52 protein-coding genes and 1 riboswitch (2 of these 53 cut by a window edge) are annotated in these 57,671 nt (G+C 38.7%); of the genes, 31 read left to right on the top strand and 21 right to left on the bottom strand.

Features of this window, described 5'->3' with window-relative positions:
- The 6 genes from ccoG to ACMGDK_RS13005 all read right to left on the bottom strand — a co-directional run.
- On the bottom strand, positions 1 to 53 hold the beginning of the coding sequence (ccoG, locus tag ACMGDK_RS13030; RefSeq protein WP_436808357.1) for a cytochrome c oxidase accessory protein CcoG. 1,402 nt of this gene lie to the left of the window's left edge; only the first 53 of its 1,455 coding nucleotides appear in the window; its start codon is at positions 51 to 53; the stop codon falls past the left edge of the window.
- A gap of 97 nt (positions 54 to 150) precedes the next feature.
- Positions 151 to 1,032 (bottom strand): cbb3-type cytochrome c oxidase N-terminal domain-containing protein, encoded by an 882-nt coding sequence (locus ACMGDK_RS13025; RefSeq protein ID WP_436808356.1) that lies wholly within the window; start codon positions 1,030 to 1,032, stop codon positions 151 to 153.
- Positions 1,033 to 1,042: 10 nt separating this feature from the next.
- Positions 1,043 to 1,243, bottom strand: coding sequence for a cbb3-type cytochrome oxidase subunit 3 (locus ACMGDK_RS13020; RefSeq protein ID WP_062652071.1), 201 nt, complete (start codon positions 1,241 to 1,243; stop codon positions 1,043 to 1,045).
- 16 nt (positions 1,244 to 1,259) lie between these two features.
- On the bottom strand, positions 1,260 to 3,521 hold the full coding sequence (gene ccoN, locus ACMGDK_RS13015) for a cytochrome-c oxidase, cbb3-type subunit I (protein ID WP_436808355.1): 2,262 nt from the start codon (positions 3,519 to 3,521) through the stop codon (positions 1,260 to 1,262).
- A gap of 5 nt (positions 3,522 to 3,526) precedes the next feature.
- Complete coding sequence (gene ccoS / locus ACMGDK_RS13010; RefSeq protein WP_116013027.1) at positions 3,527 to 3,754, bottom strand: cbb3-type cytochrome oxidase assembly protein CcoS; 228 nt, start codon at positions 3,752 to 3,754, stop codon at positions 3,527 to 3,529.
- 109 nt (positions 3,755 to 3,863) lie between these two features.
- A complete protein-coding gene (locus tag ACMGDK_RS13005) occupies positions 3,864 to 6,239 on the bottom strand; it encodes a heavy metal translocating P-type ATPase (protein WP_436808354.1) in 2,376 nt (791 codons plus the stop codon).
- An 89-nt stretch (positions 6,240 to 6,328) separates the two neighbouring features.
- Here ACMGDK_RS13005 and ACMGDK_RS13000 point away from each other — a divergent pair, with 89 nt between their 5' ends.
- From ACMGDK_RS13000 to ACMGDK_RS12940, 13 genes are all read left to right on the top strand, one after another.
- The gene (locus ACMGDK_RS13000; protein WP_436808353.1) at positions 6,329 to 7,042 is read left to right on the top strand and encodes a Crp/Fnr family transcriptional regulator; all 714 of its coding nucleotides are present in this window, start codon (positions 6,329 to 6,331) and stop codon (positions 7,040 to 7,042) included.
- 62 nt (positions 7,043 to 7,104) lie between these two features.
- Positions 7,105 to 7,920: a 3-methyl-2-oxobutanoate hydroxymethyltransferase gene (gene panB, locus ACMGDK_RS12995; protein ID WP_111958535.1), complete on the top strand. Its 816-nt coding sequence runs from the start codon at positions 7,105 to 7,107 to the stop codon at positions 7,918 to 7,920.
- A 3-nt stretch (positions 7,921 to 7,923) separates the two neighbouring features.
- Positions 7,924 to 8,247, top strand: coding sequence for a hypothetical protein (locus ACMGDK_RS12990; RefSeq protein WP_436808352.1), 324 nt, complete (start codon positions 7,924 to 7,926; stop codon positions 8,245 to 8,247).
- Between the two features lie 3 nt (positions 8,248 to 8,250).
- A complete protein-coding gene (locus tag ACMGDK_RS12985; protein ID WP_223557728.1) occupies positions 8,251 to 8,928 on the top strand; it encodes an RluA family pseudouridine synthase in 678 nt (225 codons plus the stop codon).
- 252 nt (positions 8,929 to 9,180) lie between these two features.
- Positions 9,181 to 11,208, top strand: coding sequence for an Ig-like domain-containing protein (locus tag ACMGDK_RS12980; RefSeq protein WP_436808351.1), 2,028 nt, complete (start codon positions 9,181 to 9,183; stop codon positions 11,206 to 11,208).
- A gap of 98 nt (positions 11,209 to 11,306) precedes the next feature.
- Positions 11,307 to 11,404: riboswitch (TPP riboswitch) on the top strand.
- Between the two features lie 57 nt (positions 11,405 to 11,461).
- A complete protein-coding gene (thiS, locus tag ACMGDK_RS12975) occupies positions 11,462 to 11,668 on the top strand; it encodes a sulfur carrier protein ThiS (protein ID WP_436808350.1) in 207 nt (68 codons plus the stop codon).
- A 25-nt stretch (positions 11,669 to 11,693) separates the two neighbouring features.
- The gene (thiC, locus tag ACMGDK_RS12970; protein ID WP_436808349.1) at positions 11,694 to 13,505 is read left to right on the top strand and encodes a phosphomethylpyrimidine synthase ThiC; all 1,812 of its coding nucleotides are present in this window, start codon (positions 11,694 to 11,696) and stop codon (positions 13,503 to 13,505) included.
- The gene (locus ACMGDK_RS12965; protein ID WP_436808348.1) at positions 13,502 to 14,092 is read left to right on the top strand and encodes a thiamine phosphate synthase; all 591 of its coding nucleotides are present in this window, start codon (positions 13,502 to 13,504) and stop codon (positions 14,090 to 14,092) included. Before thiC ends, ACMGDK_RS12965 begins: the two co-directional genes overlap by 4 nt.
- A complete protein-coding gene (locus tag ACMGDK_RS12960) occupies positions 14,065 to 14,811 on the top strand; it encodes a hydroxymethylpyrimidine/phosphomethylpyrimidine kinase (protein ID WP_436808347.1) in 747 nt (248 codons plus the stop codon). The genes ACMGDK_RS12965 and ACMGDK_RS12960 overlap by 28 nt, the downstream gene beginning before the upstream one ends.
- 11 nt (positions 14,812 to 14,822) lie before the next feature.
- Complete coding sequence (gene thiE, locus ACMGDK_RS12955; protein ID WP_436808346.1) at positions 14,823 to 15,437, top strand: thiamine phosphate synthase; 615 nt, start codon at positions 14,823 to 14,825, stop codon at positions 15,435 to 15,437.
- Positions 15,434 to 16,210 (top strand): thiazole synthase, encoded by a 777-nt coding sequence (locus tag ACMGDK_RS12950; RefSeq protein ID WP_436808345.1) that lies wholly within the window; start codon positions 15,434 to 15,436, stop codon positions 16,208 to 16,210. Before thiE ends, ACMGDK_RS12950 begins: the two co-directional genes overlap by 4 nt.
- A gap of 13 nt (positions 16,211 to 16,223) precedes the next feature.
- Complete coding sequence (gene thiH, locus ACMGDK_RS12945; RefSeq protein WP_436808344.1) at positions 16,224 to 17,342, top strand: 2-iminoacetate synthase ThiH; 1,119 nt, start codon at positions 16,224 to 16,226, stop codon at positions 17,340 to 17,342.
- A 137-nt stretch (positions 17,343 to 17,479) separates the two neighbouring features.
- Entirely contained in the window at positions 17,480 to 18,190 is a 711-nt protein-coding gene (locus tag ACMGDK_RS12940) for a HesA/MoeB/ThiF family protein (protein ID WP_436808343.1), read from the top strand.
- A gap of 78 nt (positions 18,191 to 18,268) precedes the next feature.
- Here the strand turns inward: ACMGDK_RS12940 and ACMGDK_RS12935 are convergent, their stop codons facing one another.
- The 3 genes from ACMGDK_RS12935 to ACMGDK_RS12925 all read right to left on the bottom strand — a co-directional run bounded on the left by ACMGDK_RS12935 (position 18,269) and on the right by ACMGDK_RS12925 (position 26,068).
- Positions 18,269 to 20,485, bottom strand: coding sequence for an outer membrane beta-barrel protein (locus tag ACMGDK_RS12935; protein WP_436808342.1), 2,217 nt, complete (start codon positions 20,483 to 20,485; stop codon positions 18,269 to 18,271).
- A 207-nt stretch (positions 20,486 to 20,692) separates the two neighbouring features.
- The gene (locus tag ACMGDK_RS12930) at positions 20,693 to 22,960 is read right to left on the bottom strand and encodes an aconitate hydratase (protein ID WP_436808341.1); all 2,268 of its coding nucleotides are present in this window, start codon (positions 22,958 to 22,960) and stop codon (positions 20,693 to 20,695) included.
- Positions 22,961 to 23,287: 327 nt separating this feature from the next.
- Entirely contained in the window at positions 23,288 to 26,068 is a 2,781-nt protein-coding gene (locus tag ACMGDK_RS12925) for a bifunctional aconitate hydratase 2/2-methylisocitrate dehydratase (protein WP_436808340.1), read from the bottom strand.
- Between the two features lie 396 nt (positions 26,069 to 26,464).
- Here ACMGDK_RS12925 and ACMGDK_RS12920 point away from each other — a divergent pair, with 396 nt between their 5' ends.
- The 8 genes from ACMGDK_RS12920 to ACMGDK_RS12885 all read left to right on the top strand — a co-directional run bounded on the left by ACMGDK_RS12920 (position 26,465) and on the right by ACMGDK_RS12885 (position 35,805).
- A complete protein-coding gene (locus ACMGDK_RS12920) occupies positions 26,465 to 27,235 on the top strand; it encodes a WG repeat-containing protein (RefSeq protein ID WP_436808339.1) in 771 nt (256 codons plus the stop codon).
- A gap of 281 nt (positions 27,236 to 27,516) precedes the next feature.
- Positions 27,517 to 29,655: a TonB-dependent receptor gene (locus ACMGDK_RS12915; RefSeq protein ID WP_436808338.1), complete on the top strand. Its 2,139-nt coding sequence runs from the start codon at positions 27,517 to 27,519 to the stop codon at positions 29,653 to 29,655.
- Positions 29,656 to 29,793: 138 nt separating this feature from the next.
- Positions 29,794 to 30,546 (top strand): HU domain-containing protein, encoded by a 753-nt coding sequence (locus ACMGDK_RS12910; RefSeq protein WP_436808337.1) that lies wholly within the window; start codon positions 29,794 to 29,796, stop codon positions 30,544 to 30,546.
- A complete protein-coding gene (locus ACMGDK_RS12905) occupies positions 30,534 to 31,085 on the top strand; it encodes an acyl-CoA thioesterase (RefSeq protein WP_436808336.1) in 552 nt (183 codons plus the stop codon). Before ACMGDK_RS12910 ends, ACMGDK_RS12905 begins: the two co-directional genes overlap by 13 nt.
- 135 nt (positions 31,086 to 31,220) lie before the next feature.
- Positions 31,221 to 32,150: a 2-hydroxyacid dehydrogenase gene (locus tag ACMGDK_RS12900; protein WP_436808335.1), complete on the top strand. Its 930-nt coding sequence runs from the start codon at positions 31,221 to 31,223 to the stop codon at positions 32,148 to 32,150.
- A gap of 148 nt (positions 32,151 to 32,298) precedes the next feature.
- On the top strand, positions 32,299 to 33,561 hold the full coding sequence (locus tag ACMGDK_RS12895; protein WP_436808334.1) for a serine hydrolase domain-containing protein: 1,263 nt from the start codon (positions 32,299 to 32,301) through the stop codon (positions 33,559 to 33,561).
- A gap of 23 nt (positions 33,562 to 33,584) precedes the next feature.
- Positions 33,585 to 35,342, top strand: a complete 1,758-nt coding sequence (locus ACMGDK_RS12890) for an Ig-like domain-containing domain (protein WP_436808333.1) — start codon at positions 33,585 to 33,587, stop codon at positions 35,340 to 35,342.
- Between the two features lie 4 nt (positions 35,343 to 35,346).
- Entirely contained in the window at positions 35,347 to 35,805 is a 459-nt protein-coding gene (locus ACMGDK_RS12885; protein ID WP_436808332.1) for a heme-binding domain-containing protein, read from the top strand.
- Between the two features lie 60 nt (positions 35,806 to 35,865).
- Here the strand turns inward: ACMGDK_RS12885 and ACMGDK_RS12880 are convergent, their stop codons facing one another.
- The 5 genes from ACMGDK_RS12880 to ACMGDK_RS12860 form a co-directional block, all read right to left on the bottom strand.
- On the bottom strand, positions 35,866 to 36,384 hold the full coding sequence (locus ACMGDK_RS12880) for an NUDIX hydrolase (protein ID WP_436808331.1): 519 nt from the start codon (positions 36,382 to 36,384) through the stop codon (positions 35,866 to 35,868).
- Positions 36,385 to 36,425: 41 nt separating this feature from the next.
- Complete coding sequence (gene xerD, locus ACMGDK_RS12875) at positions 36,426 to 37,340, bottom strand: site-specific tyrosine recombinase XerD (protein WP_436808330.1); 915 nt, start codon at positions 37,338 to 37,340, stop codon at positions 36,426 to 36,428.
- Positions 37,341 to 37,346: 6 nt separating this feature from the next.
- A complete protein-coding gene (locus ACMGDK_RS12870; protein WP_111958590.1) occupies positions 37,347 to 37,769 on the bottom strand; it encodes a deoxycytidylate deaminase in 423 nt (140 codons plus the stop codon).
- Positions 37,770 to 37,811: 42 nt separating this feature from the next.
- On the bottom strand, positions 37,812 to 38,579 hold the full coding sequence (locus ACMGDK_RS12865) for an enoyl-CoA hydratase/isomerase family protein (protein WP_436808329.1): 768 nt from the start codon (positions 38,577 to 38,579) through the stop codon (positions 37,812 to 37,814).
- Positions 38,580 to 38,683: 104 nt separating this feature from the next.
- Positions 38,684 to 40,171, bottom strand: a complete 1,488-nt coding sequence (locus ACMGDK_RS12860; protein ID WP_436808328.1) for a catalase — start codon at positions 40,169 to 40,171, stop codon at positions 38,684 to 38,686.
- A gap of 132 nt (positions 40,172 to 40,303) precedes the next feature.
- Here ACMGDK_RS12860 and ACMGDK_RS12855 point away from each other — a divergent pair, with 132 nt between their 5' ends.
- The 8 genes from ACMGDK_RS12855 (at position 40,304) to ACMGDK_RS12820 (ending at position 47,881) form a co-directional block, all read left to right on the top strand.
- A complete protein-coding gene (locus ACMGDK_RS12855) occupies positions 40,304 to 41,254 on the top strand; it encodes a LysR substrate-binding domain-containing protein (protein ID WP_426047978.1) in 951 nt (316 codons plus the stop codon).
- Between the two features lie 230 nt (positions 41,255 to 41,484).
- On the top strand, positions 41,485 to 42,765 hold the full coding sequence (gene metK / locus ACMGDK_RS12850; protein ID WP_436808327.1) for a methionine adenosyltransferase: 1,281 nt from the start codon (positions 41,485 to 41,487) through the stop codon (positions 42,763 to 42,765).
- Between the two features lie 83 nt (positions 42,766 to 42,848).
- A complete protein-coding gene (locus ACMGDK_RS12845) occupies positions 42,849 to 43,340 on the top strand; it encodes a hypothetical protein (RefSeq protein WP_436808326.1) in 492 nt (163 codons plus the stop codon).
- Positions 43,341 to 43,537: 197 nt separating this feature from the next.
- Positions 43,538 to 44,128 carry an RNA polymerase sigma factor gene (locus tag ACMGDK_RS12840; protein WP_436808325.1) on the top strand — a complete coding sequence of 197 codons (591 nt, stop codon included), beginning with the start codon at positions 43,538 to 43,540 and terminating at the stop codon, positions 44,126 to 44,128.
- Positions 44,129 to 44,332: 204 nt separating this feature from the next.
- Positions 44,333 to 45,028, top strand: a complete 696-nt coding sequence (locus tag ACMGDK_RS12835; RefSeq protein ID WP_436808324.1) for a YjjG family noncanonical pyrimidine nucleotidase — start codon at positions 44,333 to 44,335, stop codon at positions 45,026 to 45,028.
- A 250-nt stretch (positions 45,029 to 45,278) separates the two neighbouring features.
- Positions 45,279 to 45,728: a PepSY-like domain-containing protein gene (locus tag ACMGDK_RS12830; protein WP_436808323.1), complete on the top strand. Its 450-nt coding sequence runs from the start codon at positions 45,279 to 45,281 to the stop codon at positions 45,726 to 45,728.
- 182 nt (positions 45,729 to 45,910) lie between these two features.
- A complete protein-coding gene (locus ACMGDK_RS12825; RefSeq protein WP_436808322.1) occupies positions 45,911 to 46,582 on the top strand; it encodes a response regulator transcription factor in 672 nt (223 codons plus the stop codon).
- Positions 46,583 to 47,881: a sensor histidine kinase gene (locus tag ACMGDK_RS12820; protein WP_436808321.1), complete on the top strand. Its 1,299-nt coding sequence runs from the start codon at positions 46,583 to 46,585 to the stop codon at positions 47,879 to 47,881.
- Here ACMGDK_RS12820 and trpS read toward each other — a convergent pair.
- The 7 genes from trpS to ileS form a co-directional block, all read right to left on the bottom strand.
- Entirely contained in the window at positions 47,878 to 48,846 is a 969-nt protein-coding gene (gene trpS, locus ACMGDK_RS12815; RefSeq protein WP_436808320.1) for a tryptophan--tRNA ligase, read from the bottom strand. The two genes, ACMGDK_RS12820 and trpS, sit on opposite strands and share 4 nt — an antisense overlap.
- Before the next feature lie 145 nt (positions 48,847 to 48,991).
- Positions 48,992 to 49,636, bottom strand: coding sequence for a SanA/YdcF family protein (locus tag ACMGDK_RS12810; RefSeq protein ID WP_436808319.1), 645 nt, complete (start codon positions 49,634 to 49,636; stop codon positions 48,992 to 48,994).
- 14 nt (positions 49,637 to 49,650) lie between these two features.
- The gene (locus tag ACMGDK_RS12805; RefSeq protein WP_436808318.1) at positions 49,651 to 50,289 is read right to left on the bottom strand and encodes a lipoprotein signal peptidase; all 639 of its coding nucleotides are present in this window, start codon (positions 50,287 to 50,289) and stop codon (positions 49,651 to 49,653) included.
- The gene (locus tag ACMGDK_RS12800; protein ID WP_111958618.1) at positions 50,289 to 50,474 is read right to left on the bottom strand and encodes a DUF2683 family protein; all 186 of its coding nucleotides are present in this window, start codon (positions 50,472 to 50,474) and stop codon (positions 50,289 to 50,291) included. The genes ACMGDK_RS12805 and ACMGDK_RS12800 overlap by 1 nt, the downstream gene beginning before the upstream one ends.
- A gap of 20 nt (positions 50,475 to 50,494) precedes the next feature.
- Positions 50,495 to 50,740 (bottom strand): DUF6576 domain-containing protein, encoded by a 246-nt coding sequence (locus ACMGDK_RS12795; protein WP_116013118.1) that lies wholly within the window; start codon positions 50,738 to 50,740, stop codon positions 50,495 to 50,497.
- Positions 50,741 to 50,820: 80 nt separating this feature from the next.
- The gene (locus ACMGDK_RS12790) at positions 50,821 to 51,201 is read right to left on the bottom strand and encodes a TraR/DksA family transcriptional regulator (RefSeq protein ID WP_048505480.1); all 381 of its coding nucleotides are present in this window, start codon (positions 51,199 to 51,201) and stop codon (positions 50,821 to 50,823) included.
- A 59-nt stretch (positions 51,202 to 51,260) separates the two neighbouring features.
- Complete coding sequence (ileS, locus tag ACMGDK_RS12785) at positions 51,261 to 54,650, bottom strand: isoleucine--tRNA ligase (RefSeq protein ID WP_436808317.1); 3,390 nt, start codon at positions 54,648 to 54,650, stop codon at positions 51,261 to 51,263.
- A gap of 335 nt (positions 54,651 to 54,985) precedes the next feature.
- On the opposite strand from ileS, the gene ACMGDK_RS12780 reads away from it, so the two are divergent.
- Positions 54,986 to 56,674 (top strand): M23 family metallopeptidase, encoded by a 1,689-nt coding sequence (locus tag ACMGDK_RS12780; RefSeq protein ID WP_436808316.1) that lies wholly within the window; start codon positions 54,986 to 54,988, stop codon positions 56,672 to 56,674.
- A 170-nt stretch (positions 56,675 to 56,844) separates the two neighbouring features.
- On the top strand, positions 56,845 to 57,671 hold the 5' portion of the coding sequence (gene flxY, locus ACMGDK_RS12775; protein WP_436808315.1) for a flexirubin biosynthesis putative acyl-CoA ligase FlxY. It continues 466 nt past the right edge of the window; 827 of the gene's 1,293 nt are visible here — the first part of the coding sequence; it begins with the start codon at positions 56,845 to 56,847; its stop codon lies off the right edge, out of view.

Here is a 57,671-nt window from a genome sequence, read left to right as displayed (position 1 = left end):
TCCAGAACCTGCCCCTGTCCGCCTCGTACTTCTATTTCTTCTATGTCTGACATTTGTAATATTGTTTTAAAAAAGAAAAAACATAATTCGTTACTATTTTAATCTAATAACAAATTATGTTTTTTTCATATGTTTCTAATTTTTTTAAAATTATTCTTTTTCCCAATGCGCTTCGGTTCCCTGAGGAGCTGCTCCTCCCTGAGCCTGCGTCACTGGCGGTTGTTCCTGATTGATGTGATATACATACGCTGCAATCTTTTCAATTTCTGCCCCTGAAACTTCTCCGTTCTTACCGAATGCTCTCATTGAAGGGTTAGTAGGAGAACCATTCCAGTCCATGTGGAAAACATTTTTAAATAAAGTTTTCTCCGGCTGGTTGATCCAGTAGTTGTCCGTAAGGTTTGGACCAATACCACCACTTCCGTCTTCTTTGTGACAAGATGCACAGTTGGTTTTGAATAATTCTTTTCCTTCTGGTATATTGTCTGCAGAGTATTTCGCTGTTTCTATAGTTACAGGAGGTTGTTCAGATTCATATTTTGCAATGCTGGCCATCTGTTCTTTATATTCCTGCTCGTATTCGCTCAACGGGTGTGCGAAATCTGTGAAGGAATAAGCTGCGATATATACAATACAAAAAGCAGTCCCAAAATAGAATAAGCCTACCCACCATTTCGGAAGCTGGTTGTCCAATTCCATGATCCCATCGAAACCGTGGTCAATAAGAATATCTTTTTCTTCTGTAGCAGACTGTTTTTTGAATGCACTGTCGTACATTCTTCTTAAGAAAGGCACTTTCTTTTCTGCCAGATAAGCTGCTTTTTCTTCCGGAGATAGTTTTTTGAACTTATTATTTTCAATCAAATCTCCAATAGCACTGTGGATATATGCCAAAATAGCACTGATCACAACAGTTCCCCAGAAGTAAGGTGAAGCTAGGAACGAGTAGCTTTGTACAAACAAATAATAAAAAACTATTAGAAGTCCAGTTATTATTAAGATGTTTACAACAACAGGTGTTCTTTGTTTCATAATAAATAGTTTAATTTTTTAAATTAAAGTCGTCATCCTCGTCATCCCCAAGTGGAGCTTCCTCTTCCTCTTTGTAATATTTTTTAGGCCTGCTAAAAACATAGATTACCAGAGCCACGAAGAACAGCATAAAGAAAATCAGAGCCAGCGTCTGGTAGAGACCAGCGTTTTCTGTATTGGATAATATATCTTTAAAGTTCTGAGGAATCATGTGAACCTTTTAATGTTTAGTTAGTACTTGCTGTTTTTATTTCTGTAGTCTTGATATCTGTTCCTAATCTCTGAAGATAAGAAATAAGAGCTACGATCTCTTTTTTCTCTAATTCTCCCTGAGGTCTCTTAGCGTATGCTACCTTAAGGTCATTAGCTTCAGAGAAGATGTCTTTTACGATCTTCGTTGCCTGGTTGTCTGCCCATTTGTTTGCAGAATCTATTTCAGCTTTCGTATAAGGAACTTCAAATGTATTCTTCATTAGCTTCATTTTGTCTACCATCTTAGATCTGTCGAGGTTAGTAGCAATTAGCCAAGGGTAACGAGGCATGATAGAACCTGCTGATGTAGATCTTGGGTTATACATGTGTTTGTAATGCCAAGAGCTTGGGTTTTTACCACCTTCTCTATGTAAATCCGGCCCTGTTCTCTTAGAGCCCCATAGGAATGGTCTGTCATATACAAATTCTCCTGCTTTAGAATACTGTCCGTTCTTACCGTTGAATCTTGTGATCTCATCCCTGAAAGGTCTGATCATCTGCGAGTGGCAAGCATTACATCCTTCACGGATATAAATATCTCTACCTTCTAATTCAAGAGGTGAATATGGTTTTACAGCTGAAATTGTAGGAACACTTTTCTTAAGAGATAGTGTAGGGATAATTTCAACTGAACTACCGATAGAAATGGTGATGAAAGATAAAATACCTAATAATACAGGCATTCTTTCAAGCCATAAGTGAGTCCCTTCACCTTCTTTACGTTTGTTTCCAATATTAGCCAACGCAGGTGCTTCAGCAGGAACTTCTTTCTGGAATGAACCTTTTCTTACTGTTGCAATTACGTTAACGATCATTAAGATAGCCCCGGAAATATAAAATATACCTCCTAAGAATCTCATCTTAAAATAAGGGATGATAGCAGTTACTGTATCCAACCAGTTTTTGTACATCAAAGTACCGTCCGGGTTGAACTGTTTCCACATCAAACCTTGTGTAAATCCTGAAATATACATTGGTACTGCATAGAAAATAATTCCTAATGTTCCTAACCAGAAGTGCCAGTTAGCTAGTTTTACAGACCAAATTTTTGTTCTCCACATAATGGGTACCAAGTAATAGATAACCCCGAATGCCATGAAACCATTCCATCCAAGAGCTCCTAAATGTACGTGACCGATAACCCAGTCTGTAAAGTGACCAATTTTGTTAATGTTTTTAGTTGCCAAAAGTGGACCTTCGAATGTGGCCATACCGTAGCATGTTACAGCTACTACGAAAAACTTAAGGATAGGGTTTTCCCTTACTTTATCCCAAGCTCCTCTCAGCGTAAGAAGTCCATTTAGCATCCCTCCCCAAGACGGTGCGATAAGCATGATAGAGAAACCAGTTCCCACAGCCTGCGCCCATGCCGGAAGAGCTGTATATTGAAGGTGGTGAGGACCAGCCCAGATATATACGAAAATTAATGACCAGAAGTGAATAATAGACAGTTTATAAGAAAAAACCGGTCTGTCTGCTGCCTTCGGAAGGAAGTAATACATCAAACCAAGAACCGGAGTCGTCAGTACGAATGCAACGGCATTGTGACCGTACCACCACTGTACAATAGCATCTTTTACTCCAGCATATGCTGAATAAGATTTCCAGCCTGCGAAAGATAATGGAACTTCAAGGTTGTTAAAGATATGGAGCATAGCCACGGCAATCCATGTACCGATATAGAACCAGATAGCTACATAAAGGTGTCTTACTCTTCTTTTTGAAATCGTAAGGAACATGTTGATCCCGAAAACAATCCAGGAGAATGCAATCAATATGTCGATCGGCCATTCATGTTCAGCATATTCTTTTGAAGTATTGATCCCCATAAAGAACGTAACGAACGTAGCAACGATCATAAACTGCCAAGTCCAGAAATGCAACCAGGATAATGTATCACTGTACATTCTTGTTTTTAATAATCTCTGTAATGAGTAATAAATACCGGTATAAACGATATTACATACAAATGCCCAAATTACAGTATTGGTATGAAGCATTCTGATTCTCCCAAAACCAAATGCACCATGAGTGTTTATTAGCCCTTGAATATTGCCTGATGCAAGACTTTTGATGGTTGTATCATCTGTACCGAATATAAATTCCGGCAATTCCGGGTAGAAAAGCATTAATGCCGCCGTAAGCCCGAACGTAAATCCTATAAGACCGAAAACTAGGGTCGCATAAAGGAACGCACGGACAATACTGTTGTCATAACTAAACTTTTGTGTTTCCATATCAACTATTCACTTTTTTCTTCAATTTTATTATTCTCTCCTATTTTTTTCTCGTCTTTATCTTTGTTGCCCTTCTCGTCCTTTTCCTTGATTTCTCCATTATCAAAAAGGATTCTGACAGCCGGAGATTCATCATCTTCAAACTGTCCTTTTCGGGCATACACTATAAATACGACCAAGAAAATCGCAGCCAAAGAAACACTGCAGAGGATCATTAAATATAGAATATCCATTGGACAACAAAATTAACCTATTTTCGGGGTTCAAATTTAGTGAAAAATAATGACATTCATCACGAAATGCGGATTTCAGCTAATTTAAAATCAGTCTAAATAAGGGCTTCTACGCCTGTTTTTTGAAATGTTTCCGACCCAAAATCCAGGTGGAAAGAGTAGTGAATGCAACCACAGTGATGGAACTGATTGGCATGATGATTGCTGCGAAGAGCGGATGCATATGACCTGTAACTGCGTAACTTAAACCAACGATATTGTATAGAAAACTGATTATGAATGTCATTTTTACAATAGTAATCGATCCTTTGCAGACATTCAGGTAATTGTCTAATGTCACTACTTTATCACCATTCATGATTACATCAGAAGAAGGCGTAAAGCTGTTGGTGTCATCTGCAATAGCGATCCCCACATTACTTTGCTTCAGTGCTCCGGCGTCATTCAGGCCATCTCCCAGCATAGCCACTTTCATGTTCTGGTCCTGAAGGTTCTTGATGTAGTTAAGTTTGTCCTCCGGGCTCTGGTTGAAAGCCATTCCCTGGTAATTAGGGATAAGATCTTTAAGCTGGTTTTCCTCGGAAGAATTATCACCGCTCAGAATAAATATTTTATAGCTGGTAAGTTTGGTAAATAGTTCCTTTAATTTCGGGCGGTACTCATTTTTGAAGATGAATTTGCCTAAAAATGCTCCATTTTTGCTAATATATACAGCTGTTTCAAGATTTTTAGGCTCCTGATCATTATAACGGGCAGATCCAATTTTATAAACGTTTCCTCTTACACTGGCTTCATATCCTTTTCCGGAAATCTCACGGAAATTTTCAACAGGGAAATAGTCGTCATTGACCTCAATAAATTCATACAGAGATTTAGAAAGCGGATGATTGGAATTCTTTAATAATGTTTTGATATTCAGGCGGTCAAATTCATTAATTTCAGAGCCTTCATATCTGATATTTGATTTTTTTCTGTGAGTGATGGTTCCTGTTTTGTCAAAAACAATGGTATCCAGTTTGGCGATCTTTTCAATCGTCAGAGTATCTTTCACATAAAACTTGTTACGCCCCAGGATTCTCATAATGTGCCCAAAAGTAAAAGGTGCAGATAAAGCAAGCGCACAAGGACATGCAATGATAAGAATGGCTGAAACAACCTGGAACATAATATTCAGATCAATAAAAGCCCAGTAAACTCCTGAGATCACTGCGATGCCTAAAATAATGAATGTGAAATATTTGCTGACGTTATTGGTCAGTGTGTCAAGGCCTGTTTCGTGCTTCTTGAATGCTTCCTTATTCCAAAGCTGGGTCAGGTAACTCTGGTCAACATTTTTTATCACTTCCAGTTCTAATGAAGAGCCAACCTGCTTTCCTCCCGCAAAGATTTTGTCACCAGGCTGTTTGCTGATGCTTTCACTCTCTCCGGTAATAAAGCTGTTGTCTATGTTTCCTTCTCCGTTGATCAGGATAGCATCAACAGGAATGATTTCCTGGTTTCTGACCAGTATTCTGTCGCCCACTTTAATTTCAGAAAGAAGAATGTTGTCCTGCTTTCCTTCAAAATCTACTTTGGTGACTGCGATAGGGTAGAATGATTTGTAATCTCTGTCGTAGGATAAAGCGCTGTACGTTCTTTTCTGGAAAATTTTCCCCATTAGCATAAAGAACAGTAAGCCACACAATGTGTCAAAATATCCTGGGCCATAATCAGTAACAACCTCGTAAATACTTCGGCCGAAAAGGACAAGAATCCCCAGAACAATCGGAACATCGATGTTGACAATCTTATTTTTCAACCCATACCAGGCAGATTTGTAATAATCCGAAGCGGAATAAAATACAACCGGACAGGCCAAAAGGAACATCAGTGTTCTGAAAAGTCCCTTATAATGTTCCATCCAGTAATCTTCCCCTCCTACATATTCAGGAAAAGCAAGGAACATCCCGTTTCCGAACGCAAAACCGGCAATGGCAAATTTTATAAGCAGAGATTTATCCAGATGATCTACGTTTTTATCGGCGGTTTCAAGGCTGATAACAGGTTTGTAGCCAAGATTGGTTAAGAAATTGGCTAGTTCGCTTAATTTTAAGTCGTTATGATTGAATGATATCTGTAAGGTCTTTCTGGTGAAATTTACCTGAGAGTAATTGATGTGCTCATTCAGGGTATGTAGGCTTTCCAGAAGCCAGATGCATGAAGAGCAGTGGATTACAGGGATTTTAAAAGTAACAAGACTTGTTTTCCCTTCTGAGAAATCTGTAATTTTTTCGAATATTTCCGGAGTGTCAAGATATTCAAATTGAGAAGAGCTCTCATCGGGACGAATTCCGGCTCTTTTATTAAGCTCGTAGAAATTAGTTAAATTATTGATATTCAGAATTTCGTATACAGACTTGCAGCCATTGCAGCAGAAAGTCTTTTCATCAAATAAAATTCGCTCCTTTTCTATACCTTGACCACAATGAAAACAGTTCTCGCTCACCACCATAAAATATTGAACTACAAAATTATAACAATTTTTTTTGTTTATCGCGTTAAAAAGTTCTATTTTTGTGATAAATGTCATATAAAATGTCGCAGGAACAACAGATTGCAATTGAAGAGAGGTTCGCCAGAGTTTTTAATGATAAATCATTTAAGGAAAGACTTTCTAGCATTGATTTTGAAAAATATATTAACAGCAAGAAAAAACTGAGTTTTCAGAAGCACGACACCATTTTCGAGGACGGGGAAACACCAAAAGGGGTATACGTCTTAGAAAAAGGGGCTGCCAAGCTTTCGAAGTCCGGAGCTTTTGGAAAAGACCAGATCTTAAGATTTATCAAAGAGGGGGATATTATCGGCTATCGTTCATTACTTTGCGGGGAAAATTTCCAGGCAAAGGCTGAGGCTATGACGGATATTGAATGCATTTTCCTTCCGGCAGATGTTTTCATGTACCTTCTGGAAGTAGATCCGCAGCTTTCTTTTGCCATGCTTCAGAAAATCTCTTATGAACTAGGAGAATCATCTAATACCATCACCTTCCTTGCACAGAAGACAGTAAGAGAAAGGCTGGCAGAAATCCTGATTCTTCTGGAACAGAAATTAGGAGTAGATCCTGAAGGGTTTATTAAAATTTCGCTCACCAGGGAAGAAATTGCCAATATCATCGGCACTGCTACAGAAAGTGCCATCCGTTTGATCTCTGAATTCAAACAGGACAGTCTCATAGAAGTAGACGGAAGAAACATCAAAATTTTGAACCACGACAAACTGATGAAACTAGGTCACGTAGTTTTATAACAATCATACAAAAATTTAAGTCGGCGAAAGCCGACTTTTTAACTTTTAAAAAATAGATAATTATGTCTGTTCACTCTGAAATTAAAAAAGTTACAACTGAAACCTTGCGGAAAATGAAATTCGACAAGGAAAAAATAACAATGCTTACAGCTTACGACTTTACTACTGCCAAAATGGTAGATGCCGGAGGTGTTGATGCTATTTTGATAGGGGATTCTGCTGCTAATGTGATGGCTGGTTTTGAAACGACTTTGCCCATTACTTTAGATCAGATGATTTATCATGCTCAAAGTGTTGTTCGTGGAGTCGACAGAGCTCTTGTGGTAGCAGATCTTCCGTTCGGGACCTACCAGAGTAATCCTGAGAAAGCATTGGAATCTGCGGTAAGAATGATGAAAGAAGGTGGTGCTCATGCTGTAAAGATTGAAGGAGGTAAAGAAATTTCAAAATCTATAAAAAAAATTATCAATGCCGGAATTCCTGTTATGGGACATTTGGGATTGACACCACAGTCTATATACAAATTCGGAACCTATAAAGTAAGAGCTAAAGAAGAAGCAGAAGCCGAAAAACTAATCAGTGATGCACAGCTTTTGGAAGAATTGGGATGCTTCTCAATCGTTTTAGAAAAAATTCCTGCTGATTTGGCCAAAAAAGTATCAGAAAGTATTTCTATTCCGACCATCGGGATTGGAGCAGGAGCTGACTGTGACGGACAGGTTCTTGTGTACCACGATATGGTTGGGATGAACAAAGGTTTCAGCCCGAAGTTCTTAAGAAGATACCTTGATCTGTATACAGAAATTACCGGGGCGGTTGCCCAGTACGTAAAAGACGTAAAAAGTGTTGAATTTCCTAATGAAAATGAAAGCTATTAATTGATGATGAACCAACAACAATCTCTTCAGGGAATTTTATCAATCGCGGCAATTATTTGTATGGCGGTAGGCTGGTTTAATTTATTCTCCCCGGAAATCAACGAACTTCTTTCCAGAAAAGTTTTTTATGTATTGATAGGAGCAAGTTTCTTCGTTCAGGCACCTACACTTCCTAATAAAAACTTTATGTATGGTATGTATGCAGCGGCAGCGATTTGTGTGATCGGAGCATTTTTGCCGGCGGATTCTAAACTTTCAATGCTTAAAACAATTGGCCTTCTCGGAGGAATTATCATTTCTTTTACTAACAGGCCAAGACGTTCGTAAGATATGGAGGAGCAGATTGTATATGAAGATAACCATCTCCTGGTGGTTAACAAAAAAGTAGGACAGCTTGTTCAGGGCGATAAAACCGGTGATGAGTCTTTGCTGGAGTCCATTAAGAATTTTATAAAGAAAAGAGATGCTAAGCCGGGAAATGTTTTTCTCGGCTTAGTTCACCGTATAGACCGCCCGACTTCGGGTCTGGTCATCTATGCTAAAACGTCCAAAGCACTTTCCCGTCTTACCCAGATGGTAAAAAACAGGGAGGTTAAAAAAACATATTGGGCTGTTGTGGGAAAAGAAATGATTCCTCAGAGCCAGAGGCTTGTTCATTACTTAAAGAAGAATGAAAAGAATAATAAGGCTATTGTTTTTCCAAAGGTAACGGAAGGAGCAAAAGAAGCGATTTTGACCTATCATGTGATCAAAACCTTAGATAATTATATGCTCCTTGAGATTGATCTTGAAACCGGAAGACATCACCAGATCCGTGCCCAACTGTCAAAAACCGGGGTTCCTATAAAAGGAGACCTGAAATACGGAGCACCCCGCTCCAATCCTGATGGTGGAATTAATCTTCATGCGAGAAAACTGGAATTTATTCATCCTGTTACCAAAGAAAAAATAGAAATTACAGCTCCCGTTCCACAGAATGATGCTATCTGGAGAGCTTGCGAAGAATAAAAAACCTGATCCTGTATATTTGCAGGATTTTTCTTTTATGCCTTAAATACTGAATTTTACTGCTGCTCTTTCGTTTAGTATTTTTCTATTTTGTGTGATAAATTAATTTGTTTTAATTATATTTAATATAAATAATTCATTAAATTCGATTTTATATTTAATTTTTTGTAAAAATTAATATCTTAGTTGGGAATTTAAATCCAATCCCATATGAAACATTTTTACAATTTTTTTCCTCAACGAAGAAAAAAAGTGAACTATTTAAAAAGTGCTTTATGCAGTTTTACCACTTTGTTTGCGGGCATCAGTTTAACATCGGCACAGGTAAGTGCTTATAGTTTCGCCCGGTCTTCCGGAACCTATACGTCCATTGTAGGGAACGTGCTGGCAGATGCAACTGGCAACACTTCAGCAACAAATCTTAACAGTAATGTTTATCCTTTAACCCTGCCGTTCGACTTTGTATTTAACGGAACTTCGTACAATGCATTGAATGTGTCAACGAACGGATTTATCACTTTTGGTGCAACAGCTCCAGGCACAGCTACCACCGCCCCAATATCAAGCTCTACGGCCTATGATGGAGCAGTTTCTGTTTTTGGAAGAGACATAAGCAGTTTTTTCGATATCAGTGGAACTACCGGCAGCATCAACTGGGAAACAACCGGTTCAGCTCCCAACAGGGAAGCTGTTATACAATGGAAAAATTTCAGACCCAACAACAGTACCTCTACAACGGCGGCATATGCTTTTTCATTTCAGATCCGCTTAAAGGAAACTTCGAATATTATTGAAATGGTTTATAGCAGCGGGGCCTATTTAGTAGGAAGCACAACAGTTTCAGGAACAGCCCAGATCGGTCTGAGGGGTACTTCCTCCGCTGATTTTAATACCCGGCTCAACGCAACAACACTGGAATTTATAAACTCTACCGCGGGAACAGCAAATAACAGCACACAGGCATTTAATACGGCTAACTCAATTCCGGGAATGCCTTCTGCAGGATTAACCTATACCTGGACACCGCCAACATGCTATGCTCCATCAGGGCTTACGGCAGGCACAACTACCAATAACAGTGCCTCAGTATCCTGGATAGCTTCTCCGTCAGCTCCTTCAGGATATGATATTTATTACAGTACTTCCAATACAGCTCCAACATCCTCTACAGCACCTACTAACCCAAATCTTACCGGGACATCAGCTTCCATAGGATCATTGGCGCCTTCTACGGTATATTATGTCTGGATCAGATCAAATTGTGGAGGAGGAAATACAAGTGTATGGTCACTTCAGCCTATACAGGTTGTTACACAATGCCTGCCACCGGCAATTCTTACAACTGCTGGCGCTACTATTTGTCCTAATCAGACTGCAACATTGTCGGCTACAGCAGATGCCGGAGCATCTATAACCTGGTATGATGCTGCTACGGCAGGGAATGTAGTAGGTACAGGACCGAGTTTTACAACTCCCGTATTAAGCAGCACAACCCCTTATTATGTAACTGCTTCAACAGGAAGTACGTCTTCGGCGGGAATGGCGAATGCCATATCTACATCAGGTTATACCCAGGATGCAGGTCTGCTTTTTGACGTTTATTCTACTGTTGTCATTAATGGGGTAAACGTATATCCAATGGGTACAGGTGCAGGAACTGTAGAAATTGCTTTACAGGATGGAAATGTTTCCCCTGCTGTGACATTGCAGACAATTACGGTAAACCTAACGGGCTCTGCTGCTCCACATGTAAAGACTTATGTCCCTTTAAACTTTACAGTCCCACCCGGAAATAACTATAAATTAATGATGCTTACCAGATCAGGCGGTGTGTCTGGATTGATAAGAGAATCAGGAGATACCTGGGGTAGTTATCCATTGACGGTTCCGGGAGCATTATCTATAACAGCCGGGAACCTTACTGGAAATAGCCCTACGGCATCTTACTATTATTTCTATGACTGGCAGATCAGCAGCAAATGCGAAAGCGCAAGAACAACTGTTACTGCAACAGTGGACAGCGCGTGCTTAAGTACATCCGAAGTGAATGCTAAAGACCAGATGAAAGTATATCCTAATCCATTTAAAGATATCATAATCATTACTGATATTGCAAAAGTAAAATCTATTCAGGTTTTTGACAGTGCAGGAAGAAGGATAAAAACTATTGAGAATCCATCTCAAGAGATTGATCTGAGAGAACTGAAATCAGGATTATATATTTTAAATCTGACTATGAAAGACGGAAGTATTGGCCACGTAAAAGCGATTAAAAAATAAATTTTAAATAAAAATTAAAAGCCCGGAGTTCTAAGCAGCTCCGGGCTTTGTTTTTTCAATCTTATATTTTGCCCGTTCTGAAAAAATACCTACCTTCGTTGCAACTTTAGGGGTGTCTGTAGACATACAGACTGAGACTTTACCCTTTGAACCTGATCTGGATTATACCAGCGTAGGGAAAAGTAAATGACTTTTACTGTACATTCTATTGTACAATAACGGCCATTCCTAAAGTATATATAAATAATTAGGAATGGAACTTACAATCAACCACACTACGAAAATATTTGAAGTACTTCCCGATAATCTGGAAGCACTGATGGCTATGGAAATACCCGGAAAGAGAAAAGGGATAGCCGTGGCTCTTAACAACCGTATTATTCCACTGTCCGCCTGGGCAGAAACAATCCTTAAAGACAAAGATTCAGTTTTAATCATTACTGCCACTCAGGGCGGTTAACTCTCACTTAATACTACAAAAACTTATGGCTCATTCAATCACTTGTTCGCCATTTCCGAACGCCAGAAAAATTTATGTTGAAGGAAAGATACATCCTATCAGCGTAGCAATGCGTGAAATTCACCTAAGTCCCACTAAGCTTAGCAACGGAACTTTGGAAGATAACCCGCCGGTTACTATTTATGATACCTCGGGTCCCTATACCGATGAAAATGCATCCATTGATATTACAAAAGGACTTCCACGAATCAGGGAACAATGGATACTGGACAGAAAAGATGTCGATATCCTGAACGGAATCACTTCAGAATACGGAAAAGCCCGTCTTGCAGATTCCCGCCTTGATGAACTGCGTTTTGCGTACGATCACAAGCCTAAGGTCGCTAAAGAAGGATTCGAGCTCACCCAGCTTTATTATGCAAAACAGGGAATTATTACTCCTGAAATGGAATATGTAGCGATCAGGGAAAATCAACGGATCGAGCAGCTGGAAACTGTTCCTAAAGAAATGTCATTTCAGCATCCCGGAAACAGTTTCGGTGCCAACACGCCAAAAAGTAAGATAAGTCCTGAATTTGTAAGAGATGAAATTGCCGCAGGAAGAGCAATTATTCCAAATAATATCAATCACCCGGAGAGCGAGCCAATGATCATTGGACGTAATTTTTTAGTGAAAATTAATGCTAATATCGGAAACAGTGCTGTTTCATCAAGTATTGAAGAAGAAGTAGAGAAAGCGGTTTGGGCCTGCCGTTGGGGAGCAGATACCATTATGGACCTTTCTACGGGGAAAAATATCCACGAAACCAGAGAGTGGATCATCAGAAACAGCCCGGTTCCTATTGGTACCGTCCCAATTTATCAGGCTTTGGAGAAAGTAAAAGGTGTTCCCGAAGATCTGACGTGGGAAGTTTTCAAAGATACCTTAATTGAACAGGCCGAACAGGGTGTTTCATACTTTACTATACATGCCGGAGTTTTATTGAGATATATCCATCTTACCGCAAAAAGAGTAACAGGAATAGTTTCAAGGGGAGGTTCCATCATGGCGAAATGGTGTCTTTACCATCATAAAGAAAACTTCCTTTACACCCATTTCGAGGAGATCTGTGAAATCATGAAGAAATACGATGTGGCTTTTTCCCTTGGGGACGGTCTCCGTCCGGGATCTATTGCAGATGCTAATGATGCCGCACAGTTTGCAGAACTTGAAACTTTAGGTGAGCTGACCAAGATCGCATGGAAGCATAACGTACAGGTGATGATTGAAGGCCCGGGGCATGTACCTATGCACATGATTAAAGAAAATATGGAGAAGCAATTGGAAGAATGTCAGGAGGCTCCGTTTTATACATTAGGACCTTTGACAACAGATATTGCGCCGGGTTATGACCACATTACCTCAGGAATTGGGGCAGCAATGATCGGTTGGTTCGGATGCGCGATGCTGTGTTATGTAACTCCGAAAGAACATTTAGGGCTTCCAAACAAAGAAGATGTAAAAGTTGGAGTTATTACTTACAAATTAGCGGCACATGCTGCAGATTTGGCGAAAGGTCATCCCGGAGCCCAATACAGGGACAATGCATTAAGCAAGGCAAGATTTGAATTCAGATGGGAAGACCAGTTCAATCTTTCACTGGATCCTGATACGGCAAGAGCTTACCATGATGAAACGCTGCCGGCGGAAGGAGCTAAAATTGCCCATTTCTGTTCTATGTGCGGTCCGAAATTCTGTTCCATGAAAATTACCCAGGAGATCAGGGATTCTGCAGAAAAAGGAATGTTGGATAAATCTCAGGAATTTATTGAAAAAGGAAAAGAAATTTATATATGATCCTGGTTATCACTCCCGAAACAATAGTTAAAAACGAAACGGAGATTATCAACCGGATGTTTCAGGAGGGACTGGATCTGCTCCATATAAGAAAGCCTATGATGGGCCGGGAAGAAATGATCAATTTCCTGTACGGTATTGATAGGGAATTTTATCCTCAACTCGTATTGCACGGATATTATGATTTGGGGAGTGATCATCATATTTCCCGGTTTCATTTCAGAGAAGCGGACCGGAAAGATGAAGCTTATAAATCTTATACAGGACAAAGTACCCTTTCTACTTCTGTTCATGATATTGAAACCTATAATTCGTTGGAAAAAGAATGGGATTATGCATTTATAAGTCCGGTTTTTCCAAGTATTTCTAAAAAAGGTTACGGTGAAGAATTAACAGTCATGCAAGAAATAAAATATAGAGCCAATCAGAACGTAAAACTAATTGCGCTGGGAGGAATTAACGAAAGTAATATCTGTAAAGTATTTGAAAACGGAGCAGACGGAGCAGCCCTATTAGGTGCGGTTTGGGAAAGTAATCAGCCATTAAATACATTCAAAAGATGCAGAAAGAACGTCCTTTCTCGTTGAGTATTGCGGGATTTGACCCCTCAGCAGGGGCAGGTCTTTTAGCAGACATAAAAACATTTGAGCAGGTAGGTGTAATGGGGTTGGGCGTGTGCACAGCAATAACTGTTCAGACCGCTTCTACATGTTTAAATATAGAATGGCGCCCATTAGACGAAATAATGTCATCTGTAACGGTTTTGATGAAAGATTATCCAGTTCGGACTGTAAAAATCGGAGTCGTAAAAGATGCCGTGTTTCTGGAAAAGATTATAGAAACTGTACGCTCCCATAGTGACGGAGCAAAGATCATCTGGGATCCCGTATTAAAAAGTACCTCAGAATTTTCTTTTTTTGACCTGAAAACCTTATCTCTTTTGAAAGATGTTTTAAAAAAAATTGATCTTATAACACCTAATTATAATGAATACAGTGTTTTACAGAAATATAGCCTTTTAAATCAAGACCGGAACTCATGCGCTGTATTGGTTAAAGGCGGGCATAGAAATGATAAAATAGGAACAGATATCCTGATCCGGAACGGAGAAGAAATCTCATTGAAGCCGAACCGTGAATCTTCCGGCTATTATCCCAAACATGGCTCCGGATGTGTGCTGTCTTCAGCAATTGCGGGTTGGCTGGCAAAAGGAGAAAGCCTGGAAGAGGCCTGCAGGAAAGGAAAATTATATATCGAGAAATTTTTAAAAAGCAACCCTTCTTTATTGGGTTTTCATTCAGTTTAATCATGTTAATCATGGAAAAATTACAATACATATCACAAGGATCAACAAGAGAAGAGCAGGAGCTTAATATCCGGAATGCTTTAGATAATGGTATACAATGGCTGCAGGTACGCTGGAAAAATGTTCATGAAAACGAATTTTTTCAACTCTGTGAAATTTCAAAGAAGCTTTGTTCAGAATACCGGGCAGTTTGCATCATTAATGACCATATTCAAGTGGCAAAAGATATGGATGCAGACGGGGTTCATTTGGGGTTAAAAGATGTGTCCATTGAAATTGCGAGACATGTTTTAGGTAAAAATAAAATCATTGGAGGAACAGCCAATACCCTTTCAGATGTCCTTCAAAGGATCAATGAACCATGTGATTATATCGGTTTAGGACCTTTGAGATTTACAGCTACAAAAGAAAAACTGAGCCCGATCCTGGGCTTTGAAGGCTATCAGGATATTATTAAAAATTTAAAATATAAATCGATAGCCATTCCGAAAATTTATGCCATCGGAGGAGTTGTGCTTGCGGATATAAAACCTCTTCAGGAGATCGGAATATATGGTGTTGCAGTTTCCGGAGAGATTACCAGCCAGCCCTCTGTGATCAGTGAATTTAAAAAAGCAATGATATGAATAATCAGAAATTAATAATAGCAGACAGAATATTCGAGTCAAGACTGTTCTTAGGAACAGGAAAATTCGGAAACCTTCAGGAAATGGCAGCCTCTGTGATCGCTTCAGGAACAGATATGGTCACCATGGCTCTGAAAAGAATAGATTCCGGGGCAGCAGAAGACGGATTACTGGATTCATTAAAAGGAACCAATGCTCATCTTCTCCCCAATACTTCAGGAGCCAGAACTGCAAAAGAAGCGGTATTGGCAGCACAACTGGCAAGAGAAGCACTGGAAACCAACTGGGTAAAATTAGAGATTCATCCCGATCCTAAATACCTCCTTCCGGATCCTATTGAAACACTTTATGCAACAGAAGAGCTGGCCAAGCTAGGATTTATCGTAATGCCTTACATCCATGCTGATCCGGTTTTATGCAAACGTCTGGAAGATGCCGGAACTGCTGTGGTAATGCCTTTAGGAGCTCCAATCGGTACCAATAAAGGATTGAGAACATTGGATTTCCTCGAGATCATCATCAGCCAGAGCAATGTTCCCGTAGTGGTAGATGCCGGAATCGGAGCGCCTTCGGATGCTGCAAAAGCAATGGAAATGGGAGCAGATGCCGTTCTTGTCAATACCGCAATAGCTGTAGCAAGAACTCCAATAGATATGGCTCTCGCTTTTAAAGAAGGCGTTATTGCCGGAAGAAGAGCCTTTGAATCAGGTTTGGGAGCAATCGCAGATCATGCCGAAGCATCAAGCCCCCTGACCTCTTTTTTATTTGAATAATATCAGCAAAACAATGAACAGCTTTAAAGATATTTTTGAACGCTATCAATGGGATGAGGTAAAAGAAAGACTTGGAAGAGTAACCCACTCAGAAGTACTGAGCAGCCTTCAGAAGAAACAAAGAACGGTGGATGATTTTCTCAACCTTCTTTCCCCTGCCGCTGCACAGGAGCTGGAAATGATGGCCAAAATGACCCGTCGCCTTACCCAGAAACGCTTTGGAAAGACTATTCAGCTGTATGCACCCATGTATCTCAGCAACGAATGCCAGAATATCTGTACTTATTGTGGTTTCAGCCTGGATAATAATGTAAGAAGGAAAACTCTTTCAGATACGGAACTGATGATTGAAGCCTCTGTTCTGAAATCTATGGGTGTGAATCACGTTCTGCTGGTAAGTGGAGAGGCTAATAAAACGGTTGGTATTTCCTACTTTCTGAATGCCGTCCGCCTTTTGAAACCTCATTTTGCCAATATCTCAATTGAAGTACAGCCTTTGTCGCAAGAAGAATATCTGCAGCTGCATCAGGAAGGCGTTTATTCGGTGTTGGTGTACCAGGAAACTTATCATCAGGAAGTGTATAAGGAATACCATCCCAAAGGAAAAAAGTCAAACTTTCATTTCCGCTTGGATACACCGGACAGAATCGGACGTGCCGGAATTCATAAAATAGGGCTTGGGGTTCTGCTTGGGCTGGAAGATTGGCGTGTAGACAGCTTCTTCAATGCGCTTCATATTGATTATTTGCAGAAGCAATACTGGAAAAGCCGTTTTTCAGTTTCCTTCCCAAGACTCAGGCCTGCAGAAGGAATCATTGAACCCAATTTTATCATGGAAGATAAAGACCTGTTGCAACTGATCTGTGCTTACAGAATCTGGAATGAAGATCTGGAAATCTCCATATCGACCAGGGAAAATGAAAAGTTCAGGGACAATATCATATCCCTTGGGGCAACAGCCATGAGCGCAGCCTCAAAAACAAATCCGGGAGGTTACGCCGTAGACGTAGAATCTCTGGAGCAGTTTGAAACCAGCGACGAACGCAGTATGGAAGAAGTGAAAAACAGCATCAGAAAAGCAGGTTACGACCCAGTGATGAAAGATTGGGATCCTGCGTACAGCGGAATTTAAAAAATTAAACCATTAAGAACATTGAAGTTATTAAGGCTAATTAAGAAAAATCAACAGATCTTTTTCATCTTAAAGCAGAGCTCGCCTTAATATTCTTAACAGCTTAAACAATCTTAATCGTTCAAAACAATTTTGGAATGAAAAGCGAAGACATTTTTGCAAGATACAGCCGGCAGATATTTATAGAAGAAATAGGACTGGAAGGACAAAAAAAAATAAGATCATCCAAAGTATTGGTCATTGGAGCAGGAGGTTTGGGAAGTCCCGTTATTCAATACCTGGCTGCTGCCGGAGTCGGAGCTTTAGGAGTGGCAGATTTTGATGAGGTGGAACTTCATAACCTGAACCGCCAGATTATTCACAATGAAAATACAGTTGGAGCCTTAAAAGTCAAAAGTGCTGAAATCTTTGTAGGAAACCTTAACCGTCAGGTGAAATTTGAAGGAATTGATAAAAAAATCGACAGCTCAAACGCAAAAGAGATTCTTTCACAGTACGACATTATTATAGATGGATCCGATAATTTTACCACCAGATACCTAATTAATGATACCTGTGTAAGGCTTGGGAAGCCTTTGGTTTATGGAAGTATCCTGGGTTTTTCAGGGCAGGTTGCAGTTTTCAACTATCAAAGAAGTAAAAACCTCAGAGATCTTTTTCCGGAGCCACCTTTTGATGAAGATATCCCGGACTGCGACAGCCTAGGAGTTTTGGGAGCACTGCCGGGGATTGTAGGAAGTATGATGGCGCTACAGGTTTTAAAGATCATTACAGAACTTCCTGTACAGCCGGATCAGCTTACCCTTATTGATACCCTGGAATGGAGATTCCAGACTATAGATTTTTAATTATAATTATATTGTTTTTAATAAATGAGGCAGTAAAATTTCTTTACTGCCTCATTTTATGATTTTTGCTTCTAAAAATTATTGTGCCTGCTGCATCACGCCGGTATCCTCTTTTTTAGTCTGGTTCAGAATGTTTGGATCTTCCTTAGCGAGTTTATTCTTGGTAGGAATTTTATAGTTAATAGAAATTCCAAAATTTCTTGTGTCATATTTGCTTCTGATCATCACAGCCTGTCCTTCAGGCGGATTGGAATATACCTGCATCACCTGTCCATTAAAGATATCATTCGCGAAAACAGAAACTGTAAGACGGTTATTCATAAACTTTTTGGTCAGCGTGATATCCAGATTATTATTGAACGGCTTATCCGCTGTAAAGTAGAAATATCCCGCTTTTGGAGTCAGGTAGCTGTAATTGGCGGTCAGTTTGATATCTTTAGGTAAAAGCAACTGGGTCATGATATTGAAGATCCAGAAACCTTTGTTGTTTAAATTATCAATCTCATGCTTCTGATATCCTGCATACAGATACATGAAATTAATTTTATCAGGATTAAAATTAAACTTCATGATCTCGCTCATCGGCTTGCTGAAGATCATAAACGGAATCGGAAGCCCCAGGTTGAAATTGTGAATTTTCATATTCGAAATATTCACTTGCCTATTGAAAAGGTTCTTGCCGTCTTTCATAATGATCTGAGCTACCTGGTCTTTAGCTGAATTTACGCTGTATCCGATAAAAGCATAATCAAAAGCCGAAACTTTTAATTCATAATTATCAAAGATCGTGGGCTGAAGATCCGGGTTACCTGTCACTTGCGTATTCGGGCTGCCGAACGTTACATTATTCGGGTTCAGGGCAGAAATACTCGGGAGGCTGATCTTTTTGTTATAGTTGGCAGCCACATAAACCTGGTTCATCAGGCTGTACTGTACACTTGCATTAGGAAAAAGCTTGAACTTATTAAAGCTTGTAAGATCTCTTTCAAGAACAGTACCCTCTTTTATTGTTCTTGTAATTCCCGAAATATCATAGTTTTCGGCTCTGGCACCTAAAATAAAGTCAAACTTCTTCAGTTTTGCCTGGAATTCAAGGTAGGTAGAAGCCGTCTGTCTTTGATATTCCAGGTTGGTCAAACCTTTACTTTCCGTATCATAATCCTGTCTCTCATATAAACCTCCCAAACTTACTTTTCCACCATCCATAAGCTTGATCGGCTGTGAATAATCTACCTTGAAGTTAGCAACCTTCATATCCGATTTATTATCAAGTACATTTTCGCTGCCTACATTAAGGAAAGGCTGCCAAATATCCGTATAAAAGCCTCTCTGGAAGAAATTATCCTGGGAGAACTTAGATGTAGCTTTAGTATATCCGAACTGGAAATCCAGTTTTTGAGACTTATCGCTGAAACGCTTCTGATACGTTACAACAGCTTCCTGTCTTAAGTTATTGGTGTGAGCAACATCCGATGCTTCATAATCGGCTTCCCGGTACTTGACAGGATTAAAGCTTACAGGGATATCGGCAAGTCCTTTGCTCGCTGTATAGTTGTCATTATTATTGTGATAAATATCGTAGTTCAGCAATAATCTGTCCTGTCCAAGGTCAAAAGCCAGCCCTGATTTTGCAAAATAACCGCGGCCAATTCTGTCTGTATTGTTGTGAAGAAGAACATCCTGGTCACCGTTCAACATACTTTCACGGTAATTCTGGCCCACATTGAGCTGCCATCCGAAATACTTGTTTCTGGCATTTAAGTTTAATGAATTGGTAGTTCTGCTTCTGAATTTATCGTAGTTTGTAAACGAGTAATTTCCTGAATACGTTGCCGTTAAATATTTATTGGCATTTTTATTCGTAATGATATTCATGATCGCACCTCCTGAAGTGGCAGGAAATTCTGCTCCGGGCTGCGTAATCACTTCAATTTTTTCTACTGAATTGGCAGGCATCCCTTCAAGGAAGGAATTTAACTCATTGGAAGTAATATTCAAAGGTCTTCCATTCAGATAAACATCCAAGATCTTACCCTGATACATCATTCCCGCAATATCGGTAGCAACCAATCCGGGAAGTTTTTTAATACCTTCCAGAACGTTACCGTTATTAAGCTGAGGCTGTTCAGAAAAATCGAAAATAGTACGGTCAGCTTTCTGTTCAACGGCTTTTTTAGTTTTTGTGATAACTACACCTTCAATTTGCTTTTCCTTTACTGTATTACTGCTGTTCTTCTCCTGCGAATAGGCAAAAAAAGATCCCAGCAGGGATAAAGCTAATATAGTTTTTTTCATAATGTTTTTTTACTACTGTTCAGTTAGACGTAAAAAAGAGCATTTTGTTACGATGAAATTTGCGAAAAGTTAAATTTTAAGGCAATAAAGGATAAAGCAGAATACAGAGATCTGGCTCTCTACACGAAATTAATACATCATCTATTACAATAACAAAAAAGCAGTTTCGATTGAAACTGCTTTTTCTATGATTAATTAATCTAACAATTAATTTTCCTGTTTCTTAATCAGGTTAAGAGCAGAACCGGCCTTAAACCAGTCGATCTGCTGATCGTTGTACGTATGGTTAGCCATGATGATATCTCTGGTTCCGTCCGTATGAATGAATTCTAAAGTCAGTTGCTTTCCTGGAGCGAACTGATCCAGATCTAAGAAGTTTACCACATCATCTTCCTGGATTTTGTCATAATCAGCTTCATTAGCGAAAGTGATTCCAAGCATTCCTTGTTTTTTAAGGTTGGTTTCATGGATTCTCGCAAATGATTTCACCAATACGGCTTTTACACCAAGATGTCTTGGCTCCATTGCAGCGTGCTCTCTTGAAGAACCTTCCCCGTAGTTCTGGTCCCCGACAACAATGGTAGGAATTCCTGCAGCTTTGTAAGCTCTCTGTACGGCCGGAACTTCACCATATTCACCCGTTAATTCATTTTTAACACGGTTGGTTTCCATGTTGTAAGCATTTACGGCTCCAATCAGCATGTTGTTTGAAATGTTGTCCAGGTGGCCTCTGTATTTCAGCCATGGTCCAGCCATAGAAATGTGGTCGGTAGTACATTTTCCGAAAGCCTTGATCAATACTCTGGCTGCTTCAATGTTTTTACCGTCCCAAGCCGGGAATTCTTCCAATAGCTGAAGTCTGTCCGAAGTAGGGCTTACCTTCACAACAACAGAAGAACCGTCTTCAGATGGTGCTTGATATCCGTTATCATCAACAGCAAATCCTCTGGCTGGTAATTCAGAACCTTTAGGCTCATCAAGCTTTATCTGCTCACCATTTTCAGCAGTTAAAGTATCTGTAATTGGATTAAAGTCTAATCTTCCAGAGATGGCAACAGCAGCTACCATTTCCGGAGAAGCTACGAAGGCGTGCGTATTCGGGTTACCGTCAGCTCTTTTGGCGAAGTTTCTGTTGAAAGAGTGGATAATAGAGTTTTTCTCTCCTTTATCAGCACCTTCTCTGTCCCATTGCCCGATACAAGGTCCACAAGCGTTCGTAAAGATTCTGGCATTCTCGAATTTTCTGAAAGAATCTAAGAATCCATCTCTTTCTGCTGTGAATTTCACCTGCTCAGAACCAGGGTTAATTCCCAGGATTGCTTTAGGCTTAACTCCTTTTGCTACCGCATCTTCCACGATAGAAGCCGCTCTTGATAAATCTTCATAAGAAGAGTTGGTACAAGAGCCGATAAGAGCCCATTCTACTTCTATTGGCCATCCGTTAGCTTCAGCCTTAGCTCTGAATTCTGCTACAGGAGTAGCCAGATCCGGAGTAAAAGGTCCGTTTAGGTGCGGCGTAAGCTCAGAAAGGTTGATTTCAATCAGTTGATCGAAATATTGCTCCGGGTTGGCATACACTTCGGCGTCACCTGTCAGGTGTTCTGCTATTTTGTCAGCGGCATCTACTACATCCTGTCTCCCTGTTGCTGCCAGATATCTTCTCATGGAATCATCGTATCCGAAAGTAGAAGTGGTAGCCCCGATCTCAGCACCCATGTTGCAGATGGTTCCTTTACCTGTTGCTGAAAGAGATTCTGCTCCTTCTCCGAAATATTCTACGATGCATCCTGTTCCTCCTTTTACGGTAAGGATTCCTGCCACTTTCAGGATAACGTCTTTTGCAGACGTCCAGCCACTCATTTTACCGGTTAATTTTACCCCGATAAGTTTTGGCATTTTAAGTTCCCACGCCATTCCGGCCATTACGTCTACCGCATCAGCACCACCTACGCCAATAGCTACCATTCCCAAGCCTCCTGCATTTACCGTATGGGAGTCCGTACCGATCATCATCCCTCCGGGGAATGCATAATTCTCCAGTACCACCTGGTGAATAATACCGGCTCCCGGCTTCCAGAAACCAATTCCATATTTGTCACAAACAGAGCTCAGGAAGTTGAAAACCTCAGAGTTTTTGTTGATCCCTTCCTGTAAATCAGATTCAGCACCTACTCTTGCCTGGATCAGGTGATCGGCATGAGCCGTTGAAGGAACGGCTACTTTAGCTTTTCCTGCCTGCATAAACTGTAAAAGCGCCATCTGCGCGGTTGCATCCTGCATGGCTACTCTGTCCGGTGCGAAATCTACATAAGAGTTTCCTCTTTCATATGCTGATGTAGCGTTGCCTTCCCAAAGATGGGTGTAAAGGATTTTTTCTGAAAGTGTAAGAGGTTTTCCCACGATTTGTCTTGCCGCAGCAATTCTCTCTGGGTAACGCTCATATACTTTTTTGATCATATCAATATCAAAAGTCATATCTTAATTTTAATTTTTCTTCTTTTTATAATTTTTCCGTTATTAATTATATTAAAAACGGGGAATATCTTTTGTAACTCAATTCATCAAATTCTGTTCCTTCGATTCATGCAAAAGCATAATTCTATAAATAACCGGGATGTTTTATTTCTATCAAGTTAAGAAAAAATGGAATTTCTTTCTGTATTTTCATTTAAAATAATTCTAAAGTAATCTTAAATAGAAAGGTTCTAAACAAAAAATTGAAAGATTTTAAATCCTAAGGACCAAAATCTTTCAATTATATAATTTTAAAACAGTCCTACGACTACTTATCGTCAAGCTTTATTAATGACCGACCTGAACCAGCTCTTTAATAGGCGGAGCAAATTTAGTAAGGTCAATACCTTCAACCGCTGCTTTATATTCATCGATATTAGGAATTCTTCCAATGATAGCAGAAAGAACAACTACCGGAGTTGAAGCCAATAAAGATTCTCCTTTTTTACGCTCGGAGTCTTCAACTACTCTTCCCTGGAAAAGACGGGTAGAAGTTGCCAATACCGTATCTCCTTTAGCTGCTTTTTCCTGGTTACCCATACAAAGGTTACAGCCTGGACGCTCAAGATACATCATGTTTTTGTATTCAACACGTGCTTCACCTTTAGGCGCATTATCATCGAATTCGAATCCTGAATACTTTTCTAAAAATTCCCAGTCTCCTTCTGCTTTTAATTCATCGATGATGTTATAAGTTGGAGCTGCTACTACTAAAGGAGCATTAAACTCAACCTTACCTTGTTGTTTTTCAATGTTTTTAAGCATTTGAGAAACAATTTTCAAATCGCCTTTGTGAACCATACAAGATCCGACAAAGCCAAGATCTACCTTTTTCTCTCCCCCGTAGAAAGAAAGCGCTCTGATCGTATCGTGTGTATATCGCTTGGAAACATCGTCATTATTTACATCCGGATCTGCAATCATAGGTTCTACAATCACATCAAGATCAACAACAACTTCGGCGTAATACTTAGCATTTGCATCAGGAGTCAGAGCCGGTTTTTCACCTGATCTGATTTCAGCGATTCTCTTATCAGCCTTATTAATTAATCCCTGAAGAACTTGGTTATGGTTATCCATTCCTTTGTCGATCATAATCTGGATTCTGCCTTTTGCAATTTCCAATGATTCAATCAAAGTGCTGTCTTCAGAAATGTTGATAGAGGCTTTCGCTTTCATCTCTGCAGTCCAGTCTGTAAATGTAAACGCCTGGTCAGCAGGAAGTGTTCCGATGTGAACCTCAATGATTCTGCCCTGGAATACGTTTTCCCCACCAAACTGCTTCAACATCTGAGCCTGTGTTGCGTGCACGACATCACGGAAATCCATGTGCTCTTTCATGTTTCCTTTGAAAGTTACTTTTACGGATTCAGGGATTGGCATTGATGCTTCACCTGTTGCCAAAGCAAGGGCAACTGTTCCTGAGTCTGCTCCAAAAGCAACCCCTTTAGACATTCTTGTGTGAGAGTCACCACCGATGATGATTGCCCATTCGTCTATCGTAATATCATTAAGAACCTTGTGAATAACGTCTGTCATAGCGTGGTATTCACCTTTCGGGTCACGGGCTGTGATCAAACCGAATTCGTTCATGAATTTCATTAGTTTCGGAATGTTGGCCTGAGCTTTTTTATCCCAAACAGAAGCTGTGTGACATCCGGATTGGTAAGCACCGTCAACAATGGGCGAAATCACGGTAGCCGCCATTGATTCAAGCTCCTGGGCAGTCATCAAACCTGTTGTGTCCTGAGAACCAACAATGTTAACCTGTACACGAACATCTGAACCAGCGTGTAGCACTTTTCCAGGAGTTGTTCCAACTGCATTTCTGTTGAAGATTTTTTCAACTGCAGTCAAACCTTGTCCTTCGTGAGAAATTTCTTTTGACGGAGCAAAAACAAGAGGAGTTTCAATTCCCAAAAGCTTTGCGGCAAATGTCTGCAGCTTTTTACCGAAAACAATTGCATATGATCCGCCAGCTTTAATGAATTCCATTTTCTGAGGAGTGAATGCCTTAGAAATGTCGATCAGCTCCTGATCGCCGTTATATAATTTTTTTGTTTTTGTATTGATGGTAAGAACTGTTCCTGTAGCTACAGAATAAGCTTCTTCAAGAATTGGTTCTCCAGCTTCGTTACGGATTGGCTCTCCATTCTCATCCAGTTTTTTAACCCAGTTTTTAAGGTCAAGACCAATACCTCCTGTAACGTCAACAGTGGTAAGGAAAATAGGAGAGATACCGTTTGTTCCTCCAACAATCGGAGCGATATTCACGAACGGGATGTACGGGCTTGCCTGCTTACCTGTCCATAAAGCTACGTTGTTCACTCCGGACATTCTGGATGAGCCTACCCCCATGGTACCTTTCTCAGCGATCAGCATTACGCTCTTGTCAGGATGTTGTGCCTGTAAAGCTTTAATTTCTTCCTGTGCCTGAGGGGTGATCATACATTTACCATGAAGTTCACGGTCTGATCTTGAGTGCGCTTGGTTACCCGGAGAAAGTAAGTCAGTAGAGATGTCACCTTCACCGGCAATGAATGTAACAACCTTAATTTCTTCAGCAACTTCCGGAAGTTTAGTGAAGAACTCTGCTTTTGCATAGCTTTCAATGATTTCTTTTGCGATTTCGTTACCGCTATTGAACGCTTCCTTCAGACGGTTGGTATCCGCCTCATAAAGGAAAACCTGTGTTTTAAGAACATTTGCTGCTTCCTTGGCAATAGAAATATCATTACCCAGAGCCAGATCAAGCAATACTTCAATAGAAGGACCGCCTTTCATGTGAGATAATAATTCAAAAGCGAAGGCAGGAGATATTTCTTCTACTACGGATTCACCCAGGATAATCTCTTTTAAAAACTTAGCTTTTACGCCTGCAGCACTTGTTGTTCCTGGTAAGGTGTTGTAAATGAAAAATTTAAGAGAATCCGATCGATATTCATTACCTGGGTCTTTAATTTGTGCAATGATTTCGCTTAATAATCCGGCACCGTCAATTGGCTTTGGATTTAGCCCCTGGTTTTTTCTTTCTTCAATCTCTTGGATGTAATCCTGATACATATTCATAATAATAGAAGTCTTTTAAATTTTTAAACGTAGATTAAAGCAGTTGTCATAAAAAACGAGTATAGCCATAAACAACATAATCTACCCCTTTAAAAATGTGAAATAATGCTGCGTTTCGAAGTGGAATATATTTGATCTTAATCTAGAGTATAAGTAATTTACCTGTGGCTTGTCTTGCTGAAAAACTCTCTTTGGGGTAAGATTTATACACTTTTTTGATAGCATTCCTATCAAAATTATATCTCCAAAACGTTTTTAGATTATCAAACACTTAAAAAGTGCTTCCAAATTTACGAATTTTTTAGTATTTTATCAGAATGAAATTATTTAGATTCTTTATAAATATGAATTTGATAATTTCTATTTTGGCCGTAATTTTGCAGGCAAATGATGAATATGAAAAATATCCTGAATCTTTGGTGTTTATTTATTTCGATTTTCGTTTTTTCACAGACGAAAGCAGTGAAGAAGCCACCGATTAAAAATGTAACGAAAACTGTAGTGAAGAAGGCGCCTGCAGTGGCTAAGCCAAACCCGGATCTGGTAATCATCAATCCGGATCTGCCGGTTCTGATCCCGAAAAAAGAAGATGGAAAATTTGGTTATATTAATCAGAACGGGAAATTTATCATCAAGCCAGAGTATCATATTGCTGTCTTTTTTTATGAAGATTGTAATCTTCTGAATTCTCCAAACCCAAAAGTAAGAAAATTCGGAACCAATGAATATGCTACCGTAGAAAAGGATATGATTTCTTACCGTGTCAATAAAGCAGGAAAAAGAGTCTATCAGTTCAAGGATTCAGACTTGGGGAAATGTAAGTTTGAGGATTATAAGCAGCAGCTTTATCAGGCATACGTTTTAAACGGATTTTATGGCATTATTGAAAAGGCCAGATTCGTGAACGCAGCAGATTACAGGGATTACCAGATCTATCCTCAGTATCAGTATTTATATATCCTGGAAGGTGATGATACCGCAGATCCAATGATTGTGGCTTCCCATAATGACAAATTTGGAGTGATAGATGTTAATAATAAAGTAGTTGTTCCCTTCGAATATTCCAATATAAAAAGAAATTTCAGCTGGAAACTGGGTAAAATGTTTGAAGTAACAAAAGACGGGAAAAACTATTATTATATTGATGCGAAAAATAAGACGTATTAATCAATAGGTTTTTTGCAATAGGGTAGCATGAATCTTTACCAGGTCAAAATTTGTAGCAGAGAAACCCGTAATTTTTTGTAATTTTGCGGCTGAAATAAAGGGGTGCTTTAACAAGCTGAGATTATACCCAATGAACCTGGAACAGATAATGCTGTTTAGGGAATTTTGAAAATGTACCAATGGAACAACAGTATATCAATCATTGCTAGACTGTTAAATTAGTAAATTGCTACATTATTTAATCCGCCCCTTTTATTCATTAAATTTTTAAAATTTATAGAATGAAAGGATTATTTTTTTTAGGGCTTACCGTAGGCTCTGCGGCCTTTATCCAGGCACAAAATAAAGATTCCCTGAAGGTCAGGGAAATTGAAGCTGTCAACTTTACCAAAAGACTGCCCGTTGCTAAGGAAATCATCAACGTACAGAAAGATGTAGACAGCAGGAACCTGGGGCAGGATCTTCCGATTCTTTTAAAAAATCAAACGTCTATTATCTCAACTTCTGATGCCGGAAACGGGGTTGGATACACGGGATTTCGAATTCGTGGAGTAGAAGGAAAAGGAATTAATGTGATGATGAACGGCGTTCCATATAACGATTCTGAAAGTCAGGGAACATTTTTCGTCAATGTTCCGGATCTTACCAGTTCTGCCTCCCAGATTGTGATCCAGAGAGGTGTGGGAACTTCAAATAATGGAGTTTCAGCGTTTGGAGCAAGTATTAATGTGATCTCCAAAGAACCGGATGAGAATATGTATTTTAAGACCGATGATAGCTACGGCTCATTTAACACCTATAAATATTCGGCAGAGGCCGGTTCTGGGAAATTCTGGAAAAACAGGCTTTCAGTGATGGGAAGGTACACACGTATCCATTCTGATGGGTACATTGACAGAGCTTCTTCAAAACTGGATTCTTACAATTTCACCGCATTATTTGAAGAGGGAAAAACAAGGCTTCGGCTGATGGCTTTCGGAGGAAAAGAAAAAACCTATCAGGCATGGAACGGAATCGACCGGCCAACCTGGGAAACGAATCCCAAATTCAATTATTCAGGACAATATACAGACTTGTTTACCGGAGAAGAGAAGTTCTATGATAACGAAACGGATAATTACAGACAGAACCATTATCAGCTTTTGTGGGAACAGAAATTCAATGATAACTGGCATTTGGAAACAACACTTCATTATACTAAGGGAAGAGGATATTATGAAAACTATAAAAGGGTTGATGAAACAGATGCGGATGCAACGCATTATTCCAATTATAATCTGTCCGTACCGATCGTAAATGGATCTCCGGTGGAAATAACGGATTTTATCAGAAAAAAATGGCTGGATAATGATTTCTACGGAGCTGTTTCTACACTTTACGGAAAGTTGGATCAGGTAGATCTGAACTTCGGTGTGGTAGCGAACCAATACTATGGAAGGCATTTTGGAAATGTTACCGGGGTTTATTTTCCACAGATCAATGAGTATGAATATTACAGAAACCGTTCGGTGAAAACTGAGCTGGCAGGGTTTGCAAAAGCTTTATGGAGAACCGGGGATCACTTTGAATTTTTCGGAGATCTACAGATCAGAAATATTGATTACGATACCAAGATCCTGACTGCCGGTGACGGAGAAGGAGGAAATCTTGATAAAAACTGGCTTTTCTTTAACCCAAAGGCCGGAGTAAATTATAAAATTGGAAATGGAAAAGTTTTCCTTTCATACGCCCATGCCCACCGCGAGCCGAACAGGGATGACCTGATGAGTGATAATGAAGTGAAAGCTGAAAAACTTCACGATTTTGAGGCAGGTATTGAAAAACAGTTTGGAATCTTATCTGTAACGGCCAATTTATATTATATGTACTATGTTAATCAGTTAGTGCTAAACGGACAACTGAATAATGTAGGAGCATTTATCAGAACCAATTCAGGAAAAAGCTACAGAAGAGGTATTGAGATCGGAGCGTTGGCCAAGCTTTCCAAGCAATGGGAAGTAACAGGAAATGTCAGTCTTAGCCAGAACAGAAACCTTGATTTTAAAATTAAAAACAATGGAACTCTTCAAAACCTGGGAGATACGGACATTTCATTTTCCCCGAATGTTATTGCCAATCTTGGCTTGAAATTTAATCCTTCCAAGAGCTTTTTGTTTGCTTTAACGAATCAATATGTTGGAAAACAGTATCTGGATAATACAGGAGATAAAAACCTGGAGCTGAAAGATTATTTTCTGACAGATTTCAATGCACAGTACCAATTTACTATTGCTCATAATGATATCGCTCTAAAATTATTGGTTAATAATCTATTCAATAGAAAGTATGTTAACAACGGAGCGGTTTATGGTGGTGATCCATATTATTTTTCACAGGCCGGAACTAATTTTATGTTCGGGATCAGCTGGAAAATTCAATAATATGGATGATAACTTACCGAACAGGGTTTAATATATTCAATTTTATACCTATTTATCAAAAGACTGTTTCGGCAGTCTTTTTTTATATCCTATAAATCTCTTCAGAAAGTCACGAAAAAATTATAAATTTGCTGCCAAATGAATATTTCAGCTTACATTTTAGAATATCTGAAACAATTTGGAACTGTGACGGTTCCGGGATTCGGTGCGTTTTCGCTTAAAAACTCCAAGGCAATTATTAATTCTGAGAACGGAAGCATCCTTCCGCCTGCAAGCGAGATCGTTTTTGCGGTGGATTATGAAATACAGTCTGACGAACTGGCTGCCTTTATAGCCGGAGAAAAACAGATGTCTTTAGAAGCTTCCAGAAGTGATCTGAAAATCCAGACCGATTTTTGGAAGAAAAAACTTCAGGCAGATCAGTTTCTGGAAATACAGAACCTCGGGGTTATCCATATTGAAGATGATAAAGCCCATTTCAAAGGCAAAAGAATAGAATCTGGACATCCGGATTTTTACGGGCTTGAAGAGATCAGGCTCTCGGATATTAACAACGGTGAAAAGATCAGTACTAAAGAAAGCAAGGAGAAAGATTATACATTCAAAAAATCTATTCTTTGGATTTTCCTGCTTGTAATTCCTGTTTTGGGGATTCTTTATCTGGCGTTTACCCAAAGAGAACTTCTTTTCGGAAAAGAATCTTTTGATAAAGTTTCTGTCCAGACTTCTACACACAGAATAGTAAAAGACACCGTAAAAGCAATGGTGCGCGGTCCGGAAACGGCTGTTTCAGATTCCCTGAAAAAAGATTCATTAGCAAAACCGACAGGAAAAGGCGTAAAGCCGGCTCCGTCAGCTCAAAACAACACTAAGACTCAATGGCAAAAGTAAAAAAAGCGTCAGAATCTCTGACGATCATGACCAATATTGTTCTTCCGAACGAAACCAACTCTTTAAGAAACCTTTTTGGAGGCGAGCTTCTTGCAAAAATGGACCGTTGTGCCTCCATTTCCGCAGCCAGGCACTGTGAAAGAAGAGTTGTAACGGCATCTGTAAATCACGTTTCTTTCAACCATCCTATCCCTGAAGGTGGAGTGGTGGTTCTGGAATCTAAGGTTTCCAGAGCTTTCTCAACTTCAATGGAGGTTTATGTGGATGTTTGGTTGGATGACCCTATCAATCAGAAAAAAATTCATACCAATGAAGGTATTTATACTTTCGTTGCAGTAGATGAATTCAACCGTCCTATTCCTATCCCGGATATGATCCCGGAAACAGAAGAAGAAAAATTAAGACATGCAGCAGCCATCAGAAGAAAAGAACTGTCGCTCATCCTTTCCGGAAGAATGAAACCCCTTGAATCTGTAGAGCTTAAGAAATTGTTCCAGGAACCGGAAGAAACAAAGGAATCAAAGAAAGATAAGAAATAAGTTAACTTCTTTTAGATTTAATCTTTGCTAAGCGTTAGCGCCTTTGCGATCTTAAAAACAGCAGTTATTTAAATAAACCTTTGCGCTCTTTGCGTTAAAGTAAGATCACGTTTTATTATAATATTCGTGTTAAAAATGAAAATTCTACTTTTAGATAAAAACCATCCTCTCATCACAGAACAGCTTTTGGCTAAGAGTTTTGTATTAGAAGAAGATTTCACATCTTCCTATGATGAGGTTTGTCATAAAATTGAAAACTATGACGGAGTTATCATCAGAAGCAGAATTCCTCTGGATAAAAACTTTCTTGAAAAGGGGAAAAACCTGAAGTTCATTGCCAGAGTAGGAGCCGGAATGGAAAATATTGATATTCCTGTTGCACAGAAATTGGGAATTCAGTTGATCAATTCTCCGGAAGGTAACAGAGATTCAGTAGCAGAGCATGTTGTAGGAATGCTGTTGATTTTAATGAACCGCCTTTTCATTGCTTCCCAGGAAGTGAAAAACGGAATCTGGCTTCGTGAAGAAAACAGAGGGGATGAGCTTCTCGGGAAAACGGTAGGGCTTATAGGATACGGAAACATGGGGAAAGCTACAGCAAAAAGATTCTCAGGATTTGGCTGTAAAGTTATTTTTCATGATATCCTTCCCGGGCTTTCTGATGAGTATGCATCACAGGTCAGCTTAGACGAATTAAAACAGTCTGCAGATATTTTAAGCCTGCACATTCCGCTCACTTCTGAAACTCACTATCTTATTGATGAAAAATTTATTTCAGAAATGAAAAAAGACTTCTATTTCGTCAATACGGCAAGAGGGAAAAATGTAGAAACTAAATATTTAGTTGATGCTTTGGAATCAGGGAAAGTAAAAGGGGCCTGTCTTGATGTTCTCGAATATGAAAAAGCTTCCTTCGAAAACCTGGAAACAGAGAACGAAAATCTGAAATACCTCCTGGAATCTGAAAAAACAATCGTAACACCACACATCGCCGGATGGACTCACCAGAGTAAAGAAAAGCTGGCACAGGTGATTGTGGATAAGATCATTGCTTCCTACTGCTAGTGCAATATACTGCAAACAAAAATTACGCATTGCTCTCGCTTTTTCTTTTTGTAAATTTTATCTTTTATGTTAAATAATTCATAATGTACGTTCCGAACTGAGAATTTATTTTGAGTTTTATTAAATTGCTGCTCATTTTTTGATACTCATGACGAAGCGTAATTTTTTACTTATTGTAGCTGTTTTTTTATCCTTTATTTCCTGTAAAAAAAATTCTGAATCCAAGCAGACTTCAGCTGAAAGCACGACCAATCTTCCAAACTACGGAAATGTAGATCTGGGAAATGTTTTTAGCAAAGAAGACAGTCAGCTTGGAGATAAAAAAATACTCACAGGATATATCGATCAGTATTATAAAAAAATATGGGAAGGAGGAGACCTGAGCGGGGGAATACTCGTGGCAAAAGGAGATGAAATTCTATATGAAAGCTACAGAGGCTTCGGAAGAGAAGGAAATCAGATGCCGATCGGTAAAAATACACCGCTGCATGTAGCTTCTGTTTCAAAGACGTTAACTGCGATGGCTATGCTGAAATTGGTAGAAGCAGGAAAAATTAAGCTTACCGACCATCTTACCCAGTATTTTCCGGGATTTCCTTATCCGGATGTTACTGTGCAGACTTTGCTGGATCAAAGAAGCGGTCTTCCGAAATACGAGTATTTTATTGCCAAAATACAGCCGGTTCCGGCAGAACTTTCAAAGCCATTTATTACCAATCAGGATGTTCTGAATATGATCATCAAATACAAACCGGATCTGGCAAGAGATACGGATACAGGTTTTATGTATTGCAATACCAATTTTGCGATGCTTGCCTTATTAATACAAAAGGTTACAAAAACTCCGTTTCCGCAGGCTATGAAAGAAATGGTATTCCAGCCTTTGAAAATGGAAAATACCTATATTTTCCAGGAGAAAGATATTCCTACGGCCGCACAGTCCTTTTATTACGGTGGAAACAGGCTATATCCTTTAGACAGGCTTGATCTTATTTACGGTGATAAAAATGTATATACAACACCGAGAGACCTTTATAATTTCTCCAAAGCCATGTTTTCAAAAGACTTCTTAAAGCCAGATCTGATGCAGATGGTTTTTACACCTTACAGCAACGAAAAAGCAGGTATGAATAATTACGGACTCGGTTTCAGGATGAAGATTTTCGATAACGGCGAAAAGCTTACCTATCATAACGGATGGTGGCACGGAACCAATTCCGTATTTGCCCATCTGCTGAAGTCAAAAGTGACGATCGTGGCTATTGGAAACAAATATTCCGGTAAAGTATATACAGCACTGGCTTTATCAGGATTATTCGAGGATTTTCCGGCTCAGAAAGATAAGCTGCACAGTATAATGAACGACAATAAAGATACTTTGAATGCCGGACATGAAGTTTTTGGAGAATAATGTTTAATTTTGCTTAAACATATATGAAAAGACTTCTTCTATTATTCGTTATCTGTTTTCTTGTGCACTCATGCGCAAGAGTAGGATCTCCCGTGGGAGGCCCGAAAGATACCCTGGCTCCAAAGTTTTTAAGCTCCAATATTGACACGACAAGAGTTAATGTAAAAAGAGACATCCACGAGCTCAGGCTGGATTTTGATGAATATATTACCTTAAAGGATATCAATAAAAACCTGATCATTTCTCCGCCTATCAAAAATATAAAGCGGATTCTTCCTTCCAATATTGCCAATAAGTTCGTGATGATTCAGTGGGAAGATACTCTTCAGGCGAATACGACTTATAATTTCAACTTTGGAAACTCAATTGCAGATAATAATGAGTCCAATATTCTTAGGTATTTCAATTTTGCTTTTTCTACGGGAGATAAGCTGGATGATCTTTATATCAGCGGTGAAATATCAGACGCTGTAGCTCTTAAAAAGAAAGAGGGCGAAAATAAGCTTGTTGTAGGACTTTACCAGGTAAAAGATACCATGAATTACAGGCAAAAGCCCTATTATATTACAAAAGTGGATGAAGATGGATATTATGAGCTTAATTATCTTACGCCGGGAAAATATAAAATCATAGCTTTTGAGGATGAGAACAGCAATTCTATTTATGATCCGGGAAAAGAGAAAATAGGATTTCAAAAAGAAACTGTAGATGTTGAAAAATCTGTTTCAGGATTAAATTTAAAAGTATATCCTTCCAAAAAGCCTTTGAAATATCTTGAAATGAAAGAAAGTCCGGGGGGAATTATCATGACTTTCGAGGGAAATCCGGATGATGTGAAAGTAGCTTCTATAAATGAAAAGCTTCAGGACATTAAAGTGACCCACCGTCCGAAATCGGATACCGTAAAAATCTGGTTTGATCCTGTAAAAAGCGATGTAGGGCAGACGGTTACTGAAAACCTTAAATTCAGCTACGATATTGGCAGCAAGCAGGATACCGTTTCTGTGTTTTATAAATACAACAAGAAAAATGCAATGGATCTTGAAAACGACAGCGGAGGTCCATTGTTGGCTCCGAATTCTGACTTTAATATCAGATCCGGCTATATCATCGATAAAATCAGTCCTGAAAAATGGACTCTGAAAAGTGACAGCTTAACCACTCAGGAATTTACTGCAAAAATCTCTGAAACAGATCCTTACCAGATTCAGATTCATTCAGATTTTGTAAATGGCAAAAAATATCAGCTTACTATTCCAAAAGAAACAGTATCGTCTTATTATGCTAAAAATGCACAGTCAAAACGTTTTGATTTTGAAGTAGAAAAGGTAGATCAATTCGGAAGTCTTGCATTTAATATTCAAAATGCACCGGAGGCTAATTATTGGATCCAGCTTATGGATGCTTCGGATAAAGTTATTTATTCAAGATATACCAAAGGAAACAGTGTGAAATTTGATATCCTGAAGCCTAATGAATATATTGTAAGGATATTGGTCGATAACAACGGGAACAGATTCTGGGACGAAGCAGATTTTGAAAAAGAAACTTTTGCTGAAGATTCCTATGTCTTCTACAAAAAAGCTGTTGTACGGCCATTGTGGGAGACCAAGGAAGACTGGGATTTAAAAGATACCAGAACACTGGATAATCCTAAAGGAAATCTTCCTAAACCTGTAGATGTTCCTGCAGAAGAAACCCCTGATGCAACCGTGAAGAAGGAAGTCAACAAGGAAGTGAAGTCAGAATCCGGAAATGAAGTCCTGACACCTGTAAAATAAGGGTATGGACACAATAAAAAAAGTGTTATTCTGGACACTGGTAGTTTTTGCATTGATGCAGTTTATTTCTATTGATAAAGTAAATAAGCCTGTCAATACAGCGGTTAACTTCGTCGATACGAAAAAGACTCCGGAGAAGATTAGGGACTTGATAAAAGGAGCCTGTTACGATTGCCACTCCAATGAAACAGTATATCCGAAATATGCCTATGTTGCGCCTATTTCATGGTCAGTAAAAAGCCATGTTAATGAAGGTCGGGAACACCTTAATTTTTCTGTTTGGGGTACTTATAACAAGGAACTGAAGGAAAGCATGCTTGATAAGTCTATCCAGACAATCCAAAGTAAAGCAATGCCTATGCCTGGTTATATTGTTTATCATAAGGAAGCGAATCTTACAGAAGCAGAAAGAATATTGCTGGTGCAGTATTTCGAAAATATGCTGAAATCAAAATCTTACTGATACCAAATAAAATAACTCCCACACATTGTCATCTGCGGGAGTAAATTTCTTTATAATAACTTACCGGTTATTCTTCAGGTATTCCTTAAAAAATCTCTGCTGAGATTCAAAAGCAATATCATCAAGGTCGAGAGCTTTCAAAGGAATCCAGATTGCTTCTGATATTTCAGAAAGCTCAAGACTCACCTCAAATTTTTCCTGAACACGATACTCATAAAAAAGATCGATTGTATTGTAATCAATTTCTTTATACTGATAAATATTAGGAAGACTGGTAAGATATTTTAGGTTTGAAATATCCACATCAAGCTGAAGCTCTTCAAAAAGCTCTCTTTTGCACGTTTCCTCTGCACTTTCCCTTGGATCTACAAAACCTCCGGCCAGATCGAGTTTTCCCTTTTTAGGGTCCCGGTTTCTTCTGGTAAGGTAGATTTCATCATCACATCGGATAACAACAGCTACCGCGCCGGCAACGTTATTGTAGAGGGTAAAACCGCATTCGGGACAGCTCCATTTCTTTTCGCCGTCCCAATGCAGGGTTTCTTTGCCACAGCTTGGGCAGTATTTCAATAATTTCATCTGTTAACAATATTTTTTCAAAAGTCAGATGGAACTTCGTTTTATTGAGCAATATTAATATTTCTCGGGTGATAAGTTAAAATCACGTCCCGAAGTTCTTCTGTCTTCAGATGAGTATAGATCTCCGTAGTGGTAATACTGGAATGTCCCAGCATTTCCTGTATATAACGAAGGTCTGCCCCATTCTGTAAAAGGTGCGTTGCAAAAGAATGTCTGAAAGTGTGTGGAGATATTTTTTTGCTTACTCCAGCTTTATCTGTAAGTTCTTTAATAATCAGAAATACGATTACTCTGGACATAGATGTTCCACGGCTGTTAAGAAACAGCGTATCCTCATACTTTTTATTGATCTTGCTTTTCGAACGTACTTCTTTAATGTAAGTTTCCAAAAGTTCAGCAGTATAATCCGCTAAAGGAACGAAACGTGTTTTGTTACCCTTTCCGTTTACTTTAATGTACTGTTCTTTGAAATTGATGTTCGAAATTTTAAGGTCAATAAGTTCTGAGACACGTAATCCGCATCCGTAAAGAACTTCAATGATACAATGATTTCTCTTTCCGAGGTCAGAATTCGACTCAATGGCTGCAATGATCTTATTGATATCAGGCAGACTTAAGGTGTCAGGAAGATACAATCCCAGTTTTGGACCTTCAAGCAGTGAGGCTGGATTGTCTTCTCTGAACTCTTCCTCAAGCAGAAACTTGAAGAAAGCTTTTATCGAAGAAATCCATCTTGCTTGTGATCTTTCGCTGAACTTCTGTTTGGAAAGATTGAAGATATATTCCTGTAAGTTTTCGTAACCGATAGAGTCTGGACCGACGTTTTCCAGATCCACTTCGGCATAATCTTTTAATTTTTTGATGTCTCGAATATAGGCATCGAGTGTGTTTTCTGAAAAATTTCTTTCGAAGCGAAGAAATATTTCAAAATCTTTGATCTTTTCATCCCAGGTCATTTGTGCTTATTTTTTTAGTTCACAGTCCGATATTTGTTCTATTTCAATGTTATGGTTTCTCAAGAACGCTATCCCATCGTCGTCTGAATACTCATTAATATACACAAGTCTTGTAATTCCAGCCTGCAGAATCAGTTTACTGCATTCTTTGCATGGTGACAGCGTTAAATATAGCGTTGCACCTTTTGCAGACTGAGTGGAAGCAGCCAGCTTTAATATAGCGTTGGCTTCCGCATGAAGTACATACCAGTGTGTTTTTCCCTCTCCATCTTCACAGCAGTTTTCAAATCCCGAAGGAGTTCCGTTGTAACCGTCTGAAATAATCATCCTATCTTTTACGATAAGAGCTCCTACCTGTTTTCTCTTACAGTAGGATAGTTTTGCCCACTCTTGGGCCATTTTTAGATAAGCTTTATCAAACTTATTCATACCGCAGCATTAGTTTTTTCGAAATAATTTGGATTAAAAATCTTAGAAGTTAGGCTTTCTTTTCTCTAAAAAAGCGGTAACCCCTTCTTTCTTGTCGTTCATTTCAAAAAGTTCCCCGAAATACTTGATTTCAGATTCAAAACCTTTATCCGTATCAGACAAGTTTACGGCTTGGATGGCCTTTGATATTGCCATTGGTGAGTTATTGGCTATAATACTCGCTAATTCTTTTGTTTTAGTTAATAATTCTTCAATAGGGTATACTTCATTCACCAATCCGATTTCCTTTGCTTTTTGAGCGGGAATCATTTTGGCAGAGAAGATCATTTCGTTGGCAATACCTTTCCCTACCAGTTTAGGAAGTCTTTGTGTTCCTCCGTACCCGGGAATTAATCCCAGAGTAACTTCCGGAAGCCCCAGTCTTGCATTCTCTGATGCATATCTGATGTGGCACGCCATAGCTAGCTCTAAACCTCCTCCCAATGCAAAACCGTTCACGGCTGCAATAACAGGTTTAGATGTATTTTCAATTTTGTTGAACAGGGTATTATGCCCGTTTCTGGCCAGTTCTTCGGCTTTTTCCTGTCCAAAATCACTGAATTCTTTTATATCGGCTCCCGCTACAAATGATTTTTCGCCGCTTCCTGTAATAATGATTACCCTACAGGACTCATCAGCGTTAAGTTCATCCATGGCTGAGCTTATCTCTTGAATCGTTTTTGCGTTCAAAGCATTTAAGCTTTGAGGTCTGTTTATGGTTACAACAGCTAATTTCCCTTCCTTTTCTAATAATATATTTTCGTAACTCATTTTTCCACTATAAAATATTATTTTTTGCAAATTATGAATTTTTTACAAAAAAAAGGAAAAAATATTAGTTTTTTTTCCTTTTACTTGACGAATCCTTCAAAATACTATTTCGAGTGATTCATCATATTTGCATCAATATTGACATTGAGCTGAGATGCCACTTTCATGCCAAGCTCAATATTTGTCCTGAAAAAGTGACATAACTGACGGTTGATGATCTCATCTTTTTTCGGTCCGGTAATTCCTCTCATACTTCCTACAATGTTGCTGATTAGGTGCTCTCTATCTTCAGCCGTCATAGATTTTGTATACAATAACCCGGGTTGGGTATAATGATCATCATCATTTTCATTCCTGTTATAGTTGGCAACATGGGCACTGTCCAGCTCATATTCATAATTCTTATAGGCCGGATCCGGTTTGATGTCATCAAAGCTGTTCGGGAAATAATTCGGTTTGTCCTGATACTGGCTGGAATCTGCCATAAAACCATCTCTCTGATAGTTGTTGATTGCAAAAGGGCATCGGTTCACCTCCAGCTGATGAGCGTTTACTCCAACTCTGTATCTGTGGGCATCAGGATAAGAGAATAGCCTTCCCTGAAGCATTTTGTCCGGAGAAAAACTGATTCCGTTAATAAGACTGCTTGGTGAAAATGCAGACTGCTCTACGTGTGCAAAATAATTGACCGGAACTTCATTCAGTTCCATTTCACCCACTTCAATCATCGGGAAATCGTCATGAAACCATACTTTGGTAACATCGAATGGATTCCATCTGAAGTCTTTAGCCTGCTCTTCAGTCATCACCTGAATGTACATGGTCCATTTCGGAAAGTCACCGTTTTCAATGGCATTGCAAAGATCTTCCTGTGCAAAATCCGGGTTTTCTCCAGCCATCTTTACAGCTTCAGCATCAGTAAAGTTTTTGATTCCCTGTTTTGTTATAAAATGGAATTTCACCCATACCCTTTCATTTTGAGCGTTGATCATCGAAAAAGTATGTGATCCGAAACCGTGCATATGTCTGTAGCCGTATGGTGTTCCTCTATCTGACATTAAAATAAGAACCTGGTGAAGCGATTCCGGATTATGGCTCCAGAAATCCCACATCATCGTGGCACTTTTTAAATTGGTTTTCGGAACTCTTTTCTGGGTGTGGATGAAGTCTGGAAATTTTTTAGCATCCTTAATAAAGAATACAGGTGTGTTATTTCCTACCAGATCCCAGTTTCCGTCCTCCGTATAAAATTTTAAAGCAAAACCTCTTGGGTCTCTTGCCGTATCTGCACTTCCTTTTTCTCCGCCTACAGTAGAAAACCGGGCAAACATTCTGCATGAGTTTCCGATTTTTGAAAATAATTTGGCTTTTGTATACTGACTGATGTCGTGTGTTACGGTAAATGTTCCGTAGGCTCCGGTTCCTTTAGCATGCACAATTCTCTCGGGGATTCTTTCCCTTACAAAGTGCGCAAGGTTTTCCTGAAGAATGAAATCCTGCAGCAGGACAGGCCCTCTTGGACCTACTGTCTGTGAGTCCTGATGTTCAAAATAAGGTGCGCCGTTGCTTAGCGTTAATTTTTTAGAATCCATATAGTTATGATTTGTATGGTTGATTTCCCTTGTGAACTGTCTTATGAAGACGTATTAAATATCAAATTTACTTGAATTTTTGATTACAAATAGCAAAAACATTTTATCTTTGTAATAGATAATATTAATCAGATGAACATTCAGCAACTGGAGTATCTTATCGCTGTAGATAAGTACAAACATTTTGGTAAAGCAGCTCAGGCATGCTTTATTACACAGCCTACACTAAGTGCGATGATACAAAAATTTGAGGATGAACTGGATGTGAAGGTGTTCGACAGAACCACACACCCCATTCGTACGACAGATGTAGGGCTCCAAATCATTGATCAGGCAAAGGTAATTATAGAATCTGTCAATGAGCTGAAAAATAAGGCCAATCTTTTAAATAATATTTTGGGTGGAACGATCAATTTAGGAATCATTCCTACCGTTTCTTCCTTCATTTTACCGACAGAGATCTTTAAATTTTTGGAAGACAACCCGAAAATCCAGATGAATGTAAAAGAAATGACTACTGATAATATTGTCAAGGCTTTAAAAGCAGGTGAACTGGATGCCGGAATCATTTCTACACCTTATGATTCTGCCGATGAATTTTATCAGGACTTCCTTTTCAATGAAGAACTGATGATCTACAGCTCCAATACGGAAGCGAATAAAAAGAATTCTTACATCATACCTGAAGAGCTGAATGTTGAAAAGGTTTGGCTCTTGGAAGAAGGAAACTGTCTGAGAAACCAGTTTGAGAATATCTGTCATTTAAAAGAAAATACGTTGAAGCCTAAGAATTTAGATTTCTTAGCATCCAATATCCAGACTTTGGTCCATATGGTGGATAAGGTAGGAGGGATCAGTATTCTGCCGGAATTAGCATTAAGCCAGCTTTCGGAAGAGCAGAAGGAGAATGTTTTCAGGTTCAAAAAGCCTTTTCCTTACAGAGAGATCAGCATTATTTATTATAAGCCGACCTTTAAGCAGAAAATCATTGATGAACTTTCACTGTCCATCAAAAATTCTCTTGAGCTTAAACTGAATTATCATATAAACCCGAAGGAATTTGTGAGCATCAAGCCGCAATGAACTAAGAAGGCCGCAAAATGATATAAATCATTAATTTTAAGAAAATTATAATTAATAAGCAAAATCCTTTAGTATTAAAAAAATAGTACTTAAATTTGCGGACGTTTATAAACGAGGAAAAATTTGACCTGATTGCAACCTCTCTAAAAATATGCTAAAACAGTATTCTTTCTAGGCAATTTATTCTTATTTTTCTTCACACATTTTTAATCTAAAAAACAAAGAATAATATGTCTTATCTATTTACATCTGAATCAGTTTCAGAAGGACATCCGGATAAAATTGCCGATCAGATCTCCGATGCATTAATCGATCACTTTTTAGCATATGATAAAAGCTCTAAGGTAGCATGTGAAACCCTTGTAACGACAGGGCAGGTTGTGCTGGCCGGAGAAGTGAAGTCCGATGCATATCTTGATGTTCAAACGATTGCAAGAGATGTTATTAACGGAATTGGATACACTAAAGGGGAATATATGTTCAACGGAGATTCGTGCGGAGTTATTTCTGCAATTCACGAACAGTCTCCGGATATCAATCAGGGAGTTGACAGAGCGGTAAACGACGAATCTTTTGAAGCTAAGGCCAATGCACAGGGAGCTGGTGACCAAGGGATGATGTTCGGTTATGCAACCAACGAAACGGCGAATTATATGCCGCTTGCTCTGGACCTTGCCCATACTATTCTTAAAGAACTTTCTGTATTGAGAAGAGAAGGAAACGAAATCGCTTACCTTCGTCCGGATGCAAAAAGCCAAGTAACTATTGAATATTCTGACGATCACAAGCCAGTAAGAATTGATTCTATCGTGGTTTCTACACAGCATGATGACTTCGGAACTGAAGAAGAAATGCTTAATAAAATCCGTGAAGACATCAAAAATATCCTTGTTCCAAGAGTGGTAGCTCAACAGACTGAAGAAATCAAGGCACTATTCAATGATCAGATCAAATATCACATCAACCCTACAGGAAAATTTGTGATCGGTGGTCCTCACGGGGATACAGGTCTTACGGGAAGAAAGATCATTGTAGATACCTACGGAGGAAAAGGAGCTCACGGTGGTGGTGCTTTTTCTGGAAAAGACCCGTCAAAAGTAGACAGAAGTGCTGCTTACGCTACAAGACATATTGCTAAAAACTTGGTGGCTGCAGGAGTAGCTGATGAAGTTTTGGTACAGGTTTCCTATGCAATTGGTGTTGCTGAGCCTTGTGGTTTATATATCAACACTTACGGAACTTCGAAAGTGGATCTTCATGATGGTGATATTGCTAAAAAAGTGACTTCGATCTTTGATTTAAGACCTTACGCGATTGAGCAGAACTTAAAATTAAGAAACCCTATCTACCAGGAAACGGCCTCTTACGGGCATATGGGGAAAGAGCATTATATAGCTGACAAAACATTCAATAAAGGTCAGAAAAATGAAATTACCCTCACAGGTCTTGAGTTCTTTACGTGGGAAAAACTTGACAAAGTAGACGAAATTAAAGCTGCTTTCGGCATTTAATTTGTCTTCAGAAATAATAAATAGGACTGCTTTATCTTTGGGTAAGGCAGTTTTTTTTAATTTTACACCTTAAATAATTAGAGATGATGAATTTTAGATCAGCAGCTACCGTACTTTTTATATTTTTCCTTAGCATAGTGGCAAAGGCGCAGTACACCATGCATAAAATGGTCAGCGTGGGCTATACCTACCAGAATCAAAGCTTTGGGGAGTTGGGAGGCAAGCTGCTCTTTCTGAAGAATGATGATGTGATATACAGGCTGGGCGCATCTGCTCTGATGGGATCTGCAGATTCCAAATTTGCGATCATGCCGAAATTGCAGGCCGATGTGCTTCTTAACTTTGAAAAAAATGTTGATTTTTATCATTCCTACTATCTGTTGATAGGAGCAGAAGGAACCAATAAATATATCGCACCAAAAATAGGAGTCACTCTTTTCGGGATTTTAGATCTCGCAGGAGGCTATGCTTTCCCGCTTGGAAATGCGCGTTTGAACGGAAAAGAGCTGAAAGGTTTAAATATTAATTTAACATTAAATATTCCGACTGTCTTTATTCATGATATGTTTAAGTGATTTTTTTTAAATTTTCCCGTAAAAATTTAATAATAGGTTAACAGTTATTAAAAAATTATTATATTTACACCATATAATAATTGTACTGCCTATTGATTTTACTTTACTCTAAAAAACTGCTTTGTATTTACAGCTAGGGCCAGATAAAATATCTGGAGAATTGCTGGTCTGCAAATTTTTATTATTTGAGAAGAGTTATGAAATCAAAAACGGACAGCCTACTAATTTCCCTTTACCAGAAAGGAGACGAAGAAGCCCTATCAGCCCTTATTCATCGTCATCAAAGAGAACTGTTTACATTCATTTTTTACAAAATTAATGATGAAGACCTAGCCAATGATGTTTTTCAGGATACATTCATGAAGATCATCCTGATGCTGAAAGAAGGACGATATAACGAAGAAGGAAAATTTATTCTTTGGGCAAAAAGAATTGCACACAACCTTATTATTGATCATTTCAGACTGAAAGCGAAAAACATTAAAGTTTCAGAAACCACTTTTGAAACAGACGAGTATTCTATTTTCGATCTGATCAGAGAACCTTCGGAAAATATTGAAGATCAGCTTGTAACGATGCAGATCCAGGAGGATTTGTTAAGAATGCTTCAATTTCTGCCACAGAACCAGCAGGAAGTCATTAAATTAAGATTTTTCGATGGCTTAAGCTTCAAAGAAATTGCAGATCATACCAATATGAGTATCAATACCACATTGGGTAGAGTACGCTATGCACTCATTAACCTGAGAAAAATCATGGATGAAAATAACATTGTATTGACACGTTAGGATAATATTTTAGAAAAATTCACGTTTAAAGGAAAACATACTTTCGCCTATGAAAAAAAATGATTCCTTAAAAGTGAAAACTTTGAAACCTAAGAAACAAACAATTGATTTTTTACTGAGTTACTCAAAAAGTCTTGAATTGGTACAAACCAAAAGCAAGAATTTCCCGATTTCCAAAAATTAAAATTATTAATTTTGTGCTGTATGAAAATTCAGCACATTTTTTTTGACCTGGACAATACGCTCTGGGATCACCGTAAGAACGCCTACCTTACCATCAAAGACCTTTTTGAAAAGCAGGAAATCACTTTACATTATAATATCGACTTTGAGGCCTTCCATTCTGTCTATCATGAAATTAATGAGAGCCTTTGGGAAAAGATCAGAGACGGTATCATCGGTAAAGAATACCTGAGAAAACACCGTTTCTATGATACTTTCAAACATTTTGGAGTGGATGATGAAGAGCTTTCGCAATATTTTGAAGAGCATTTCCTTGATAAGATCCTCAACCACAACGAGCTGGTAGAGGGAGCGGAATATATTTTGGAATATCTTAAATCCAAGCAATATACATTGCATGTGATTTCCAACGGCTTCCAGGAAGTGACAGAGAGGAAATGCATTCTTTCAGGAATTGATAAATACTTTAAAACCATTACCAGTGCTGACTCCGTTGGGGTGAGAAAACCCAATCCGAAGATATTTGAATATTCATTAGGGCTTGCAGAAGCCAGTAAAGAAGAAAGTATCCTGATTGGTGACGACTGGATCGCAGATGTTGTAGGCTCCCAAAACTATGGACTTGATGTGATTTTCTTTGATGTTTACAAAGAAAATAGGCAGGAAGAAGGTCTAAAAAGTATTACCCATCTTCTGCAGATCAAAGAATATTTATAAAATGCATAGCTTTCAATAGCTGCAAAATTTATTTTTTTGAACCATTAAGATGATTGAAAATTTTAAGTTTAATTAAGAAAAAATCAAATGCTTTTATTAAGCAGCAGCTTTCTTAATTTTCTTAAACACTCATCTGATCTTAATGGTTCAATTTTTTTCACTATTCATTCTCCACTTTTCATTTTTCCTAATTCTTTCCTAAATTGATTCTGAACTTTGCTTCATAATAAAACAGAAAAAATTTTATATTATGAAAAGTTTTAGAAAAATCACCGGAGCATTTGTTTTAATTTTCTTACTTACAGGAGGATTTATTTTTGCACAGGACAAAGCAATCAACGCCAATCAGCTGCCTAAAACGGCTAAAAATTTCCTTGCGTCCCATTTTAAAGGTGTTGCTGTAGGATCGGCTATTGAGGACAGAGAAATCTATGGCGTTGATGAATACCAGGTTTATCTTGCTAACGGTATGAAGGTAGAATTCGACAGCAGCGGAAACTGGAAAGAAGTGGACGGGAAACACCAGAAACTGCCTTATGCATTTATTCCGGCATCGATCAGGAACTATGCTGCCAAGAACTTTCCTAATACCTATATTGTTAAGATAGAAAAGGGAAGATGGTCTTATAAGGCTGAACTTTCCAACGGACTGGATCTTGAATTTGACAGAAAAGGAAATTTCAAGAGGATTGATGATTAATTCATTGAAAAAATATATGAAGGAAGATGAAAGGCAAAGGATGGAAGTTTTAAGTAACAGTATCAATTGAGAATATTTAATTACTATTGTAAAAATGACCGTCAGATATTTGCTGTTTGAAAAAAGCTTTGAGCTTCCATCTTCCTTTCTATTTCATATATTTGAGAGACCAATATTGCAGAATGAAGATATTAATCATAGAAGATGAACCGGAACTGAAAGACACTGTACAGACTTTTCTGGAAGCAGAGCATTTTATTGTAGAATTTGCTCTTACCTACAATGCAGGGCTGGAAAAGATCATTTCGTATGAATATGACTGTATTCTTCTTGATATTATGCTGCCGGACGGAAACGGTATGGAGCTGCTGAAAGAGATTAAAAAACTCCATAAAAAAGATCCTGTGATCATTCTGTCAGCTAAAGATTCTGTTGATGATAAAGTTGCAGGGTTGGAAATAGGTGCCGATGATTATCTGGCAAAACCTTTTCATCTTGCTGAGCTGATGGCGAGAATCCGGTCTGTGATCAGAAGAAAAAACCAGGATGGTGAAAATACAATCAGCTATAAAAATATCAGTATAGATCCGGAAAACAGAACCGTTAAAGTAGGAAATGAAGATCTGATTCTTAACCGTAAGGAATATGATCTCCTGTACTATTTTGTGATCCACCCGGAAAAAACGCTGCAGAAAACAACTTTGGCTGAAGCCATCTGGGGAGATTATATTGATCAGGCAGACAGTCTGAATTTTATCTATTCACAAATTAAAAATCTCCGTAAAAAATTGAAAAGCCTCAATGCAGAAGGCGATTTCCAGGCCGTTTATGGAATTGGTTATAAATTTGTCTAGATGAAAGTTTCCTTAAAATATTACACTATCAAATATATGATTGGCATTCTGCTATTGATCATTGCGGTCTGGGCGGCGCTATTTTATGCCTATATCCTGGACGAAGTGTATGATAATGTAGATGACGGACTGAAAGACAGAAAGATACAAATCATTAAGGCCGTATATCACGATCCTAAACTGTTGGACAGTAAAGATTTCGGATTCAACGAATTTAAGATCAAACCGATTTCAAAATCTGAATATAAAGATAAAAACAGGCTCTATAATAAGATGTTTTATATGGAGTATGATGATAAGGACCAGCCTTACCGTGTACTTGAGACTGATTTTATAGATCAGTTCGGAAAACGTCAGAGGCTTGAAATACGGACCTCTACTGTAGAGCAGGATGAATTGGTGTATGACCTGACTACAGCTTTAATTGTGCTGTATATTTTACTTGTGATAAGTATTATTGCTGTCAACGGTTATATGCTGAATAAAGCCATGCGTCCGTTCTATACGATTTTGGGAAGGCTGAAAAAATACCAGTTCGGGGCTTCTTCCCCACAGGAACCTCAGAATTATTCTATCAAAGAATTTGAAGAGCTTAATGTGGAAATTGAGGAAATGATTAAACGGAACGAATTTGTCTTCCATCAGCAGAAGCAGTTTATTGAAAATGCATCCCATGAGCTTCAGACACCGCTGGCTATTGTGACTAATAAAATCGATCTGGCGATCCAGAATGGCGGTCTTGACAGGAAAAATATGAGCTTCCTTACCGAAGTAAAGGGTGACCTTAGAAGAATGGCAGGACTGAATAAATCCCTGCTCATGCTTTCAAAAATAGAGAACAGCCAGTTCAATAAAATGGCAAAAGTAAATTTCAATGAAATGATTGTAGAGCTGGTTAAGAGCTATGAGGATTTTATCGAATTCAAAAAAGTTGAAGTCAGCATTGTTGAAAAAGGATTCTTTGGGGCAGATTTTAATCCTGATCTGGCGGATATCCTGCTTTCCAATCTGCTTAAAAATGCAGTTAAGTATAATAATCAGGAGGGAATTGTCAATATTATTATAGAAAACAACAGGCTGATCTTTCAGAATAGTGGTAATGGGGTTCCATTAGATAAGGAACGGATCTTCAACCGCTTTTACAAACAGGGTTCAGATCACAGTTCTACCGGTTTGGGACTGTCTATCATCAGGACTATAACAAAACAATATCCCGGATGGGATATTGTCTATGAGTTTGAAGATGAAACGCATTGCTTCATTCTTTCTAAAAACAATGCTTTGGTATCTAATGCTTAAATTCCTAAGCTTGCTCTTACTTTTTTGATAGTTCCGGTAGCAACAACTCTTGTTTTTGCAGCACCTTCCTGAAGTTTTGCCTCCAGCTCATCCAGATTGTTCATATAATAAGTGAACATCTCTCTTTCTTTTGCAAAACGGGTTAAGATCAGATTTAACAGCTCTAATTTAGCATGCCCGTAACCGAAGTTTCCGGCAAGATATTTAGTTCTTAGCTCTTCCGTCTGCTCAGGAGTAGCGATTAGCTCATAAATGGCAAAAACTTTATCTGTTTCTGGGTCTTTTGGCTCCTCCAGACCTTTAGAATCGGTTTCTATACTCATTACCTGTTTTTTCAGTTCTTTTTCAGGTAAGAAAATATTAATGATATTTCCCATGGATTTAGACATTTTACGGCCATCTGTTCCGGGAACATATTTCGTGTCTTCCTGAAGCTCAGATTGAGGCAGAACGAAAACTTCCCCCATCTGATTGTTGAACCTTGATGCTACATCACGGGCAATTTCAAGATGCTGAAGCTGATCCTTTCCTACAGGAACTACTTCTGCATCATACAGTAAAATATCCGCAGCCATCAGAATAGGATAGGTGAAGAGTCCGGCGTTAACGTCCTGAAGCCTGTCTGCTTTATCCTTAAATGAATGCGCAAGGGTTAATCTCTGGTAAGGAAAAAAACATGATAAATGCCAAGAAAGTTCACAGGTTTCAGGGATATCACTCTGTCTGTAAAAATATGTTTTTTCTGTATCCAGCCCACAAGCAAGCCAAGCCGCAGCAATCTCGTAGGTATTCTGTTTTAAAACCTGCGCATCTTTGATCTGGGTAAGAGAATGAAGATTCGCAATGAATAAAAATGATTCATTTCCTTCCTGCTTGGAAAGTTCAATAGCAGGAATAATCGCCCCAAGGAGATTTCCAAGATGGGGGGTTCCGGTGGCTTGAATGCCGGTAAGAATTCTTGACATTTGTTTAGATTGTTTATAAAATTAATGAATTGCAAATTTAATTAATTCTCCCGCAGATTACACAGATTTGCACAGATGTTTGTATGAAATTAAAATCGCGGAGAATTTTTAAGCTAAAAAACAACGTTATTTTCAGTGAAGATAGTTAAGGAATAACAATCTTTTCTCCCCCGAATTTCGGCTGTACTCCGAAAAGCAAATCCCAGTATACTTTTGTTTTAGCGAGATACTCTCTTAGGTTCGTTTTTAAACCGGCGTATTTATTTACATCATTGGCATTATATCCGAACGCTTCCATTCCATTCTTTCTTGCCAGGAAAACAGCTCTTTCATTGTGGAATTTCTGTGAAATGATCACCAGTTTATGCTGTCCGAAAATATCTTTAGCCCTTACCACGGAATCCAAAGTACGAAATCCGGCATGATCCATTATAATTCTGTCTTTTGGAATGCCGTATTTCATTAAAGTAAGCTGCATATCTTCCGGTTCATTATAATCTTTGGTGCTGTTGTCTCCGCTTACGATAATGTATTTGATCTTTCCGCTTTTATACAGGTCTATAGCGGCCTGTATCCTGTTGTAGAAATAAGCATTCGGCATGCCGTTGTTCAGATTCTTCCCGGTTCCGAGGAGTAAAGCCACTTTGGTTTCAGGAACATCAGAGATATTGTAAGAAACAAAAGCGCTGCTTTCTTTTCGGATGCTGTAGTTAGCCCAGGCTATAAAAATAATTCCCGCCACAAGAAGCAGCAGGAAAATTTTAAAAATATTTTTAATTACTTTTTTCATCCGGAATGCTGCTTTTAAAACTCAAGTCCGTTAGGAAAAGCTTTTTTTCTGAATATTAATAAGAAGGCTGCTCCTACGGTAATAGCAGAATCAGCTACGTTGAAAATATATTTGAAGAATTCAATATGTTTACCACCAATCAAAGGAATATTATCAGGAACATACCAGTCTACCAAAGGGAAGTGAAGCATATCCACCACGCAGCCTTTCATAAAAGCAGAATAACCCTGCCCGAAAGGGACAAACTTTGAAACTCCTCCGTAGCCTATCCACCGGTCGATGCTTGGGTCATAAACCGTTCCGCTGTCGAATATAAGTCCATAAAACATTCCGTCAATGATATTTCCGATAGCGCCGGCAAAAATAATAGCCATTGGGATCAGAAGATAGTTGGATGCTCCCTGCTGCAGCCATTTTTTAAACATATAAACCATTCCTCCAATTAAGAAAAGTCTAAGGATCACCAGGAAATATTTCCCGATAATACCTCCGAAATGAAGCCCGTAAGCCATTCCCGGATTCTCTACAAAAGTCAGTTTAAAGCCCGGAAGAACAGTAACACTGTCATCCAGATTGAAGTGGGTTTTGATGTAAATTTTTGAGGCCTGATCAATTAACAATACTAAAAAGGTTATAGCTAAGATCTTTTTCATTACTGTCCTTTTGGTTTAGAGGGTTTCTCAGAATTTTTCTTGTCGAAGATTTTCTTGGCCACCTTTTCTGTATGGAACGTATTTTTGGTCTGGGCACGCTCGTATCTGATGTTCATATCTTTTAAAACACTTTTCAGCGCACTCAGTTCCATAGGATTCTTAGGATGTACTATGATAGATTCCATTTTCTTTTCTTTTTTTAATATTACATTTTGGACAGCTCGTCGAGTCTTTTCCGGTCTTTTGCAGACAGGTCATTAACCCCGTTTTTGCCCATCTTACTCAAAATTCTGTCGATTTCTTTTTCCCTTTCACGTTTATCAGAATTAAACTGATCATCTATGGTGTAGTTCTTCTGCCGGTCAGGAAAGAATCTGTTTTTGATCCATTCTCTATTGAAAAACAGTAAAACTGCAGCAACAATAATTGCTAAGATTAATACTTCGCTCATGGGCATACATTAAAAATTAGGTTTATAAAGTATCCGTGAATACGATATAAACCCAATAATATTTTACAAACCTTAACGGTTTATTTCTGCATATTTTTCGCTTCAATGCTCAGCGTAGCATGAGGAACGGCTAAAAGTCTTTCCTTAGGAATCAGCTTTCCTGTCACTCTGCACACACCGTAGGTTTTATTTTCGATTCGGATCAAAGCATTCTTAAGATCACGCACGAATTTCTCCTGGCGTCCTGCCAATATAGAGTTTTGCTCCTTGCTCAGCGTTTCTGCTCCTTCTTCAAAAGCTTTGAATGTAGGAGAAGTATCATCCGTACCATTATTCTGGTCATTGATGAAGCTTTCTCTGATCAGCTGAAGATCTCTTTCTGCCTTTTCTATTTTTTCTCTTATGATAGCCTTAAATTCCTGTAAATCAGCATCGCTGTACCTTACTCTTTCGTCTGACATATTCTTTTCTCTTTTTTAATAAAATTATGAAATGGAATTTGAAATACAATAACTATATGTTAATTTTTTTCGACATTTATCTTAAAATTAACCTCATCTATTTCGATTTCGTTAAAATTTGAAAGTGAAGATACAATTTCTATTTTATTTGACAAGACCTCAGATGAAATATATTCCTCATTTTTCTTAACATCTTCAATGAAAGGTGAGTTTTCTTCAATGGAGATTTTAATCCTGTCCGTCAGTTCAAAGTCCTTCTCTTTTCGCAGGTTCTGAATTCTGTTGATGAACTCTCTTGCAATACCCTCAGATTTTAATTCTTCTGTTAACGTCAAATCTAATGCCACAGTTGTTTTCCCGTCGGAAGTTACTGTCCATCCCGGGATATCTTTGGTAGATATTTCTACATCATCAAGAGTAATCTCGTATCCCTGAATGTCTATTTTCCCGTCTTTTTCAAGACTGGCGATCTGTTCTGTGTTAAGATTGGCGATTTCTCCGCCTACCGTTTTCATGTCTTTTCCTAATTTAGGACCCAACGCTTTGAAATTCGGCTTGATTTGCTTTACAATTAAATGCGATGCTTCTTCTGCATTGATCAGCTGTAATTCTTTAACATTTACTTCCTGTTTGATCAGCTCTGCAACGGCTAAAATCTGTGCCTCCGTTTTAGCATCCAGAACCGGAACCAATACTTTCTGTAACGGCTGGCGAACTTTCACATTCTCTTTCTTTCTCAGGGAGAAAACCATACTCGTAATATTCTGAGCCAGGTGTGTTTTTTCTACCAGATCCTGATCGATCAGGCTTTCGTCAGCTACAGGGAAGTCTGTTAAATGCACAGATTCGCAGCTTTCTTTTCCTGTTACCTTATTTAAATCCTGATACAATTGATCCATAAAGAACGGAGCAATAGGTGCAGATAATTTCGCCACTGTTTCAAGACATGTATATAAAGTCTGGTAAGCCGAAATCTTATCATCAGAATAATCTCCTTTCCAGAAACGTCTTCTGCACAGTCTTACGTACCAGTTGCTCAGGTTATCATTCACAAATGTGCTGATAGATCTGGCTACTCTGGTCGGTTCATAATCTTCGTAGAATGCTTTTACTTCTTTGATTAAAAGATTAAGCTCAGAAAGGATCCATCGGTCGATTTCCGGACGGTTTTCCACTTCTTTTTCCGTATAATTGAATCCATCAACATTGGCATACAATGCAAAGAACGAGTACGTATTATAAAGTGTTCCGAAGAACTTTCTTCTTACCTCATCAATTCCTTCTATGTCGAATTTCAGGTTTTCCCAAGGATTCGCATTCGAGATCATATACCATCTGGTAGCATCCGGACCGTATACTGAAAGTGTTTCGAACGGATCTACAGCGTTTCCTAAACGTTTTGACATTTTCTGTCCGTTCTTATCCAGAACAAGACCGTTACTCATCACATTTTTATAAGCAACAGAATCAAAAACAGCAGTACCGATGGCGTGAAGAGTGTAGAACCATCCACGGGTCTGGTCAACACCTTCTGCGATGAAATCAGCAGGGAATGCTTTATGCTTGTCGATCATGTCCTTATTTTCAAAAGGATAATGCAGCTGTGCATAAGGCATAGATCCTGAATCGAACCAAACGTCGATTAGGTCGCTCTCACGGTTCATTGCTTTTCCTGAATCCGAAACCAGAACCACTTTGTCCACTACATTTTTGTGAAGATCTACCAGTGAATAATTCTGCTCAGACATATTTCCGATCACAAAACCTTTGAACGGATTCTCTTTCATGAACCCTGCCTCTATAGATTTTTCTATTTCATTGTATAACTCCTCCACAGATCCTATGATCTTTTCTTCTTTAAGGTCTTCAGTTCTCCAGATCGGCAACGGAATACCCCAATATCTTGAACGGGATAAGTTCCAGTCGTTCACATTTTCAAGCCAGTTTGCGAAACGTCCTTCTCCGGTAGCTTTCGGTTTCCAGTTGATTTCTTTATTTAAATTAACCAGTCTGTCTTTTACAGCGGTCATTTTCACAAACCATGAATCAAGCGGGTAATACAATACCGGCTTGTCAGTTCTCCAGCAATGTGGGTAACTGTGGACGTATTTCTCTACTTTAAAGGCTTTATTTTCTGTCTTCAGAACGATCGCCAGTTCCACATCCCATGATTTCTCAGGAGCAGTTCCGTCATCGTAATATTCGTTCTTGATATATTTTCCTGAAAATACTTCAGGTACATTTTCTCCTTTGATGAATTTACCCTGCAGATCTACAAGAGGAACAAGGTTGTCATTCTCGTCTTTCACCAACATTGGAGGAATTCCGTTTTCTTTTCCAACTCGTGCATCATCAGCACCAAATGTAGGCGCAATATGAACGATACCAGTACCATCCTCAGTGGTTACAAAATCTCCGATGATCACTCTGAATGCTTTTTCAGGAGAATCATTAGGAGTAAACCAAGGGATCAGCTGCTCGTATTGAGTGCCTGCCAGTTTTTCTCCGGTGAATTCTTTTACTACTTTGAAAGGAATCACTTTGCTTTCTGCCGTATAATTCGTAAAATCTTCTTCCGTTCCCTCTGCATATTTCTTACCGAATACTTTAGGTAAAAGAACTCTTGATAAAACAATTGTGATAGGTTCAAATGTATATTGGTTGAATGTTTTAACCAATATATATTCAATATCTCTCCCTACGGCAAGTGCTGTATTTGATGGTAATGTCCATGGAGTAGTCGTCCATGCTAAAACATGTACGTCTCCATCCACATCATTAAACAGTTCGGAAGTTTCTTTCTTCGCTTTGAACTGTGCCACAACCGTTGTGTCAGAAACATCACGATATGTTCCCGGCTGGTTAAGCTCGTGGGAAGAAAGTCCTGTTCCTGCTTTTGGAGAATAAGGCTGAATCGTGTAGCCTTTGTACAATAATTCTTTATCATACAATTGCTTCAGCAACCACCAAACTGTCTCCATATATTTTGACTTATACGTGATATACGGATCTTCAAGGTCTACCCAGTATCCGATTTTTTCCGTAAGGTCATTCCATACGTCTGTATATCGCATTACCGCTTCACGGCAGGCTTTGTTGTAATCTTCAATAGAGATTTTTTTGCCAATATCCTCTTTCGTAATTCCTAATTCTTTCTCTACGCCCAGTTCCACAGGAAGTCCGTGTGTATCCCAGCCCGCTTTACGGAAAACCTGCTTCCCGTTCTGAGTCTGGAAACGACAGAAAATATCCTTTAATGCTCTGGCCATAACGTGGTGAATTCCGGGAATACCGTTTGCTGAAGGCGGACCTTCATAAAAAACAAACTCGGCATTACCCTCGCGAATCTCAACACTTTTACTGAACGTTTTATTCTGTTTCCAAAATTCCGCTACATTCTCGGCTACGTCAATAAGGTTGAGGTTTTTGTATTCTTTAAATTGGCTCATTGTAAATATCTCAATATCGTTGATTAATTAAGTTTGCAAATTTAGTGATTTTTGTCGGTTTATAAGATATGTTTTATTTAGCTTATATCTATTAAAAACTTCAATTTCAGAAATATAAATGAAGGAAGTGGCAAAAAGTGAATGGTGAATAGCGAATGGGGCAATTTTTCCTGTTGTTTTATAAATATTTTACTTCTGTTTTTTATCAATAAAAGTGTGCTTTAGCCTGCTTAAAAAATATAAGCCCACATTTTGGCTTTAGCTAAACTTATTAATCTTACCCATCATTATGTAAAATTTCGTAATTTTAAATAAACCTCAAACCCAAATGCTGTATGAAAAACTTATGTAAAATTTTATTCGTCATCTGTTTCATCAATACGCTAACAATAGGTGCTCAGACCAATTATCCACAAAATTATTTTAGGAACCCTCTGAATATTCCCATGCAGTTGGCTGCCAACTTTGGAGCGGTGCGCTCCAATCATTTTCACATGGGCTTGGATTTACGGACCAACAGTCAGGAAAACCTGTCTGTTGTTGCTGCCGCAGATGGTTATGTAAGCAGGATAAAAGTGGAGCGGTATGGTTTCGGAAATGCTGTTTATATCACCCATCCGAATGGTTATACCACAGTATACGCCCATTTAAATAAATATTTCGATAAGCTGGACGAATATGTAAAGGAACGACAGTATAAAGACGAAAAATGGGAACAGGATATCACTTTTTCTCCTGGACAGTTTCCTGTATCCAAAGGGCAGCTCATTGCTTTGAGTGGAAATACCGGAGGCTCAGCCGGGCCACATTTACATTTTGAGATAAGAGACACAAAAACGGAAGAATGTATCAATCCTTTGCTTTTTGGTTTTAAGATTCCGGATGGTATTTCACCTGTTATTAGTGGACTTTATTGGTATGACAGGCGGTTCAGTACTTATGAACCTGGCGCGAACGGAATTGCTGTAAAAAAGAATGGAGGTAATTATACAACCGATGTCATTCAGGTAAGCTCACCGGAAATAAGCTTTGCTATTAAAGCGGTGGATAAAGCCAATCAGGGATTTAATCTTGGGATTTATCATGCAGAATTATTAATGGATGATCGTCTGATTTATAGTTTTTCCATTGATCAGGTGAGCTACGACGATACCCGATATTTAAATGGCTGTATAGATTATCCCAAGTTTACAAAAGATAAAATGAGCATTCAGCATTTATCTGAATTACGAGGAATGAAACTGAAAAATTACAATTCATCCGGTAAAACAGGAATTATTCACCTTGAGGATGACAGTGTTCATAATATTGAAATTGTTTTAAAGGACGTCAGCGGAAATACAAGTAAGCTTATCACAAAAGTTCGTTATGCGAGAAATTCGCAACAGGTTACTCCTTCGGATAAATTGGTGAAGCCGGATGAAGCAAAAACACTAAGTACGGAAAATGCCGAAATCAGTCTCAGCAAAAATGCATTGTATGATGCTGTGAATTTTCAAATGTTTGAAAAACCAAGCTCCAATGCAGATGCTGTTTCCAACACTGTTATTCTGCATGCTCCATACATTCCGGTTCATGATGGTTATACTTTGAAAATAAAGCCTAACAGAAAATTATCGGATAAAGAAAAAGAAAGAACAGTTGTTTTGTTCGATTATGGAAGTGATACGGATGTTGTCAAAGGAAAATGGAGCGGCGATAAGGTAGAAGCAGAGTTTAACAGATTGGGAACAGCAACCCTCTTGTTAGATCGAAGTTTACCATCTGTCTCTGCAGGATGGAAGGACGGAACGCTTATAAAAAACAGTACGTTGCGACTGAATGGAAGAACTAAAATTGGTGACATCATATCATTCCGTGCAGAACTGGATGGGAAATGGCTCCGCTTTGCCCGGGTAAAAGATGACTTTATCTATGTTTTTGATGAAAAATGTCCCAAAGGCTCAGGTTCACATACTTTAAAAGTAACAACAACCAATACAGCCGGAAACATCAATACACAAACCTTTACCTTTCAAAGATAAAATGATTGATTTGAGTTCCGGTAAATCATACGGAATACACCAATTGACCCTTTAAACAGAATGATCTGCCAAAGCTCAGACAGACCTTTAGCTTAAAATCATGAATACATTGTACATAAATACATTCTACAATATTTTATTTAATAAATTTGTTCCTTAAAATTAAATCATTGGAATTCCATCCGGCTATCGAAAAATCAGATCTTAAGGATATTAAAAAGTTTCAGGAACATAAGCTTCAGGAACTTTTAATGTATCTTCAAACCCATTCGCCTTTTTATAAGAAACTGTTTAAAGAGAACGGTATCAACATCTCGGATATCCGGACATTGGAAGATCTGCAAAAAATCCCTGTTACCACAAAGAACGACCTGCAGGAACATAATCATGATTTTTTCTGTATCCCACCAGATAAAATTGTAGACTACAGCACCACTTCAGGAACTTTGGGCGACCCGGTAACTTTCGGATTGTCCGACAGCGATCTGGAGAGGCTTGCTTATAATGAAGCCATTTCATTTGCCTGCGCCGGAATTCAGAAAGGAGATGTAGTACAGATGATCACCACAATCGACAAAAGATTTATGGCAGGTCTTGCCTATTTTCTGGGACTAAGAAAAATGGGTGCCAGCGTGGTAAGAATGGGTCCCGGTATTCCGGAACTGCAGTGGGATTCCATTCTAAGATACAAACCTAAATACCTCATCACAGTTCCGTCTTTTCTTTTGAAGATGATTGATTATGCCGAAAAACATGGATTGGACTATAAAAATTCCAGTGTCTACGGAGCAGTTTGTATTGGTGAAAGCATCAAAAATCAGGATTTTACAGACAATATTCTTTCGCAGAAAATCAAAGAGAAATGGAATATAAAGTTATTCTCAACCTATGCTTCTACAGAAATGAGCACAGCCTTCACGGAATGCGAGTTCCAGATCGGAGGGCATCATCACCCGGAATTGATTATCACCGAAATTCTTGATGATAACGGAAATCC

This window comes from Chryseobacterium hilariae, from assembly GCF_051400735.1.
Classification (GTDB): domain Bacteria; phylum Bacteroidota; class Bacteroidia; order Flavobacteriales; family Weeksellaceae; genus Chryseobacterium.
This window is presented reverse-complemented; position numbering and strand designations above follow the sequence as displayed.

Excerpts from the sequence above, each read along its gene's own strand:
- ACMGDK_RS12800 (WP_111958618.1), bottom strand. The coding sequence starts at position 50,474 with ATGGAATCTATCATAGTACATCCTAAGAATCCTATGGAACTGAGTGCG.
- ACMGDK_RS12965 (WP_436808348.1), top strand. The coding sequence starts at position 13,502 with ATGATCCTGGTTATCACTCCCGAAACAATAGTTAAAAACGAAACGGAG.
- ACMGDK_RS13000 (WP_436808353.1), top strand. The coding sequence starts at position 6,329 with ATGTCGCAGGAACAACAGATTGCAATTGAAGAGAGGTTCGCCAGAGTT.
- ACMGDK_RS12780 (WP_436808316.1), top strand. The coding sequence starts at position 54,986 with ATGAAAAACTTATGTAAAATTTTATTCGTCATCTGTTTCATCAATACG.
- ACMGDK_RS12960 (WP_436808347.1), top strand. The coding sequence starts at position 14,065 with ATGCAGAAAGAACGTCCTTTCTCGTTGAGTATTGCGGGATTTGACCCC.
- ACMGDK_RS12835 (WP_436808324.1), top strand. The coding sequence starts at position 44,333 with ATGAAAATTCAGCACATTTTTTTTGACCTGGACAATACGCTCTGGGAT.
- panB (WP_111958535.1), top strand. The coding sequence starts at position 7,105 with ATGTCTGTTCACTCTGAAATTAAAAAAGTTACAACTGAAACCTTGCGG.
- ACMGDK_RS12920 (WP_436808339.1), top strand. The coding sequence starts at position 26,465 with ATGAAAAATATCCTGAATCTTTGGTGTTTATTTATTTCGATTTTCGTT.
- ACMGDK_RS12840 (WP_436808325.1), top strand. The coding sequence starts at position 43,538 with ATGAAATCAAAAACGGACAGCCTACTAATTTCCCTTTACCAGAAAGGA.
- ACMGDK_RS12990 (WP_436808352.1), top strand. The coding sequence starts at position 7,924 with ATGATGAACCAACAACAATCTCTTCAGGGAATTTTATCAATCGCGGCA.
- ACMGDK_RS12845 (WP_436808326.1), top strand. The coding sequence starts at position 42,849 with ATGATGAATTTTAGATCAGCAGCTACCGTACTTTTTATATTTTTCCTT.
- ACMGDK_RS12985 (WP_223557728.1), top strand. The coding sequence starts at position 8,251 with ATGGAGGAGCAGATTGTATATGAAGATAACCATCTCCTGGTGGTTAAC.
- thiC (WP_436808349.1), top strand. The coding sequence starts at position 11,694 with ATGGCTCATTCAATCACTTGTTCGCCATTTCCGAACGCCAGAAAAATT.
- ACMGDK_RS12830 (WP_436808323.1), top strand. The coding sequence starts at position 45,279 with ATGAAAAGTTTTAGAAAAATCACCGGAGCATTTGTTTTAATTTTCTTA.
- ACMGDK_RS12855 (WP_426047978.1), top strand. The coding sequence starts at position 40,304 with ATGAACATTCAGCAACTGGAGTATCTTATCGCTGTAGATAAGTACAAA.
- ACMGDK_RS12865 (WP_436808329.1), bottom strand. The coding sequence starts at position 38,579 with ATGAGTTACGAAAATATATTATTAGAAAAGGAAGGGAAATTAGCTGTT.
- ileS (WP_436808317.1), bottom strand. The coding sequence starts at position 54,650 with ATGAGCCAATTTAAAGAATACAAAAACCTCAACCTTATTGACGTAGCC.
- ACMGDK_RS12940 (WP_436808343.1), top strand. The coding sequence starts at position 17,480 with ATGAAAAGCGAAGACATTTTTGCAAGATACAGCCGGCAGATATTTATA.
- ACMGDK_RS12890 (WP_436808333.1), top strand. The coding sequence starts at position 33,585 with ATGAAAAGACTTCTTCTATTATTCGTTATCTGTTTTCTTGTGCACTCA.
- ACMGDK_RS12895 (WP_436808334.1), top strand. The coding sequence starts at position 32,299 with ATGACGAAGCGTAATTTTTTACTTATTGTAGCTGTTTTTTTATCCTTT.
- ACMGDK_RS12820 (WP_436808321.1), top strand. The coding sequence starts at position 46,583 with ATGAAAGTTTCCTTAAAATATTACACTATCAAATATATGATTGGCATT.
- ACMGDK_RS12810 (WP_436808319.1), bottom strand. The coding sequence starts at position 49,636 with ATGAAAAAAGTAATTAAAAATATTTTTAAAATTTTCCTGCTGCTTCTT.
- metK (WP_436808327.1), top strand. The coding sequence starts at position 41,485 with ATGTCTTATCTATTTACATCTGAATCAGTTTCAGAAGGACATCCGGAT.
- thiE (WP_436808346.1), top strand. The coding sequence starts at position 14,823 with ATGGAAAAATTACAATACATATCACAAGGATCAACAAGAGAAGAGCAG.
- ACMGDK_RS12790 (WP_048505480.1), bottom strand. The coding sequence starts at position 51,201 with ATGTCAGACGAAAGAGTAAGGTACAGCGATGCTGATTTACAGGAATTT.
- ccoS (WP_116013027.1), bottom strand. The coding sequence starts at position 3,754 with ATGGATATTCTATATTTAATGATCCTCTGCAGTGTTTCTTTGGCTGCG.
- ACMGDK_RS12795 (WP_116013118.1), bottom strand. The coding sequence starts at position 50,740 with ATGAGCGAAGTATTAATCTTAGCAATTATTGTTGCTGCAGTTTTACTG.
- ACMGDK_RS12935 (WP_436808342.1), bottom strand. The coding sequence starts at position 20,485 with ATGAAAAAAACTATATTAGCTTTATCCCTGCTGGGATCTTTTTTTGCC.
- ACMGDK_RS13025 (WP_436808356.1), bottom strand. The coding sequence starts at position 1,032 with ATGAAACAAAGAACACCTGTTGTTGTAAACATCTTAATAATAACTGGA.
- trpS (WP_436808320.1), bottom strand. The coding sequence starts at position 48,846 with ATGTCAAGAATTCTTACCGGCATTCAAGCCACCGGAACCCCCCATCTT.
- ACMGDK_RS12825 (WP_436808322.1), top strand. The coding sequence starts at position 45,911 with ATGAAGATATTAATCATAGAAGATGAACCGGAACTGAAAGACACTGTA.
- ACMGDK_RS12900 (WP_436808335.1), top strand. The coding sequence starts at position 31,221 with ATGAAAATTCTACTTTTAGATAAAAACCATCCTCTCATCACAGAACAG.
- ACMGDK_RS12925 (WP_436808340.1), bottom strand. The coding sequence starts at position 26,068 with ATGAATATGTATCAGGATTACATCCAAGAGATTGAAGAAAGAAAAAAC.
- ACMGDK_RS12930 (WP_436808341.1), bottom strand. The coding sequence starts at position 22,960 with ATGACTTTTGATATTGATATGATCAAAAAAGTATATGAGCGTTACCCA.
- xerD (WP_436808330.1), bottom strand. The coding sequence starts at position 37,340 with ATGACCTGGGATGAAAAGATCAAAGATTTTGAAATATTTCTTCGCTTC.
- ccoN (WP_436808355.1), bottom strand. The coding sequence starts at position 3,521 with ATGGAAACACAAAAGTTTAGTTATGACAACAGTATTGTCCGTGCGTTC.
- ACMGDK_RS12950 (WP_436808345.1), top strand. The coding sequence starts at position 15,434 with ATGAATAATCAGAAATTAATAATAGCAGACAGAATATTCGAGTCAAGA.
- ACMGDK_RS12880 (WP_436808331.1), bottom strand. The coding sequence starts at position 36,384 with ATGAAATTATTGAAATACTGCCCAAGCTGTGGCAAAGAAACCCTGCAT.
- ACMGDK_RS12860 (WP_436808328.1), bottom strand. The coding sequence starts at position 40,171 with ATGGATTCTAAAAAATTAACGCTAAGCAACGGCGCACCTTATTTTGAA.
- ACMGDK_RS12805 (WP_436808318.1), bottom strand. The coding sequence starts at position 50,289 with ATGAAAAAGATCTTAGCTATAACCTTTTTAGTATTGTTAATTGATCAG.
- ACMGDK_RS12870 (WP_111958590.1), bottom strand. The coding sequence starts at position 37,769 with ATGAATAAGTTTGATAAAGCTTATCTAAAAATGGCCCAAGAGTGGGCA.
- thiS (WP_436808350.1), top strand. The coding sequence starts at position 11,462 with ATGGAACTTACAATCAACCACACTACGAAAATATTTGAAGTACTTCCC.
- ACMGDK_RS12885 (WP_436808332.1), top strand. The coding sequence starts at position 35,347 with ATGGACACAATAAAAAAAGTGTTATTCTGGACACTGGTAGTTTTTGCA.
- ACMGDK_RS13020 (WP_062652071.1), bottom strand. The coding sequence starts at position 1,243 with ATGATTCCTCAGAACTTTAAAGATATATTATCCAATACAGAAAACGCT.
- ACMGDK_RS12905 (WP_436808336.1), top strand. The coding sequence starts at position 30,534 with ATGGCAAAAGTAAAAAAAGCGTCAGAATCTCTGACGATCATGACCAAT.
- ACMGDK_RS12910 (WP_436808337.1), top strand. The coding sequence starts at position 29,794 with ATGAATATTTCAGCTTACATTTTAGAATATCTGAAACAATTTGGAACT.
- thiH (WP_436808344.1), top strand. The coding sequence starts at position 16,224 with ATGAACAGCTTTAAAGATATTTTTGAACGCTATCAATGGGATGAGGTA.
- ACMGDK_RS12915 (WP_436808338.1), top strand. The coding sequence starts at position 27,517 with ATGAAAGGATTATTTTTTTTAGGGCTTACCGTAGGCTCTGCGGCCTTT.